This window comes from Zunongwangia mangrovi (genome assembly GCF_900112105.1).
GTDB lineage: Bacteria > Bacteroidota > Bacteroidia > Flavobacteriales > Flavobacteriaceae > Zunongwangia > Zunongwangia mangrovi.
This window is the reverse complement of record NZ_FOKV01000013.1, coordinates 1-45423: the sequence shown is the minus strand read 5'-3', so window position 1 is coordinate 45423 and position 45423 is coordinate 1. Positions and strand designations below refer to the sequence as shown.

The 45423-nt window shown below is 37.3% G+C and carries 42 protein-coding genes; 30 read left to right on the top strand and 12 right to left on the bottom strand.

Annotated features, from left to right (window positions below):
- Positions 1-168 precede the first annotated feature (168 nt).
- From BM201_RS17460 to BM201_RS17445, 4 genes are read left to right on the top strand one after another with little or no spacing between them, the layout of a single operon-like run.
- Positions 169-840 (top strand): bifunctional 4-hydroxy-2-oxoglutarate aldolase/2-dehydro-3-deoxy-phosphogluconate aldolase, encoded by a 672-nt coding sequence (locus BM201_RS17460; RefSeq protein ID WP_092545028.1) that lies wholly within the window; start codon positions 169-171, stop codon positions 838-840.
- Positions 837-1814, top strand: coding sequence for a TRAP transporter substrate-binding protein (locus tag BM201_RS17455; RefSeq protein WP_092545026.1), 978 nt, complete (start codon positions 837-839; stop codon positions 1812-1814). Before BM201_RS17460 ends, BM201_RS17455 begins: the two co-directional genes overlap by 4 nt.
- Complete coding sequence (locus BM201_RS17450; RefSeq protein ID WP_092545024.1) at positions 1811-2269, top strand: TRAP transporter small permease; 459 nt, start codon at positions 1811-1813, stop codon at positions 2267-2269. The genes BM201_RS17455 and BM201_RS17450 overlap by 4 nt, the downstream gene beginning before the upstream one ends.
- 2 nt (positions 2270-2271) lie before the next feature.
- Complete coding sequence (locus BM201_RS17445; protein ID WP_092545022.1) at positions 2272-3558, top strand: TRAP transporter large permease; 1287 nt, start codon at positions 2272-2274, stop codon at positions 3556-3558.
- A gap of 50 nt (positions 3559-3608) precedes the next feature.
- On the opposite strand, the gene BM201_RS17440 is transcribed toward BM201_RS17445, so the two are convergent.
- Complete coding sequence (locus tag BM201_RS17440; protein WP_092545020.1) at positions 3609-4646, bottom strand: LacI family DNA-binding transcriptional regulator; 1038 nt, start codon at positions 4644-4646, stop codon at positions 3609-3611.
- A gap of 307 nt (positions 4647-4953) precedes the next feature.
- Between BM201_RS17440 and BM201_RS17435 the strand changes: the two genes are divergently transcribed.
- The 19 genes from BM201_RS17435 (at position 4954) to BM201_RS17345 (ending at position 30855) form a co-directional block, all read left to right on the top strand.
- On the top strand, positions 4954-6066 hold the full coding sequence (locus tag BM201_RS17435) for a glycoside hydrolase family 43 protein (protein WP_092545018.1): 1113 nt from the start codon (positions 4954-4956) through the stop codon (positions 6064-6066).
- 3 nt (positions 6067-6069) lie between these two features.
- A complete protein-coding gene (locus tag BM201_RS17430; RefSeq protein WP_092545016.1) occupies positions 6070-7989 on the top strand; it encodes a sialate O-acetylesterase in 1920 nt (639 codons plus the stop codon).
- An 84-nt stretch (positions 7990-8073) separates the two neighbouring features.
- Complete coding sequence (locus BM201_RS17425; RefSeq protein WP_092545014.1) at positions 8074-9120, top strand: aldose epimerase family protein; 1047 nt, start codon at positions 8074-8076, stop codon at positions 9118-9120.
- Between the two features lie 28 nt (positions 9121-9148).
- Complete coding sequence (locus tag BM201_RS17420) at positions 9149-10399, top strand: SGNH/GDSL hydrolase family protein (protein WP_092545005.1); 1251 nt, start codon at positions 9149-9151, stop codon at positions 10397-10399.
- A gap of 53 nt (positions 10400-10452) precedes the next feature.
- Positions 10453-12177 carry a glycoside hydrolase family 43 protein gene (locus BM201_RS17415; RefSeq protein ID WP_092545003.1) on the top strand — a complete coding sequence of 575 codons (1725 nt, stop codon included), beginning with the start codon at positions 10453-10455 and terminating at the stop codon, positions 12175-12177.
- A gap of 175 nt (positions 12178-12352) precedes the next feature.
- The gene (locus BM201_RS17410) at positions 12353-13726 is read left to right on the top strand and encodes a glucuronyl esterase domain-containing protein (RefSeq protein ID WP_092545001.1); all 1374 of its coding nucleotides are present in this window, start codon (positions 12353-12355) and stop codon (positions 13724-13726) included.
- 125 nt (positions 13727-13851) lie between these two features.
- Complete coding sequence (gene xylE, locus BM201_RS17405; protein WP_092544999.1) at positions 13852-15468, top strand: D-xylose transporter XylE; 1617 nt, start codon at positions 13852-13854, stop codon at positions 15466-15468.
- A 172-nt stretch (positions 15469-15640) separates the two neighbouring features.
- Positions 15641-15982 (top strand): hypothetical protein, encoded by a 342-nt coding sequence (locus BM201_RS17400; RefSeq protein ID WP_092544997.1) that lies wholly within the window; start codon positions 15641-15643, stop codon positions 15980-15982.
- Positions 15983-16067: 85 nt separating this feature from the next.
- Positions 16068-18446, top strand: a complete 2379-nt coding sequence (locus BM201_RS17395) for a TonB-dependent receptor (protein WP_092544995.1) — start codon at positions 16068-16070, stop codon at positions 18444-18446.
- Complete coding sequence (locus BM201_RS17390; RefSeq protein ID WP_092544993.1) at positions 18443-18775, top strand: hypothetical protein; 333 nt, start codon at positions 18443-18445, stop codon at positions 18773-18775. Before BM201_RS17395 ends, BM201_RS17390 begins: the two co-directional genes overlap by 4 nt.
- 92 nt (positions 18776-18867) lie before the next feature.
- Positions 18868-20004, top strand: coding sequence for a DUF4625 domain-containing protein (locus BM201_RS17385; protein ID WP_092544991.1), 1137 nt, complete (start codon positions 18868-18870; stop codon positions 20002-20004).
- Between the two features lie 254 nt (positions 20005-20258).
- Complete coding sequence (locus BM201_RS17380) at positions 20259-21671, top strand: MBL fold metallo-hydrolase (RefSeq protein WP_092544989.1); 1413 nt, start codon at positions 20259-20261, stop codon at positions 21669-21671.
- A 169-nt stretch (positions 21672-21840) separates the two neighbouring features.
- Entirely contained in the window at positions 21841-22971 is a 1131-nt protein-coding gene (locus BM201_RS17375; protein WP_092544987.1) for a formylglycine-generating enzyme family protein, read from the top strand.
- Between the two features lie 357 nt (positions 22972-23328).
- Entirely contained in the window at positions 23329-24816 is a 1488-nt protein-coding gene (locus tag BM201_RS17370) for a xylulokinase (protein ID WP_092544985.1), read from the top strand.
- 4 nt (positions 24817-24820) lie between these two features.
- Positions 24821-26131, top strand: a complete 1311-nt coding sequence (gene xylA / locus BM201_RS17365) for a xylose isomerase (protein ID WP_092545032.1) — start codon at positions 24821-24823, stop codon at positions 26129-26131.
- 175 nt (positions 26132-26306) lie between these two features.
- On the top strand, positions 26307-26624 hold the full coding sequence (locus tag BM201_RS17360) for a hypothetical protein (RefSeq protein ID WP_092544983.1): 318 nt from the start codon (positions 26307-26309) through the stop codon (positions 26622-26624).
- Between the two features lie 178 nt (positions 26625-26802).
- Entirely contained in the window at positions 26803-27603 is an 801-nt protein-coding gene (locus BM201_RS17355) for a 2Fe-2S iron-sulfur cluster-binding protein (RefSeq protein WP_092544981.1), read from the top strand.
- Between the two features lie 69 nt (positions 27604-27672).
- Positions 27673-28659, top strand: a complete 987-nt coding sequence (locus tag BM201_RS17350; RefSeq protein WP_092544979.1) for an FAD binding domain-containing protein — start codon at positions 27673-27675, stop codon at positions 28657-28659.
- Between the two features lie 24 nt (positions 28660-28683).
- Positions 28684-30855: a xanthine dehydrogenase family protein molybdopterin-binding subunit gene (locus BM201_RS17345; protein WP_092544977.1), complete on the top strand. Its 2172-nt coding sequence runs from the start codon at positions 28684-28686 to the stop codon at positions 30853-30855.
- A gap of 119 nt (positions 30856-30974) precedes the next feature.
- Here BM201_RS17345 and BM201_RS17340 read toward each other — a convergent pair whose 3' ends face one another.
- The 11 genes from BM201_RS17340 to BM201_RS17290 all read right to left on the bottom strand — a co-directional run bounded on the left by BM201_RS17340 (position 30975) and on the right by BM201_RS17290 (position 39204).
- Positions 30975-32159: a molybdopterin molybdotransferase MoeA gene (locus BM201_RS17340; RefSeq protein WP_092544975.1), complete on the bottom strand. Its 1185-nt coding sequence runs from the start codon at positions 32157-32159 to the stop codon at positions 30975-30977.
- Positions 32160-32206: 47 nt separating this feature from the next.
- Entirely contained in the window at positions 32207-33082 is an 876-nt protein-coding gene (locus BM201_RS17335; protein WP_092544973.1) for an ABC transporter ATP-binding protein, read from the bottom strand.
- On the bottom strand, positions 33079-33750 hold the full coding sequence (gene modB / locus BM201_RS17330; protein ID WP_092544971.1) for a molybdate ABC transporter permease subunit: 672 nt from the start codon (positions 33748-33750) through the stop codon (positions 33079-33081). Before modB ends, BM201_RS17335 begins: the two co-directional genes overlap by 4 nt.
- Positions 33747-34148, bottom strand: coding sequence for a TOBE domain-containing protein (locus tag BM201_RS17325; protein WP_092544969.1), 402 nt, complete (start codon positions 34146-34148; stop codon positions 33747-33749). Before BM201_RS17325 ends, modB begins: the two co-directional genes overlap by 4 nt.
- 286 nt (positions 34149-34434) lie before the next feature.
- A complete protein-coding gene (modA, locus tag BM201_RS17320) occupies positions 34435-35205 on the bottom strand; it encodes a molybdate ABC transporter substrate-binding protein (RefSeq protein WP_092544967.1) in 771 nt (256 codons plus the stop codon).
- A 4-nt stretch (positions 35206-35209) separates the two neighbouring features.
- Positions 35210-36307 (bottom strand): HesA/MoeB/ThiF family protein, encoded by a 1098-nt coding sequence (gene moeB / locus BM201_RS17315; RefSeq protein ID WP_092544965.1) that lies wholly within the window; start codon positions 36305-36307, stop codon positions 35210-35212.
- Positions 36297-36893 carry a molybdenum cofactor guanylyltransferase gene (mobA, locus tag BM201_RS17310; protein ID WP_092544963.1) on the bottom strand — a complete coding sequence of 199 codons (597 nt, stop codon included), beginning with the start codon at positions 36891-36893 and terminating at the stop codon, positions 36297-36299. The genes moeB and mobA overlap by 11 nt, the downstream gene beginning before the upstream one ends.
- A gap of 138 nt (positions 36894-37031) precedes the next feature.
- Complete coding sequence (gene moaC, locus BM201_RS17305; RefSeq protein ID WP_092545030.1) at positions 37032-37505, bottom strand: cyclic pyranopterin monophosphate synthase MoaC; 474 nt, start codon at positions 37503-37505, stop codon at positions 37032-37034.
- Positions 37498-38484, bottom strand: a complete 987-nt coding sequence (moaA, locus tag BM201_RS17300) for a GTP 3',8-cyclase MoaA (protein WP_092544961.1) — start codon at positions 38482-38484, stop codon at positions 37498-37500. The genes moaC and moaA overlap by 8 nt, the downstream gene beginning before the upstream one ends.
- Before the next feature lie 32 nt (positions 38485-38516).
- Positions 38517-38936 carry a molybdenum cofactor biosynthesis protein MoaE gene (locus BM201_RS17295; protein ID WP_092544958.1) on the bottom strand — a complete coding sequence of 140 codons (420 nt, stop codon included), beginning with the start codon at positions 38934-38936 and terminating at the stop codon, positions 38517-38519.
- Between the two features lie 31 nt (positions 38937-38967).
- On the bottom strand, positions 38968-39204 hold the full coding sequence (locus BM201_RS17290; RefSeq protein WP_092544956.1) for a MoaD/ThiS family protein: 237 nt from the start codon (positions 39202-39204) through the stop codon (positions 38968-38970).
- A gap of 255 nt (positions 39205-39459) precedes the next feature.
- Between BM201_RS17290 and BM201_RS17285 the strand changes: the two genes are divergently transcribed.
- The 7 genes from BM201_RS17285 to BM201_RS17255 all read left to right on the top strand — a co-directional run.
- Positions 39460-40470: an XdhC family protein gene (locus BM201_RS17285; RefSeq protein WP_092544954.1), complete on the top strand. Its 1011-nt coding sequence runs from the start codon at positions 39460-39462 to the stop codon at positions 40468-40470.
- Between the two features lie 11 nt (positions 40471-40481).
- Complete coding sequence (locus BM201_RS17280) at positions 40482-41072, top strand: nucleotidyltransferase family protein (RefSeq protein ID WP_092544952.1); 591 nt, start codon at positions 40482-40484, stop codon at positions 41070-41072.
- A gap of 264 nt (positions 41073-41336) precedes the next feature.
- Positions 41337-42521, top strand: coding sequence for a mannonate dehydratase (gene uxuA / locus BM201_RS17275; protein WP_092544950.1), 1185 nt, complete (start codon positions 41337-41339; stop codon positions 42519-42521).
- 4 nt (positions 42522-42525) lie between these two features.
- Positions 42526-43332, top strand: coding sequence for an SDR family oxidoreductase (locus BM201_RS17270; RefSeq protein ID WP_092544948.1), 807 nt, complete (start codon positions 42526-42528; stop codon positions 43330-43332).
- A gap of 266 nt (positions 43333-43598) precedes the next feature.
- Entirely contained in the window at positions 43599-44432 is an 834-nt protein-coding gene (gene kduI / locus BM201_RS17265; RefSeq protein WP_092544946.1) for a 5-dehydro-4-deoxy-D-glucuronate isomerase, read from the top strand.
- Positions 44433-44440: 8 nt separating this feature from the next.
- Positions 44441-45202 (top strand): SDR family NAD(P)-dependent oxidoreductase, encoded by a 762-nt coding sequence (locus BM201_RS17260; protein WP_175487084.1) that lies wholly within the window; start codon positions 44441-44443, stop codon positions 45200-45202.
- Between the two features lie 24 nt (positions 45203-45226).
- Positions 45227-45423 (top strand): glucuronate isomerase (locus tag BM201_RS17255; protein ID WP_139219274.1); only part of this gene is annotated, 197 nt, incomplete at its 3' end.

The following is a 45423-nucleotide window of genomic DNA, read 5'->3' as shown; positions in this document are numbered from 1 at the left end:
TTTAGAATATTGATACTAGATTCTAGAAATGAGATCTCGATACAAATTTCAATTAACATTGAAATTCACTCGATCTGACAATAGATGGAAAGCTTTTTACAAAGTTTAGTAAATCCAGATTAAGGATTTTACGATTTAAAACAACATAACTTATAACCATTTATACAAATGGCACAATATTCAAGAATAGCGGTAGCAAAACAGATGAAGGAAACGGGAATTGTCCCTGTGTTTTATCATCAGGATGTGAACACCTGCAAAGAAATTTTAAAGGCCTGCTACGAAGGTGGTGCGAGGGTATTTGAATTTACCAACCGCGGAGACTTTGCTCACGAGGTTTTCGCGGAACTGGTGAAGTATGCCAGCAAGGAGCTTCCCGGGATGATGCTGGGCGTTGGCTCGGTGATCGATGCGGGAACCACTGCGCTTTACCTGCAATTAGGTGCTAATTTTATTGTTTCGCCACTGATAAATGCCGAGATGGCCAAGACCTGCAACCGTAGGAAAGTAGCCTGGATGCCGGGTTGTGGATCAGTGACAGAAATTAGTTATGCGGAAGAACTGGGCGCCGAAGTGGTGAAGATCTTTCCTGGGGCACAGGTTGGTGGTCCGTCGTTCGTAAAAGCGGTAAAAGGTCCATTACCCTGGTCGAGTATTATGCCAACGGGCGGTGTATCTCCAACTGCAGAAAACTTAAAAGAATGGATGACAGCCGGGGTGCATTGTGTTGGAATTGGCTCTAAACTTTTTATCAAAAATGAAGACGGTAGCTTCGACTATAAAAAAGTGCAGGAACAGGTGGCTTCAGCCATTCAAATCGTTAAAGAGCTAAGAGGATGATCAGGAAATTGCTTATTGTTTTTGGAGTGTTTTTTATGATGGGATGTACCGAAGATTCTTCAGTAAAAGAATTAAAACTGGCGCACAGCCTTAGTAATAGCCATCCAGTACATAAAGCAATGACTTATTTTGCAGAAAGAGTGGCTTTGCATTCCGAAGGAAAAATGGAAATAAGGATTTACCCTAGCAGTCAGTTAGGATCTGAGCGTGAATGTTTAGAATTACTTCAGCTAGGAAGCTTGGCGATGACAAAGGTTTCTTCTGCAGTGATGGAAAATTTTTCTCCAAAATTGAAGGTTTTCGGCTATCCTTATTTATTTGAATCGAAAGAGCAGCGTTATGCATTGTATGATAGTGATTTGGGGAAAGAACTTTTAGCAGATGGCGAGAAATACTGGCTGCATGGATTAACCTATTTTGATGCCGGAAGTCGAAGTTTTTACACTAAAAATACACCAATCACAAAACCTTCAGATCTAAAAGGTTTGAAAGTTCGAGTGATGCAAAGTCCCACGGCGATTAAACTGGTGAATGCAATGGGTGGCTCGCCTACACCAGTGTCCTGGGGAGAATTATATACTTCCTTGCAGCAGGGAGTTGTTGATGGCGCAGAAAATAATTTGCCTAGTTTCTACTCATCAAAGCATTACGAGATCTGCAAAAATTTATGTCTCGATAAACATAGCTCTTTGCCTGATATTTTGGTGATGAGCTCAATTATTTATGCAGATCTAAATGAGCAGGAAAAAAACATCTTGAAAATAAGTGCGCAGGAAGCCGCAATAGAGCAACGCCGATTATGGGAGAAAGCAGAAAAAGAATCTTTGGCCGAGATCAAAAAAGCCGGAGTAAAAGTAACTGAGCCTGATATCGAGGTATTTAAAAAAGAAAGTGAAGCGATAATCACCAATTTGAAATTTGAAAATCCTGAATTATATGAATTGATCCAGGAGATAAAATCTATTCAACCATGAAAAAACTAGATTTTTATTTGGGCTGGTTTATAGTTTTTTTACTAAGTGCTATGCTTTTTACTGTTTTATGGGGAGTGTGTGCAAGGTATATTATGGATAGCCCAAGTTCCTGGACAGAAGAGCTTGCTCGATTTTTTCTTATTTGGGTGAGTATGCTTGGAGCAGCTTATGTTTCAGGGAAAAGAGATCATATCACGATAGATCTATGGCCAGAAAAGCTGATCAAAAAATACGGTAAGATGATGGACGTAAGTGTTAGCTTAGTGATTATTCTATTTGTTTTTGCCGTTTTTATTGTTGGGGGAATACGGTATATCTATGTTTCATTTAAACTTTGGCAAACCTCAGCAGCATTAGAGATCCCCATGGGATATATCTATCTGATATTACCACTAACCGGTTTTTGTGTGCTTTTCTACCGAATAGGATTTCTCATTAAAGATTTAAAAAGATAGAGATGGAAATAATTATACTTGCTTTAAGTTTTGTGATATTGGTAGGAATACGAGTTCCTGTGGCATGGAGCATAGGTATTGCATCTTTAATAACCTTATTCTTTAGTATCGATTCTTTGCCGGCTGTGGCAACCATAGCGCAACGAATGGTAACAGGACTTGATAGTTTTTCGTTACTCGCTATTCCGTTTTTTATTTTGGCGGGACATTTAATGAATAGCGGTGGTATAGCAAAAAGACTTATAGCCTTTGCGAAAGCTCTAGTAGGAAGTTTACCGGGAGGGTTGGCTCATGTAAATATTGTGGCAGCGATGCTTTTTGGAGCAATAGCAGGTTCAGCAGGAGCAGCGGCAGCGGCAATTGGTAGTTTTATGAGTACTAAAATGGAAGAAGAAGGTTATACCAAAGAATATGGGGTGGCGGTAAATGTTACTTCTGCAACTACAGGATTGTTAATTCCGCCTAGTAATATTTTTATTATTTATTCTTTAGCAAGTGGAGGCGTAAGTATTGGCGCTTTATTTTTGGCAGGTTATATTCCTGGTATTTTAACGGGGTTGATTTTAATGATCATTGCTTTAATTTGGGCGAAACGAAAAGGTTTTCCTACTGCAAAACGATCTTCCATGAATCAGGTTTTAAAAAGCTTTTTGGATGCTTTACCTAGTTTAATGTTGCTTTTGGTGATTATCGGTGGAATTGTTGGTGGTATTTTTACAGCAACCGAAGCTTCATCTGTAGCTGTGGTGTATTGCTTAATTCTTGGTATGGTTTATAAAGAACTGAGTTTCGATAAATTGAAGGGAATTTTAATAAAATCGGCTGAAACTATTGCACTTGTAATGATCCTAATTGCGTTGAGTATCGCGATGTCCTGGGTGATGTCTTATGCAGATATTCCAGAGCAGGTAACTTCGGCCTTATTGGGTTATAGCGACAATCCGATCGTAGTGATGATCATGATCAATATTATTTTATTGGTGATTGGTATTTTTATGGATATGACGCCAGCAGTATTAATTTTTACTCCAATTTTTCTACCTGTAGTTACGGCCTTAGGCGTAGATCCTGTTCATTTTGGGGTGATAATGGTCTTAAATTTATGTATAGGTTTATGCACACCGCCGGTGGGATCGGTTTTATTTATAGGCGTAGGAGTAGCAAATACCAGTATTAGAAAAGTGATTAAACCTTTATTGCCATTGTTCGTAGGAATGATCGTTTCCCTGGCATTGGTGATTTTATTCCCTAAATTAAGTTTATGGCTGCCTGAATTATTTGGTCTTTAGATAGCGATCCAAATTGGATGCTTTCAGCAGCTATTTTCTAAAATCTAAATTTATTTTTTTCGTAAACTGGAGGCTCTTACTATAACTTCGGTGTCTAAAACAGTGATTTCTGAAACGCCTTGCTCGATCTTTTTATCGGCATGTTCCAGAATTCTTTTGGTAGAAAGCTCGCCCATTTTCATTGCGGGATGTGAGATCGAAGAAAGTGCTGGCTCTACGATCGAAGCTATAGGATCGTCATTAAAACCAATTACGGCAAGTTCTTCCGGAATTTTCACTCCCTGTTTTTTAGCCTGCATGATCGCACTCACGGCCGCGGTATCATTCGAAGAGAAGATCGCATCGGGAGGATTTTTCATATTTAGTAATTTTGAAGTTGCTTCCTGGCCTTCTTCAAAACTCATGGTATTCATATAAATCAGTAGCTCTTTATCTGGAGTTATACCATGTGCTTTTAACGCATCGATATAACCATTTTTCCGAAGTTTATAAATATTAAGATGTTGTGCTCCCGCAAAATGCGCTATTCGTGTACATCCTTGCTGAATTAAATGCTCGGTAGCCTTATAACCTGCTGAATAATTGTCGATGATCACTCGGTAACTATTAAGATCTGAAGGTACACGGTCTACAAAAACCACAGGAATATCCTGCTCTAAGAATTGCTTAAAATGATCGGCATTTTTAGTTTCCATACTTAGTGAAGCTACAATACCACAAACGCGACTATCGTAAAGTGCCTTTGCATTGGCAACTTCATTCTTGTAATTATCGTCAGATTGAGAAATAAGAACGTTGTATCCGGCAGCTCTGGCCGAATTTTCTACACCGCTAATAAGAGAAGAAATGAAAGGCCTGTTAATTCTGGCAATAAGAATTCCTATATTGTTACTTCTGTTATTTCTAAGACTAGCCGCTAGAGAATTTGGCCTGTATCCCAGTTTTTTCGCAGTTTCCTGGATTTGTTTTGTGGTATCCTTTCCAATACTCTTGTGATTTTTAAGTGCTCTGGAAATAGTGCTGGGAGAATAATTCAACTCATTGGCAATGTCGTAAATAGTAACAACCTTATTTTTCTTTTTGCTCATCCTTTTTTGGTTCTTTCAGCTTATCAATCAGAAAATATTCTGCGTCCTCATATATTTCTAATAGAAATCTTGTGAATTCGAGCAAAATACAAATTTTGCTTCAGTTAGGCTCAAACGGTTTAACAAATTTAACCTTTTCTATATTTTACGCAACCGATTGCCTTTATTTTTAGTTTATAGCTCACATTAAATAGTATAAAATATATTAAATAACTGATTAACAGTATAAAAAGTGTTTATAATTTTACGAATACGATTGAGTAATTTTTCCTATATTTATCCTCATAATATAAAACTTTAATCAAAAATGAATAAGCGCTCTTTGTGTTCTGTAATGCTAATAGGCTTGATCTTAATGTCTTGTAAAAACGAAGCCGAAAAAGATAAAACAGAAGAAAAGTCTGATGTTTCTGAAACCGCTCAAAACGATGTTAGAAAAGTAGAAACTGAGCCTTTAGTGACCAAAGATTTTACGGCAGATCCTTCAGCTCACGTATTTAATAACAAAATATACATTTATCCAAGTCATGATTTTGATTCTGGTGTTCCTGAAGATGATCTTGGGAATCACTTTAATATGAGGGATTATCACGTCTATTCTATGGATAGTGCAGGTGGAGAAGTTACAGATCATGGCGTTGTTTTAGATGTAGATGATGTAGAATGGGCGGCACGCCAAATGTGGGCGCCAGATGCTGCAGAGAAAGACGGTAAATATTACCTGTATTTTCCGGCAAAAGACGAAAACGATATTTTTAGAATTGGTGTGGCCGTTGCAGATACTCCAGAAGGGCCATTTACGCCAATGCCAGATTATATTGAAAATTCTTACAGTATAGATCCTGCGGTTTTCGAAGACACCGATGGTGAATATTATATGTATTTCGGCGGAATTTGGGGTGGACAGTTACAACGATGGGAAACCGGAAGTTTTGCAGATGAAGATGTATACCCGGCAGATAGTGTAAAAGCAATAGAGCCAAGAATTGCGAAATTGGATAAAAATATGGTCTCTTTTAGTGAAGAGCCTAGGAGAATTCAACTATTGGATAAAGAGGGGAATAACCTTCTTACCGGTGATAACGATCGTAGATTCTTTGAAGCTGCCTGGGTACATAAGATCGATGATACGTATTACCTGTCGTATTCAACAGGAGATACACATAAAATTGTTTACGCTACTTCAGATAATCCTTATGGACCTTTTACTTATCAGGGTGTGATCTTAGAACCGGTATTAGGTTGGACTAATCACCATTCTATTGTTCAGTTTAAAGGAAAATGGTACCTGTTTTTCCACGATAGTTCACTTTCAGAAGGAAAAACTTATTTAAGAAGTGTAAAAATGACCGAGCTTACTTTTAATGAAGATGGCTCGATACAAACCATAAATGCTGCTGTTCAGGATTCAATAAACTAAGCAATGCGTTTTTTTTATCTGTTACTTTTTTTATTTACTAATACGCTGTTAGCCCAGGTTCGTTTACCAAAATTGGTGAGTGACGGGATGGTTTTACAGCGTAATAGTAATGTACGTATTTGGGGATGGGCTTCAGAAGGAGAAGCGGTTGAAATAAAATTTCAGCAAAAAACCTACAAAACCAATGCGAAAGGTAGCAAATGGGAAATTTTTATTGAAGATCCTTCGGTTGGAGGTCCTTATCAAATGGAAATTTCAGGAGAAAATAATATCCAGTTGGATTCTCTTTATGTAGGTGATGTTTGGCTATGTTCTGGCCAGTCGAATATGGAACTTCCCATGTCTCGTGTAGCGCCGAAATATCCAGAAGAAATAAAGACAGCCAATAATCCTGAAATTCGATATTTTCAGGTGCCAAAAGAGTACAATATTTCTGAAAAGTTAGATGATCTTTCTCATGGAAAATGGGTTTCAGTTCATCCAAATACTATTGGTAATTTTGCAGCTGTACCGTATTTTTTTGCTAAAAATCTTTACGAAAACTATCAAATTCCAATAGGTTTGATCGATGCGAGTCTTGGAGGTTCTCCTGTTGAAGCCTGGATGAGTGAAAAAGCGCTTAAAAATTTTCCTGAAGCTATTGCTGAAGTAAAAAGACTAAAGCCTGAAGGCACGATCGATAGTTTAGAACAACTAGATCAAAACCGAATTAATCACTGGTACACCACAGTAAATGATGAAGATCTTGGTGTAAAAAATGTCTGGAAAACATCGAATATCGACGATAGCGATTGGAAAAGTATCGAAATGCCTGCATTGTTAAAGGAGCAGGTAAACGGAGTGATCTGGTTTAGAAAGAAATTTGAGGTTAAAAGTCAATTTTCGGGAAAATCGGCTTCACTTTTAATGGGTAGAATGGTCGATGCAGATTCGGTTTTTGTAAACGGAACTTTTGTAGGGAATACCACTTATCAATATCCGCCAAGAAGATATGTAATTCCGTCCAATCTTTTAAAAGCTGGAGAAAATACAATTGCCGTAAAACTTATTAGTGAAAGAGGTAGTGCGGGATTTGTAAAAGATAAAGATTACCAGATCATTTTTGAAAGTGATAGCATCGATCATCTTGCAGGAACCTGGAAATATAAAGTGGGTAAGGCAGCAAAGGCTTTGCAATCACAAACTTTTTACCGCTGGAAACCAACCGGACTTTATAACGCAATGATACATCCTTTGCTGGATTACAACATTAAAGGTGCTATTTGGTATCAGGGAGAATCGAATACAGGCGAGCCTAAAAAATACAACGAGTTATTTCCAACTATGATCGAGAGCTGGAGAGAAAACTGGCGTCAAGATTCGTCAGATTTTCCGTTTCTTTTTGTGCAGCTGGCTAATTTTATGGAAAGGCGGGAATATCCAACAGATTCTAATTGGGCTCGACTTAGAGAAGCGCAAAAAGATGCCTTAAAAATATCGAAAACCGGCATGGCAGTGATCATCGATGTAGGCGAGTGGAACGATATTCATCCTTTAGATAAAAAAACGGTGGGCGATCGCCTGGCAACTTCAGCAAAAAAAGTGGCTTATGGCGAAACTTCAGTAGTTGCTTCCGGGCCAATGTATACTTCTTCAGAAATTAAAGAAGATTCGATCATATTGAATTTTGATCATGTAGGCAGCGGTTTAAAAACTAAGAATGCTGAAGAATTAAAAGGTTTTGCAATTGCCGGGAGCGATAAAAAATTTGTTTGGGCAAAAGCTAAGATCGAAGGAGATAAAGTGATCGTCTATAGCCCAAAAGTAGAGTATCCCGTAGCAGTGCGCTACGCTTGGGCAGATAATCCCCAAAACGCGAATTTATATAACGAAGAAGATTTGCCGGCATCGCCCTTTAGAACTGATGACTGGAAACAAGAATAACTATGAATTTTGCGGTTGATTAATAAATCTCTGGTTGAGTTTAACCCTACACCCAGCCAGAGATGATCAATCAAAAACACAAAAATGAGTATTGAAACTGAACAAAAAATAGAAACCTATTTCCTTGAAAATTCGGGCGGATCTAAGCTGAGTCTTATTAATTATGGCGGCCGAATTACTAATCTTGAAGTTACGGATAGAAATGGCAAGTTTGGGAATGTGGTTCTAAACCTTAGTGAAGAAGATTACTTAAAGCCAAATCCATTTATCGGGGCTTTAATTGGAAGATACGCTAACCGAATTGCAAATGCCAGTTTTAGGTTGAATGGAGAGACTTTCGAGGTCAATAAAAATGAAGGTGAAAATTGCCTGCATGGCGGTATTGGAGGTTTTGATGCCGTTTTTTGGGAAGTAGAACATCTAAGCGAATCTAAAGTAGTTTTGAGTTATGATAGTCCGCATTTAGAAATGGGATTTCCGGGAAATCTAAAAGTGAAAGTTTATTACGAACTCACCGATGCCAATGAATTAAAGATTTCTTATCGTGCTATTTCTGATATGGAAACGATTATTAATCTTACGCAACATTCTTATTTTAATCTTAAGGCAGATTTTAATGAAAACATCGAGGATCACGAGGTTTTAATAAATGCCGACTCATTTTTACCAATATCAGGAACTATTCCAACCGGGGAATTTCGAGCTGTCGAAAATGATGTTTTTGATTTTATAAAGCCGAAAAAAATTGGAATTGAAATCAACCAAAATGACCAACAATTAGAAACTGCCGGTGGTTACGATCATTGTTTTATTCTGAATAAAGAAAATAATAAAGATTTAAGTTTTGCGGCAAGCGCTTACGATCCTGAAAGTGGTCGTCTTCTAGAAGTTTTTACCACAGAGCCAGGAATGCAATTCTATACCGGAAATTCTTTAGATGGAAGTCTTAAAATCCCGAATCAAACAGGAAATTACGAAAAGCGTTCTGGTTTTTGTTTTGAGACACAGCATTTCCCAGATTCCCCGAATCAACCCGATTTTCCTTCAGTGATTTTACAGGCCGGAGAGGAGTTTTGTTCAGAAACGATTTATAAATTTTCAGTAAAAACTGAAGAGAATAATAAGATATAACAATTTCAAATTGAAAAAGAGATTTAGAATGTTACGAACATTAAAATTTAGAACTGGAATCGGCTTGATCATAGCATCATTTTTAATATTGATGGCATCCTGCGGCTCTTCTAATTCTACTTTAAAAAATAACGAAAATCAACAAAAATGGGTGGGGAGTTGGAGTACAGCTCCGCAACTAGTTGAACCAAGAAATGTACCTCCATCACCGGGTTTAACAGGAAATACATTGCGGCAAATTATTAGTCCGTCTTTAGGAGGAAAAAGCATCCGACTAAAATTCTCTAACGAGTTTAGCGATCGCCCTGTAGAAATGAAAGCTGTAGAAATCGCAATAGTCACAGAGCAACCTTCGATTGATATTTCTACAAAGAAAACTTTGAAATTCGATGGAGAGGAAGGAGTTACCATGCCGGCAGGTGAAGCGGTGTTTTCAGACGCTTTAACTTTCGAATTTGATCCTAGGACAAAGTTGGCGATCACCATTAAATTTGGTGAAACAGCCGAAAAAATTACCGGGCACCCTGGTTCCAGAACCACTTCGTATTTAGTAGAAGGAAATCAGGAAATTGCAGAAGAAGATTTTACAAATGCTGTAACCACAGATCATTGGTATGCAATAAATACCCTTGAAGTAATGGCAGGCGAGAATGCTTCGGCAATTGCGATTCTTGGAAACTCTATCACAGATGGGCGTGGCTCTGGAACCAATAAGCAAAATCGCTGGCCAGATATTTTAGCCGAGAGTTTACTTCAGCATTCAGAAACAAAAAACGTGGGAGTGCTAAACATGGGAATCGGTGGAAATGCTGTGTTAAGAGGTGGTTTAGGACCAACAGGATTAAATCGTTTTGATCGTGATATTTTAAGCCAAAGTGGAGTAAAGTATCTAATTATTATGGAAGGCGTGAATGATCTTGGTGGGACGCCAGATAGCACAGCAGCATTTAATGTGGCTAATGGCTTGATCGAAGCCTATAAAACTATGATCGATAAAGCACACACTAAAGATATAAAGGTGTATGGAGGTACGATCACACCTATTGAAAAGTCATTTTATTATAAAGATTATAGAGAAGAAGCGCGCCAAAGGGTGAACGATTGGATAAGAAATAGTGGCGCATTCGATGCGGTGATCGACTTCTCGAAATTCCTTGAAAATCCTGATGAGCCAAATGTAATTCATCCAGACCTGCAATCTGGTGATTATTTACATCCTAACGAAAAAGGCTACAAAGTGATGGGCGAATCTATTGATCTTTCACTTTTCACGAAATAAAAATTAATTCGAAAACTAAACAAAATCAGATTATATAATTAATAAGCCTAACAATGAACAGAAAGATATTATTTATTCTGCCATTATTCCTTGCGTTATTTTCCTTTTTAGGAAAAAATAATGGTGAAAACGACGAAACTAAACCCAAAAAAAATGAGCCGGTATTCTCTAAAGTGGTTTATAAGGGTAATGACGATGTTTACAAAGAAAATCCTTTAAAAGAAGGAGAGTTTTACAATCCTATTTTACAGGGAACATACCCAGATCCTGCAATCACCAGAAAGGGAGATGATTATTATATGGTTTGCTCATCCTTTGCGATGTTTCCTGGGGTGCCTATTTTTCATTCAAAAGATTTAGTAAACTGGAAGCAAATTGGGCATGTGCTAGAAAGAACGTCTCAGTTAGACGTAACCAATGCCGGGATAAGTAGAGGTGTGTATGCGCCCGGAATAACCTATAACCCAAACAACGATACGTTTTACATGATCACAACGGCAATTACTGCCGGTATGGGGAATATCGTAGTGAAAACAAAAGATCCTATGAAGGGATGGAGCGATCCTATAAAATTAGATTTTGAAGGCATCGATCCTTCGATTTTTTTTGATGATGATGGATCGGCTTATGTGGTACATAACGATGCGCCAGAAGAAGCACTTTACCAGGGACATCGAGTAATTAAAGTTTGGGAATATGATACAGAGAAAGATCAGGTAATTCCTGGTACAGATAAAGTGATCGTAAACGGTGGTGTAGACCTGGCGAAACAACCTATTTGGATCGAGGCACCTCACATGTATAAAAAAGACGGAAGTTATTATCTAATGTGTGCTGAGGGTGGTACAGGTGGATGGCATAGTGAAGTAATCTTTAAAAGTGATTCGCCAAAAGGACCATTTATTCCTTCTGGAAATAACCCAATTTTATCACAACGTCATCTAAATACAAATCGCGAAAATAAAGTAGATTGGGCCGGGCATGCAGATTTGGTTAAAGGTCCAGATGATAAGTATTACGGAGTTTTTCTTGCGGTGAGACCCAATGAAGAAAATCGAGTGAATACAGGTAGAGAAACTTTTATTTTACCGGTAGACTGGTCTGGAGAATTTCCTGTTTTTGAAAACGGATTAGTACCTTTAGAACCAAAACTTAAAATGCCAGAAGGTGTAGAGAATAAAACCACTGAAGAAGGCTTTTTTCCTAACGGAAATTTCACTTACGAAGAAGATTTTACTGCAGATACTTTAGATTATCGTTGGATAAGCCTTAGAGCGCCTCGTGAGAATTTTATCGAAAAAGATAAAAACGGATTAAAACTTAATCCGCTTGAAACCAATATTAACGAACTGGCGCCAACTTCGACTTTGTTCTATCGCCAGCAGCATAATAATTTTTCTTTTTCAGCAGCGATGGACTATACCCCAAAATCTGAAAAAGATCTTGCCGGTATCGTTTGTTTACAGAATGAAAACTTCAATTATGTTTTTGGAGTAACCAAAAAAGATAAAGATTACTATTTATTGTTACAACGTACAGAGGATTCAAAAAAGACCATTGTGGCCAGTAAGAAAATAGATTACAAAGGTGATCTGCAATTAAAAGTAGAAGCAGATGGTGATCAATATAAATTCAGTTTTGCAAAAGAGGGAGAAGATTTTACCAATCTTGGCGGAACAGTTTCTGGCGATATTTTATCTACTGATGTTGCGGGAGGTTTTACCGGTAGCATGATAGGTTTATATGCTACTTCTGGAAATAATGCTGTGCCTAATTAGATATCAAAAATTAGTATTCGGTTTTAACACATGCCGAATTCTAATTTCAATTTAAGATTTACAAATTCCAATAAAATGAAAATACCTCGTGACAAGCCCCTGGTTTCGAGGTTTTTTTATTGGCACCGTCAATGAGTATAATATCCCGAGATATTTTACTCAGAATTTACAAATTATGAGAAACATAAGATCGATATTCGATGTTTTCGCGATTCTTTTTTTGCTGATAAGTTTTTCTGCGGAAGCACAAGATTACAAAGCCTATCAGGACAGTATCAATAAACTGAACTATCAAAACTTTGTGCAAATGAAAAAGCAGTTGGGAATTACTGCTGAAAACAGGCCGGGACCTTCTGGGAATCCAGCTTCAGAAAATTCGGCTAATTTCGACGAAAGTAAAGTGAAATCTTACGATCTCCCTGAAGTTTTGGTGAGTGATAAAGGAAAGAAGATCACTACTGCTGAAGAATGGTGGGAAATTCGCAGGCCAGAAATTGTCGAAGATTTTGAAAATTCAGTCTATGGTCGCCTACCAGAAAATATTCCCTCAGTAACATGGAATATTGTGTCAGAAAAAGATACCACGGTATATTCTTATCCTGTAACCGAAATTCTTTTAGAAGGTTTTGTGGATAATTCGGCTTATCCAGAGATCGAGGTCAAAATCGAACTTTTGGTAGGGATTCCTAAAAGAGCAAAAGAAGCCGTGCCTATGGTGATGGAATTTGGATTTATAAATTCACCCTTTGGAAGAAGTGCAAGCGAACCGGGAAGCTATTTTGCTTCAGCTTACGAGCCAAAATGGAAGCAGCAGGTATTATCACAAAATATAGGTTACGCGATTTTGGTACCTAATAGTATCCAGGCAGATAATGGTGCAGGACTAACTTCAGGAATTATAGGTTTGGTAAATAACGGGAAACCCAGAAAGCCCGAGCAATGGGGAGCATTAAGAGCCTGGGGCTGGGGAGCAAGTCGAGCAATGGATTATTTTGAAACCAATCCTAAGATCGATGAAAACCGAATTGCAGTAGAAGGCGTTTCAAGATACGGAAAAGCAGCCATCGTAAGTATGGCCTTTGATGAACGAATTTCTTTGGGATTTTTTGGCTCTGCTGGAGCAGGAGGAACTTCTTTACTACGAAGAAATTTTGGAGAACAGATAGAAAATTTAGCGAGTTCTGGTGAATATCACTGGTTCTGCGGAAATTTTATAAAATATGCTTCAGCATTAGAAACTGAAGATTTACCCGTAGATGCACATCAATTAGTTGCTTTATGCGCACCAAGACCAGTTTTTATAAGTTCTGGTTCGCATTTAGTTGAAGGGCAGTGGGTAGACGCCAAAGGAATGTTTTTAGCCGGAGTTCATGCAACACCGGTCTATGAACTTTTGGGTAGAACCGGATTAGAAACTTCAGAATTTCCAAAATTGGGAACCGCTTTGACCGATGGTGAAATCGCTTTTAGGCAGCATGCCGGTGGTCACAGCACAGGTCCAAACTGGAGTACATGGATTGCCTGGGCAAGCAGATATTGGAACTTTTGATGATTAATTTTAGAGCTATAAATAATTTTAAGCTTTAAAAATTATCAACTGATAAAAAAACGATCTATTTATTGAAAAATATATAAAATTAGATTATACTTGTAGTCTTAATAACTATTAGTGAAATGGAAAACAAAAACTCTTTCAACAATAAGCTTATCATCCTAATCACACTTGTAGCGAGCCTGGGAGGTTTGCTGTTTGGTTACGATACTGCTGTGATCTCTGGAGCAGTAGGAGCGATGAACTCTTTTTTTATAAATCCGCTCGATAACGATAACGTTTTAGCTTCTGGAGCTATTATAGAATTTAAAAGTATCATTAGCATCGTATCAATTGGCGTGCTGGTACTTTTTGGATATTTCTTATTCAAGTTTTTTAAGAAAATAACCTCGATAGCCATAATCATCATATTCCTTTTGATCGCTATCCCGTTATTCAAAATGTATTTCTTAGATCTTCCCGATGTTTTAACCGAGAATCTTCGAAATTCTATTTTAGGATTTATGACGAGTAGTGCTTTGGTTGGATGTATTTTAGGAGCATCTTTTGGAGATTTTATAGCAAACTCGGTTGGTCGTAGAAACGGATTAGTGATCGCTGCTGTTCTATTTTTAATCTCTGCTCTAGGATCTGGATACCCAGAGGCTTTCAATGTATTTGGTATTCAAACACTTTCTTCTTTTATCATTTATAGAATTATTGGAGGAATGGGCGTAGGGATCGCGAGTATGTTGGCACCACTTTATATTGCTGAAATGGCGCCGGCCAATATTCGTGGAAAAATGGTTTCCTGTAATCAGCTGGCTATTGTAACCGGTATGTTGGTGGTGTATTTTGTAAATTATTTTATCGTGCAGGGACAACCTGAAGCTTGGATTGCCGATACAGGATGGCGTTATATGTTTTTATCTGAAGTAATTCCTGCGTTCTTATTCTTTGTGCTGTTACTTTTTATGCCGAAGACTCCGCGTTTTGAGGTGATGAAAGGAAATGAAGAAAAAGCCAAAACGATATTGGATAAATTGAATGTAAAATCTTCTTCAGATAGAATTCTGTCTGAAATAAAGAACTCGTTCAAAACTAAGAAAGCGCATTGGTTATTTTATGGATGGCCGGTGATCATTGTAGGATTATTGCTTTCGGTTTTTCAGCAATTCGTAGGGATTAATGTGGTTTTATATTACGCTCCAGAAATTTTTAAAGGAATGGGCGTAGATACCAATGCTTCGATGTTGCAAACTATTATTGTCGGGGCTATAAATATGATCTTTACAGTAATTGCGATTATGACGGTAGATAATTTTGGTCGAAAAAAGCTTTTATTAATTGGTAGCGTAGTGATGGGAATTAGCATGATAGGTTTAGGATTCTCATTATTTTCTGGAGCAGTTGGATTTACCTCATTATTGTTGATGTTGGTTTATATTGCTGCTTTTGCAGTTTCCTGGGGACCGGTTACCTGGGTATTACTTTCAGAAATATTCCCGAATTCGATAAAAGGAGTAATGGCTGTTGCCGTTGCAGTGCAGTGGTTAGCCAATCTTGTAATTTCGTGGACCTTCCCAATTATGAATAACAATCCTTTCTTGGTCGAAAACTTTAATCACGGATTCTCTTACTGGGTTTATGGTGCTTTTGCAGTAATTTCAGCGATATTTGTATGGAAATTTGTACCAGAAACTAAAGGAAGATCTTTGGAAGATATGGAACAACTTTGGCTTAAAAAGGAACAGGAATAAAATTGATACTCTTCTAAAAAAAGAATCTAAAAATATACAATATTGATATTCAGGATAGTTTGGTTTTTAAAACTAAGCTATCCTGATTTTTTTTGTTCAAACTCAGTTAAACGATTTATTTTTCTGAAGAAATAGCTTGCAAGCGCATAAATAGTTGCTACATTTGCGTTCAATGAAAAAATTAACCGGATATACAGCTATTCTTACTGCGCTCTTAATTGCTTTTGCGCTGGTATATCCTTATGTTCATATTTTTGAACATGGTTTTTCTCAGGATTCAGTATCAAAAGACCATACGCACATCGTGCAAATGGATAAGAATATCGTAAAATCTGGTATGGATTGTAAGATTTGCGATTTCCATTTTTCTGGCTTTGATTCACCAGAATTCTTTACGTTCGATCTTTTTATCCCGAATAAAGAATCTGTTTATTCACTTTCACTTACACAAACTATCTGGGACTGCCCAGATCCTTATTTTTCTTTACGGGCTCCACCAGCCATCCGTGCTTAATTAGTGTTTTTTAACGCCTAAAAACCCATTATTGATCTTTGTCGGTTTTGGGTAATGTTACATTTTTTATTTACGGATTCGGTTTATGAAATTCTTTTGGATAGGTTTATGCTTATCCCTGTTAACCTTAAATTCTTTTGCTCAGGATTCTAATTTTGAGCTTTCAGGAACAGTTACTTCTCAAACAGGGGATGCCTTAGATGGTGCTTATATTAAAATTGGAGATCAATACTTTTGGACTTCAGAAGAAGGTTTTTATTCAGCAAAATTAGCTGAAGGAACCTACCAAATCGAAGTTTCTATCATTGGCTTTACGTCTTTAGATACGGTAATTCAGCTTCAGCAAGATAAAAGACTGGACTTTGTTTTAGTGCAGTCTGTAAATGGCTTGGATGAGGTGATGTTAGAAGGACATCAGCATAAAAAAACGAGTCAGCAGGTCTTATATGTCGATAATGAGTATTTACAGGATCAATTTTCGGGTTCTCTGGCATCGAGTCTTGAAAAATTACCTGGATTCAACGCAATGCAAATTGGCTCTGGAGCGTCTAAACCAATAATTCGGGGGCTTGGTCTTAATCGTGTTGCCGTTGCAGAAAACGGTGTAAAACAGGAAGGTCAGCAATGGGGCGCAGATCATGGCTTAGAGATCGATGCGCTTCAGGTTGAAGATCTGGAAATAATCAAAGGAGTAGGTTCAATCGCTTATGGTAGCGATGCGTTGGGAGGCGTGGTTCGGATTAAGAATAACAAAGTGCCTGAAGATGGTTTATCGGGTAGCGTTTATACTTTCGCTAAAAGTGTGAATAATAGCTTGGGAGGTTCGGCACAAATCGCTTATAAAAAGAATGATTGGTTTGTAAAAGGAAAATTAACCGGACTAACTTTTGGGGATTATAATTTACCCACAGACCAGATCTCGTATTTAAATTTTGATATTCCTATTTACGACGAGCAATTAAAGAATACGGCGGGTAAAGAGCTTGATTGGTACACCCAAATTGGCGTGGTTAAAGATCGATTTTCGTCTACCTTAAGTGTGAGTAATGTGTATCAAAAATCTGGATTTTTCCCTGGTTCACATGGGATTCCAGATGTTAGCCGAGTACAACCAGATGGTGATACCAGAAATATCGAAGAACCTTTTCAGCGTGCTACGCATTTTAAAGTAATTAGTAATTCGAACTTTGTTTTTGAAAATGGAGAATTAGATGTCGATCTTTCTTTCCAAAAAAATCATCGACAGGAATGGAGTTTGTTTCACACACATTACGCTGGGCAGCAGGCACCAGAAATCAATCCAAATTTAGAATTGGATTTTGATCTGGATACCTACGGCGCAAAAACCACTTATCACCACGATTTTGATAAAAGGAATGAGACTCAGATTGGGCTAGATGCACAATGGAAAAATAACGAAATACAGGGATTCAACTTTCTGTTACCAGAATATCACTCGGCTAATTATGCGATTTTCGCCATTCATGAGTTCGAAGCTTCTAAGCAGAATTTATGGACTTTAGGTCTTCGCTTCGATTATGGAAAGATCGATATGGAAGGTTATTACGATCCCAATTTGTATGAATTTTTAATCGGAAATAATCAATCTGAAGAAACAGCAACTGCTTACGCACAGCGAAGCCAGGATCTAAACCGTGATTTTACAAGTTTTAATGCACGTGTAGGTTGGGATCACCGGTTTAACGAGCAATTTAGCAGTAAAGTTAATTTAGGAACCGCTTTTCGTTTACCAACAGCGATAGAACTTGGTGCAAACGGAATTCATCATGGATCTTTCAGGCACGAGCAGGGCGATCCAAATCTCAATCCTGAGCAGGGTTTTATGGCCGATGTAAGTTTAAATTATGCTGAAAATTCATGGAATATCAACCTGAGTCCGTATGCTTATTTTTTCAGTAATTATATTTTTTTACGTCCCAGCGGAACTTTTTCGTTACTACCACATTCCGGGCAATTATATAGTTATACAGAATCTGAAGCTTTACTTACCGGTTTAGAACTTAAGATCGATAAAGAAATTGGTCGCTGGCATTTTGGTGTAGCCGGCGAATATTTATACAATCAGCAGTTAACTTCCAGCAGGTCGCGCAATTATCCGTTACCGTTTACGCCGGCAAATAATGTGTTTACTGAAGTTGGTTATCAGCTTTTTACAGATTCTAAAGTTTTGAAGGCTTCAGAAGTAAATATCAATAATAGATCTGTGATGAAGCAAGATCGAATTGCCCAGGGCGAAGATATTACGCCAGGCTATTCGCTTTGGGGAATGGGTTTTCAAACTAAGCTAAAATTCGATGATTTTAAGGCCAATATTAACTTCAGAATAGATAATCTTTTCAATACAAAGTATTTTAACCATACCAGTTTTTATCGCCGATTGCAAATTCCCGAGATGGGAAGAAATATTCAGCTGAGTATTAAAATTCCATTTGGACAGTCATGAAAAATTGGTGGTTAAAACATATTAGTCGGTTTTTACTGGTTTTACTACCGGTAGGCCCAATTTTATGGTCGGCGCATATAATCCTTAACGAGCATGCCAATTCTTTTGAGCAAAATGAGCTTAGTTTTCAGAAGATAGCATCACCACATACCTGTTCTCATTTTTTACATGGGGAATATCGCGGGATACTTCCGAAAGAAAATTATAAAGAAGAACTTCCATTAATAATCGTAGTTAAAAATGCCTTTTCTGAGGTTAGGATTAGCCAAAAAACTTTTCATCAGTTAAGGTTTTTCGTTAGGGGACCACCCATTTTAGATTTAGCTTAAGACAAATACTTTTTACAAAATTCAAAATAACATAGCCTTAAAGGTTTTCTCCTTTTTGGAGGATAAATAATATAAAAATCTCAAATTTTAAGATGAAAAATTTTTCAATAAAACTTATAGCACTTTTTACACTTACATTTTTTGCGGCCTGTAGCAGTGACGACGATGAAATCCTGGATAGTGAACGTCCAGAGATTACAGTAAACGATCCTGTAGAAGGAGAAGCTTTTGAAGTAGGTGGTGAGTTGCATTTTGATGTAAACTTTAGCGATAACGATGCGTTATCTTCTTACAGAGTTGATATTCATAATAATTTTGACGGGCATACACATTCTGGCGTTTTAAATAGTACTGTTTCTTTTGATCCTGTAATGCAGGCAACTTCAGTAAGTCCTTGGTCTTTTAATCAGACTTTTAATATTGAAGGAGCACCACAAACCTACCATGCCCACGAACATATCGAAATTCCAGACGATATTGCTGAAGGTCCTTATCATTTAGGAATTACGGTAATCGATGTTTCAGGAAACGAAAATCAGGTGTATGTAGAAGTGATCATTGGAGAAGATCACACCGGTGAAGAACACGGAATTAGCATTACAGATATTCATAGCGAAGATGCTACAAGAGGAGGTGAATTTCATGCAGAAGCACAAATAGCTGCAGATCACGAAATAGGTTCGGTTTCAGTAAGTATTCACGGTCACGATCTAGAGCCAGCTGAAGGGGAGATCGAATGGACTTTCGATGAAACTTATGATGATTATTCGGGAACTTCAGCTGAATTTCATGAGCATATCGACGTGCCTGCAAATGCCGCTTTAGGAGAATATCATATTACGATCACTGTTATTGATGCTGAAGGGAACTCACATTCTGAAGGTTCTCACTTTCATGTAACCGATGCAAATAACGATGCTGAAGCGATAACAATTTCAGAAATAACAGTAGACGAAAATGTAGCTGCAGGAGAAGAAATGCATGTAGATGCTGAAATCACAGGTAAACACGGAATCGAAAATGTAGAAATTCACATCCATTCTGAAGAAGGAGAAGGTTGGGAATTTGAGCAATCTTTTACTTACGAAGATGAAACGAATATCGATTTCCATGAGCATTTTGATGTGCCTGCAGATGCGGCACCAGGAGAATATCACTTGTCTCTAGAAGTAACAGATCACGATGGTAATGTTGCTAGTGCAGATGCACATTTTAATATTACCGACTAATTAGTTAAGCTAGGTTTTTAGTTAGTTTTTACGATCGATAAAGCAATAGTGCTTGGTTTTAAAAGCTTTATCGGTCTAATAAGGCTTAACTTAAGGAAGGAGATTCTACGGAGTCTCCTTTTCTATTTTATACAAATTACGACTGTTTTTTTTCAGCACCACAATTGTAACAAGAGTTACCGTCTAAAAATTATTGTTCTATTATTTTTACACTCAGAAACAAACAAAATCACTTCATATAAAATTCAGAAATTATGAAAGTAGAACAAATATATACCGGTTGTCTTGCCCATGCGGCTTATTATATCGAAAGTAAAGGTGAAGCAGCCATTTTTGATCCATTAAGAGAAGTTAATCCATATATCCAGAAAGCAGAAAATGATAATGCGAAAATTAAATACGTCTTTGAAACGCATTTTCATGCCGATTTTGTTAGCGGTCATTTAGATCTACAAAAAAAGACCGGCGCGCAAATCGTTTTTGGGCCAAATGCTAAACCAAATTACGAGACTATCATTGCTGAAGATGGTCAGATCTTCGAGATTGGTGATTATAAAGTAAAAGTCTTACATACTCCCGGGCATACAATGGAGAGTACTACTTATTTGCTAATCGATGATAAAGGGAAAGAGCATGGAATCATCACTGGTGATACTTTATTTATCGGCGATGTGGGAAGACCAGATCTAGCACAGCATGTAGTTTCAGATCTTACAGAAGAAAAACTTGCCGGGCATTTGTTTGAATCGCTTCGGAATAAAATTATGCCTTTAAGCGATGATTTAATTGTGTATCCTAATCATGGAGCAGGATCTGCCTGTGGTAAGAAAATGAGTAAAGAAACTACTGATACGCTGGGCAATCAGAAAAAGACAAACTATGCACTAAGAGCAGATATGACCAAAGAAGAGTTTGTAAAAGAACTTTTAACTGGTTTAACTGCACCACCAAAATACTTTCCGCAAAACGTATTATTGAATATTGGCGGATATAAAAGTTTTGATAAAGTGATGAAACAGGCGGCACGAGCTTTAAGTCCAGAAGAATTTGAAGTAGTAGCTAACGAAGAAGGAGCACTTGTTCTAGACACAAGAAGTGCAGATGAGTATGCAAAATCTCATATTCCAAATAGCATAAATATTGGGTTGCAGGGAAGTTTTGCGCCTTGGGTAGGAGAGATGATTCCAGATCTTGAAATGCCTATTTTACTGGTCACTGAAGAAGGAAAAGAAGAAGAAGCTATTACAAGATTGAGCCGTGTAGGTTACGATAATACTCAGGGCTATTTAGCAGATGCCATGAAAAGCTGGGAAGCGGCAGGCAAAGAGATTGATTCTGTAAATAGAATTACTGCGGAAGAGCTTCAGCAAAAAATGAAGGGCGATCTTGTGGTTATCGATGTGCGTAAGAAAAGTGAATTCGATTCAGAGCATGTTGAAGGTGCAGTAAATATTCCGCTAAATCAAATTAATCAGTATTTAGAAAAGTTTCCAAAGGAACAGGAATTTGTACTGCATTGTGCCGGTGGTTATCGAAGCATGATCGCTGCCTCGATTTTACAACAACGCGGTTGGTCACAACTAACAGATGTTATCGATGGTTTTAAAGCGATAAAGGAAACTAAAATTCCGGTTACAGCTTATGTCTGTCCTAGTACACTTTTATAAAAATTAAGATTGGAACTCTATTCATAGATAAGATTGAGTTTAGATGGTTTATGTGAATTTAAGGCCGACTTTTGATAGTCGGTCTTTTTTATTGTATTATTTAGGAATCAACATTTAGGTAGGTATGAATTCTTCGGAATACTAATTATATTTGATAAAAAATACATTAATGCTAAAATTATCGATATATCCGGTTCTTTTATTCAGTCTTTTATTTTTTTCCTGTAAGAATGAAGATGAAAAAAAAGAATCTCAAATTAACCAGAATCAGCAAACCCAAAAACAAACTTCTGCTGAAGTCAATAAAGTAAATTCTGAAGATCTTTTAAAACAACAACCAGAAGAAATTGAAGCTCCAGAGGGAATGGTTTGGGTGTCTGGTGTTAAGTTTACAATGGGCGCTACAGATGGCGATCCTTATGCATTACCAAGAGAGAAGCCGGCGCATCCGGTAGCGGTAGATGGATTTTTTATCGATCAAACCGAAGTAACCAATGCGCAGTTTAAAAAATTTGTTGAAGAAACGGGTTATCTAACCATTGCAGAGCGCCCTGTTGTTTGGGAAGAATTAAAAGAACAATTACCGCCGGGAACACCAAAACCAGCCGATAGCATTTTACAGCCAGGTTCTTTGATCTTTAGAAAAGACTTAGAAAATGTGGCTAATCTTAACGATTATGGCCAGTGGTGGGAATGGAAACGTGGTGCCAATTGGAAGCATCCGCAAGGCCCCAATAGTAGTATCGAAGGCAAAGATAATTTTCCGGTTGTGCATGTTGCTTACGAAGATGCTTTAGCTTACGCAAGCTGGGCGGGACGTGATCTACCAACAGAAGCCGAATGGGAAGCTGCAGCACACGGGCAACGTCATGGAGGTATTTACACCTGGGGCGATGACGAATCGAAATTGAATGATGAAGCCAATACCTGGCAGGGACAATTTCCGGTAAAAAATGTTTCAGAGGATGGTTATAAATATGCAGCTCCGGTGAAATCTTTTCCTCCAAACAGCCTTAAGTTATACGATATGGCAGGAAATGTTTGGGAGTTTACCAAAGATAATTTTAATACCAGATATTACCAGCAAGCCTTGCAACAGGGAGAATTATTAAATCCAAAAGGTTCTACTACCTATTTTAATGAAGATAATCCTTACCAAAAGGAAAAAGTGATAAAGGGCGGTTCGTTTTTATGTAATAAATCGTATTGTGCCAGTTACCGAATCTCGGCCAGGATGGGAACTTCGATGGATTCTGGGACAGACCATTTAGGATTTAGAACTGTTTACCGCGTAAAATAATTATTGCTGAAATTATATAAAATGAGCCCTGATTTTTCAGGGCTTTTTTTTGTGGTTGTTTCAGATTTATACTGAATTTATATATTTTTAAATTAATCTTCAGCTGAAATCGACAGTTTAGATCATCGATTTTAAAATAATCTTCAATTTCTGAATAAATTCATTCAAATTATTCAGAAATATTTATTCAAAATACCCTGAAAACAGATTATATCTTATTATTTCAAATTTAATTTTAGTATTAGTCATTTTTACCATATAATTTTTGATAATATTCAAAATTTAATTTATACTTGTAGTCAAATAAACTATTAGTCTTTTGAAAATTACTTCAGAAACTAATAAAATCGACTTAGAATGTATTTTTTAGGAATAGATCTGGGAAGTAGTTCGGTGAAATTATCGATTTTCGATGCTAATTCTCAACAAAGTATTGCTGCCGTGGGCGAGCCAAAATCTGAAATGGCAATGGAAGCTTTGCAGCCCGGTTGGGCAGAGCAGGATCCAAACCAATGGTGGAAAAATGTAAAAATTGCACTACAACGTTTACGATCTGAACACGAAATCGATTTAACCAAAATAAAAGCCATAGGTGTCGCTTACCAGATGCATGGTTTGGTGTTAACCGATAGGGATCTAAATCCTGTGCGTCCATCTATAATTTGGTGTGATAGCCGTGCAGCTGCAATTGGAGATAAAGCATTCGAAGAAATAGGCGAGGAGCAATGTCATGATATGATTTTGGGTAGCCCGGGAAATTTTACGGCTTCAAAATTAAAATGGGTAAAAGAAAATGAGCCTGAAATTTATCAAAAAGCGGCTTATATGATGTTGCCTGGCGATTATATCGCTGCCTGTTTTAGTGAAAAGCCGCAAATAAGTAAAGGTGGATTATCTGAAGGTATGCTTTGGCATTTTAAAGAACAGCGCTTGGCCACAGAAATTCTTGATCACTACGGAATTTCAGAAGATTTAATTCCTGAAGTGGTTTCTAATTTTGGAGATCAGGCCGTAATTTCTTCAACAGTTGCAAAAGAACTTGGTCTTTCAGAAGACGTTAAAATCACGTATCGAGCCGGTGATCAGCCCAATAATGCGATGTCACTGAATGTTCTGAGTCCGGGTGAAATTGCGACAACCGCAGGAACTTCCGCAGTAATATATTCGGTTAGTGAAAATCATTCTTTCGACAGGAAAAACAGGATCAATACCTTTTTACACGTAAATAACACAGTAGATGAAATTAGGAATGGTGTGATGGTTTGCATTAACGGTTCTGGGATTCTGTACCAGTGGCTGCGAAATATTTTGTCTTCAGGCCGAGAGAAAATTGTCGATTATGAGTATTTAAATGAGATGGCTTCAAAGTCGAAACCTGGAAGTGAAGGTTTACTTTTTCATCCTTTTGGAAATGGAGTGGAGCGAATATTTCAGAATAAAGAAGTTTCTTCTGGAATATCGAATCTTAACTTCAATATTCATAAAACACCACATTTAGTAAGAGCAGCCTGCGAGGGAATCGTGTTTGCGATGAATTACGGATTTGAAATTATGCAGGAAGTTGGCGCTTCAGGAAAAACAGTAAGAGCCGGGAAAGATAACTTGTTTTTGAGTCCGGTTTTTCAGGAAATTTTCGTGAATACTACCAATACTACACTTCAGCTTTATAAAACCAACGGAGCAGATGGTGCGGCCAGAGGAGCAGCCTATGGCTATGGACACTACGAAAGCCTTGAAGATGCCTTTGAAAGTCTGGAATGTCTTCAAACCATAAAACCGCAACCAGAACTGGTTGAAACCTATAAATCAATATATAATAACTGGAAAAAAGCCATTAAAAATTAATATTATGAGTAATTATTTTAAGAACATCGATACCATAAAATTTGAAGGTAAAGAGAGTGACAATCCTTTAGCTTTTAAATATTATGATGAAAATAAAGTCGTAGCCGGCAAAACTTTAAAAGAGCACTTGAGATTTGCGGTGGCGTACTGGCATACATTTAATAACAAAGGTGGAGATCCTTTTGGAGCAGATACCGAAGTTTTTGAGTGGGATAAAAAGGAAGATCCGGTAGCGCGTGCCAAAGATAAAATGGATGCTGCTTTCGAATTTATGACGAAGCTTGGTGTTCCTTATTATTGTTTTCATGATGTAGATCTTGTAGATGAAGCGCCAACTTTGGGAGAGTTTGAAAAAAGAATTCAGGCTGTTACAGAATATGCAAAGCAAAAGCAGGAAGAAAGTGGTTTAAAATTACTTTGGGGAACATCTAACTTGTTTACCAATCCAAGATATATGAATGGTGCGGCAACCAACCCTAATTTCGATGTTGTGGCTTATGCTGGAGCACAGGCAAAGATCGCTTTAGATGCTACTATGGCTTTAGGCGGCGAGAATTATGTATTCTGGGGTGGTCGTGAAGGTTATATGAGCTTGCTTAATACCGATATGAAAAGAGAGCAGGAGCACATGGCAATGTTCTTAGGAATGTGTAGAGATTATGCCAGAAAGCAAGGTTTTAAAGGGAACTTTTTCTTAGAGCCAAAACCAATGGAACCAACCAAACATCAATACGATTTTGATGCAGCTACTTGTTTAGGTTTTATCAATAAATACGGATTACAGGATGATTTTAAACTGAATATCGAGGTAAACCACGCTACACTTGCCGGTCACACATTTGAGCATGAATTGCAAACTGCTATCGATGCCGGAAAATTAGGAAGTATCGATGCAAACCGTGGAGATTATCAAAATGGATGGGATACCGATCAATTCCCAATCGATCTTTTTGAAGTTACCCAGGCAATGATGATTATCCTTAAAGGTGGTGGAATTCAGGGAGGTGGAATTAACTTCGATGCGAAAGTTAGAAGAAATTCTACAGATCTTGAAGATAAATTTATCGCCCATATCTCTGGAATGGATGTTTTTGCACGCGGATTAATTACTGCAGAGCATATTCTTAACAATACAAAATACAGTAGCCTTAAAAAAGATCGTTACGCTTCTTTTGATAGTGGTAGCGGTAAAGATTTTGAAACAGGAAAACTTACTTTAGAGCAATTAGGTGAGCTAGGAAAAGCAAATGGAGAGCCAACAAAAATGAGTGGTAAACAAGAGCTTTACGAGCAAATCATCGCTAATGCATACTAAGTTTTGAATTTTACATGAATAAGAAAGAGACCATTTTTATGGTCTCTTTTTTTATTTTATATTTCTTTTTGTTAAAGAAATTGTAAAATACCCTTTGTTGGGTATTGATGTAAGTACAAATGATTAATAATTTAGTAGTCGTTGCACTTTGCAAGATAACCTAACTAAGATTATTATGAATCATTTAATTTACAGACACTTTGATGTTATAGAGCAATTTATAAAAGATTTTAAAACTGCTGAAGGATTATATCAAATAGCAGATCGAAAAAGACGAAGAGACAGGGCAAACTACAAAATGGATCTCGTTATTTTCAATTTTGAAATATATACGTCAAAATATCCTGAGATCTATAATTTCTTTTTAGGTAAAATTGATGATGAATTTAAGAAAAGAGAAGAATGGGATCGTTTAAGATCGAGAGAAAATTTTGTAGGCTATTTAAAATCATTTTTAAAGTTTATATCTTCTGAAGCTGTATATATAAAGTAGACTTATATACTCCAAAATATAATCTTTAAATTTTAAGTTGAAAAGATCGCTTTGTTGATCTAAAATTCACTTTAGCATAAAAATAACATTCCTAAAACATTAGTTCCGTATTCATTTGTTTAAATTGAAGCATTGATTTTTAGACTTCAAATCTCAATTACCTTCAAAAAAATTACATATGGACGAAATGGAAAAATGGAAAAATGGTTCAGATACCGACCAACTTTCAAAAGATGAAGAAAAGATCTTTGATGAAATTGGTTTAAACGGAACTTCACGCAGGAAATTCCTGAAACAGATGTCTGCCGCGAGTTTAAGTATTTGGGCTTCATCTTATTTAACTTCAGATTTGTTGGCTAGTCCGGCGAGAACTTTACCCGATAACCCTGAAATACTTTTAAACGAAGTACGTGTAAATCTTAGGGTAAATGATATGGTAAAACAGCTAGCGCTAGATTCTAGGACTTCACTTTTAGATGCGCTTCGAGAACGCTTACAACTTACCGGAACTAAAAAAGGATGTGATCATGGCCAATGTGGTGCCTGTACCGTAATGGTCGATGGGAAACGTAAGCTTTCTTGTTTAACGCTTGCTGCAACCTGCGAAGACAAAAAGATCACTACCGTAGAAGGTTTAGCTGAAAACGGAAACCTTCACCCAATGCAGGAAGCTTTCTTAAAGCACGATGGCTTTCAGTGTGGATACTGTACTCCAGGACAAATCTGTTCTTCAGTAGCGCTATTGGAAGAAGCGAAAAATGGAGAGGCAAGTTATGTGACAGAAGATTTCAAAGACGTAAAAACCGACTTAAAACTTTCCGAAGAAGAAATTAGAGAACGGATGTCTGGTAATATTTGTCGCTGTGGAGCTTACAACAATATCGTTCAGGCCTTTAAAGAAGTACATTCTGGCGACGATGAGATGCCTACTTGGGAGTTCGCTACTGCCGAGCAAATGGAGAAAGCTAAAAATTCCTGATCTATTTATTAATTTTTAGAATCAGTAATCTTTTCTAATGCCTCGATCGAGGATAAACACAAACTAATTATGAGACCATTCTCTTATACGAATGCTAAAAATAAAGAACAGGCGCTTCAAAATTTCACCAAGACTTCCCATTATTTAGGAGGTGGTACCAATTTGGTCGATTTGATGAAAGAAGATGTAGAACGTCCCGATCAATTGATCGAAGTTGCCAGCCTAGATTATAAACAAATTTCTAAAAACAACGAAGGAGGATATACGCTGGGCGGAATGCTAAGCAATTCTGAAACTGCAAACCATCCTGATATTCGACAAAATTATCCATTATTATCAATGGCAATGCTTTCGGCTGCTACAGCGCAGATTAGAAATATGGCGACCAATGCAGGGAATCTTCTGCAACGCACAAGATGTCCTTATTTCTTTGAAACTTCAATGCCGTGTAACAAACGTGAACCGGGTTCAGGTTGTGGTGCTAAAGATGGAATGAATGCTTTACACGCTATTTTTGGATATAGTGAAAAATGCATCGCTACACATCCTTCGGACATGTGCGTGGCCTTGGCTGCGATGGATGCAAAAGTTGAGGTTCAAAAAACAGATGGTTCTTCAAGGACTATAGATTTTACTGACTTTCATCGATTACCGGGAAATCAGCCCGAAAAAGATAACACTTTAGAACCTGGTGAGTTGATCACTGCTATTCATTTAGATGAACCTAAATTTTCAGATCACTACTATTATTTAAAGATACGTGAGCGGTCTAGTTATGCTTTTGCATTAGTTTCTGTAGCTGCCGGTTTACAAATTAAAAGTGGTGTAATTACCAAAGCTGGCTTAGCAATGGGCGGCGTAGCACATAAACCCTGGAAGTTTACTGATGTTGAAAAATATCTAGAAGGAAAGAAACCAAATAAAGTAAACTTTAAGGCTGCAGCAGAAATGGCAATGCAAGACGCTAAACCTTTTGAAGGTAATAAATATAAAGTTGAAATGGCTAAAAAAGCGATCATCAGAGCGCTTACCCAGGCTTTTGAAAGAGAAGCATAAAATCCCTAATCTTAGCAATAAACTATGAAAACAATAAAAGCATCAGGAATAGGAAATCCTATAGATAGAATTGAAGGACACCTGAAGGTTACGGGAAAAGCAAAATATGCTTCAGAATTTCCTGTCGAAAATATGGTGTACGCGCAAGGCGTAAACAGCACGATAGCAAAAGGAAAAATTACTTCGATAGATACTTCAGAAGCAGAAAAGCTAGACGGAGTCTTAGCGGTGATCACTTATAAAAATGCTGAAAAGTTGAAAAACTATCCAAAAGATATGACTAACTTTTCACTAACTACGGTAGCTCCGGTTTTTCAGGATCGCCAGGTTCATTATTACGGGCAATATATTGCCTGCGTGATAGCAGAAACTTTTGAGCAGGCGCAATATGCATGTCGCTTAGTAAAAGTGACCTACGAAGAAGAATCACCAGATATACATTTAGATAAAAATAGAGGAAAAGCGTATAAACCTGGCGATAGCGCAGATTTTAGCCGCGGAGATATGGATGCAGGAATGCGTGAAGCCGATGTTACTCTAGAGCAAACATATACGACACCTATCGAGCATCAACAACCAATGGAGTTGCACGCAGCCATTGTAAATTGGAACGATGGAAAGGTGAAAATGTATGCTAATCAGCAAATATTAAACCAGGCTACAACTTCAATTTCAGAAACTTTTGGAATACCTAAAGAAGATGTTCAGATTATTACGCCTTATATTGGTGGTGGTTTTGGTTCAAAATTAAACGTATATAAGCACATCACAATGGCAACGATGGCTTCTAAGATGATTGGGAGACCAGTGCAAATTACAGTGACACGTCACCAAATGTTTACGAATACCGGGATGCGCCAGTTCGATGAGCAGGAAATGCGATTGGGAGCTATAAAAGATGGTTCTTTAACCGCTTTAGCGCATCATACAACTTCGCATACCGCTAAGAATCTTCAGTATTTCGAGGCTTGTGGGAATGTGTCTAAAATGTTGTATAAAACGCCGAATAATGCGGTGACGCATCGATTGATTCCGCTTAATATTCAATGTCCGAGTTCTATGCGTGCACCAGGAGAAGCTACCGGGAGTTTCGCTTTAGAGTCGGCAATAGACGAGCTGGCGTGGAAATTAAAAATGGATCCTATCGATTTCAGAATTAAAAATGATACGCAGGTCGATATGGGAGCCGATAAGCCATTCTCTTCTCGCTTGCTTGTAGAATGTTTACGTATTGGAGCCGATAAATTTGGTTGGGAAAATCGCAAAATGCAACCGGGAACCAATAAAAAAGGAAACTGGCTAATAGGTTATGGTGTAAGTGCAGCGTCACGTCGCGCGCCGTATATGAAAACATCCGCTAAAATAGTTCTAGAGCTTAATGAAGCTGCGTTAAATGCGAATATTAAGATGGATGCGACAGATATTGGTACAGGAACTTATACTATCGTGGCACAGACGGTCTCAGAATATTTAGGAATTCCGGTAGAAAATGTAAAAGTTGAAATTGGAGATTCTGAATTTCCGGTGACTCCGGGTTCAGGTGGTTCGTGGGGAGCCGCTTCGTATTGTAATGGAGCTAGAAAAGCTTGCGAAAATGCGATTGCTGAATTAAAAAAGAAGCAAAATATTACCGAATCTGAGGAGATTGAAGTTGCTGAATTATTGCAGCAAAATAACCTGACTACTTTTGAAGCTGAAGGAACAGCAGAACCTTCCGAAGAATACAAAAAACATTCGGTTTTCTCTTTTGGAGCGAATTTCACTGAAGTTTGGGTAGATAAAGATACCGGCATGTACCGCATAAAACGTATGGTAAATGTGGGTTCTGCCGGAAAGATCCTGAATCCAAAAACGGCCTACGGACAAATTATTGGCGGACTAACGATGGGTGCTGGAATGGTCATTGCCGAACGTACTCAGGTTGAACCAAATTATGGTAATTTTATCACTAGGACTTTAGCCGATTATCACGTGCCCGTGAATTTAGATCTGGCAAATATAGACGTGGTTTTCTTACCGGAAGAAGATAAGATTGCCAACGAAATGGGCGTTAAAGGAATTGGAGAATTAGGAATTACCAGCGTGGCGGCATCCATTGCCAATGCGATTTTTAATGCTACCGGGAAACGTATGAGAGATTTACCAATTACTCCGGAAAAATTAATCGAAGCAGGTTTAGAACCGGGAGTTGCTTAGTGGAAAGTAAATAGTACGCTTCACTGCTAGAATATAGAAATTAGATTAAAAACAGGGACTAAATTGAGAAATTTCAGTCCCTGGTTTTATTTTACTCACTACTCACTACTCACTACATTTCAAAATTCAACAAACTCAATTACATCGCCCTGCTTAAAATCTTTTTCTGGCGGAAGCACAATTACACCATCGGCATTTGCCAGACTAATTAAATCTCCAGAGCCATTTTCATTTAATAATTCAGCTTGAAATTGGCCATTTTCGAGTTTAGTTTTTACCAGCAAATATCTTGTGATCGTTGGATGGTTAGCGATATCTGTTTTTAAAATAACTTCTGAAGTTGAGGTTTCATTTCCCAGACAAGCTGCAAGCCATTTTTTAAAGTAAATATGAAAATTCACAAAAGTAGAATTCGGGTTGCCGGGAAAAGAAAAAACAGTAACATTTTTTTCGTGTTGTTTCCCAAACCATAGAGGCTTCCCGGGACGTTGCAAAACACGGTGAAAGAGCTTTTCCACCTTTAATTCTTCTAAGATTTCAGGTAAATAATCGAATTTTCCTTTAGAAACGCCACCACTCAGCAATAATACATCGTGGTTGTTCATAGCATTTTCTACCTGTTGTAACATTACCTCTTTTTCATCCCGAATATGCAGTAAAGTCGGTGTGATTTTCTCTTTTTCCAAAGCCGCAAATAAACTTAAGGTATTAGAAGTTCTAATTTGATGTGGAAGCGGAGTTTCAGCAACATCAACCAATTCATCTCCGGTAGAAATAATCGCGATTTTGGGTAATTTTTTAACCAAAACTTCTGCTTTTCCAACCGTAGCTAATACCCCAATTTCTTTAGCCGAAATTCGTTGATTTTTGGATAATATTTCTTCTCCGCTCTGGCGATCACTTCCCTGGCGATGGATATTTATCTTCGCATTTACTTCAGTTTGTAATCTCGCAATTCCGTCTTCAATTTCAACATCTTCGTACATAATAACCGAATCACAATTTTTGGGCAGCATCGCACCCGTCATAATCTCAACGCAATTTTTAGGATCATTTAAAATTCCCTGCGGACTGCCGGCTGCGTAAACTGCTTCAATTTTAAAAGAAGTTTTACCTTTTTCAAGCGCCTCTGAGTTTACCGCGATTCCATCTTTGGTTACGCGATCAAAGGGCGGGAAATCACGATCGGCAAAAATATCTTCAGCCAAGATTCTATTAACACTTTCTAATAGCGCAACTTTCTCTGTACCGAAATTAGTGATTGTGGCGAGTACTTTTTCTAAAGCTTCAGGGTGTGAGATCATAATTTTTTATTTAGGCTGAATCTAATCTTTTCAAATTATTTCAAATTTTATTCAATCTTGGTTACAATAGGGTTAAAAGCTTTTGAAGCAACAAGCACTTTATCGCCTTTTTGAATATGTGCAATTTCATCTTTTGCAGAAACCGATTTGATCACATTGTTACCAATCAAAATATGCAAGATCGAAATCACTTCTTCGTCGATCTTTGCTAAAACTTCTCCGGTAAACTGAAATTTCCCGCTCAGTTTATTTTCACTAAATATCGAAATTGGAGGTCCGGTTTTGGTAATTTTCCCATTTTCAAGAACCATAACTTTATCGGCCATTTTAATGATTTCTGCAGGATCGTGGCTTACTAGAATAGTGGTTAGATTGTAGGTTTTATGTAGCTTTAAAATATATTCCTGAAGCCTAGTTCTCATACCATGATCTAAGGCGCTCAAAGGTTCGTCCAACAACAAAAGTTTAGGCTTTCTAGCCAAAGCTCTGGCCAGTGCGACACGCTGTTGTTGCCCACCAGAGAGTTGCTGAATTTTTTGTTTCCGAAGATTTCCAAGCTCCATCAATTCGATTAATTCTTCAGCAGTTTTTTTATCTTTTTTCTGCGGAAGCGAGAAATAAATATTCTCTTCTATATTCATATTCGGAAACAACGCATAATTTTGAAAAACGAGTCCGATTTCCCGTTTTTGTATTGGTAGATCGATTTTTTTTTCAGCATTAAACCAAACATTAGAATCCTGATTTATATAGCCATCTTCCGGACTTAATAAACCCGATAGCATTCTTAAAATAGAAGTTTTTCCTGCACCAGAATTTCCATATAAGACAATAAAATCGCCTTCATTTAATCGAAAATCAACATTCAAAATCATTTTTCCTTCTGCGGCAGATAGCTCTTTTTTCAGTTTACATTCGATCATTTTACTATTCGGTTTAGGGATTTATTATTGATGAGGTAAACAGAAAGTAAAATAGCGAAACTCAGCACAAAAAGGATAAAAGAAAGCGTATTGGCGTTGCTGTAATTTAGCGCTTCAACTTCATCATAAATAGCGATCGATGCTACACGGGTTTCGCCGGGTAAATTCCCGCCGATCATTAAAACCACACCAAATTCGCCAATCGTATGCGCAAAAGAAAGAACAATTCCCGTTAACAACGCAGGCTTGATATTTGGGAGCATGATTTTAAAAAACGTAGTAGTTTTCGATTTCCCTAAAGAATATGCAGCTTCTTTTAAATGAATGGGCAGCGAACTAAATCCGCTTTGGATGGGATGCACCATAAATGGCAAGCTGTAAATGACCGATGCAAGTACGAGTCCGCTAAACGAAAATACCAATTGCAACCCGAAAAAATCATCTAAAAACTTACCTATGAAACTTGATTGTCCAAAGGCAATTAAAAGGTAAAAACCTAAAACCGTGGGTGGTAAAATAAGCGGCATACTTACCAAAGTTTCCCAAACGGGCTTGGATTTACTTTTGGTCGCCGAGAGCCAGTAGGCTAATGGCGTGCCGATCACAAAAAGCAAAAGCGTTGTGATTAGAGCCAGTTTTAAGGTAAGCCAAAGGGATTCCCAGATCATTCGGAAAGCATAATTTCGTTCGCTTTTACTAAAATAAGAACCTCCTGTGATTCGGAGAAATTCATTTGTTGCAAAACAGTAGAACTGAGTAAACTTTTAATTTTACCTACAGCTGATTTTAGCACAATTTCACTTAGAATTTTTCCCGGTTTAATTTCGATAATTTCAGCTTTTAATTGATTTCGAATTGAAATTTCTGGCATCAAATGCTTTGAAATAATAACCTCAGTTTCTTTAAAAAGGAGTTTGATTTTTTGACCCGGTTTTAAGTACGAAGCAGTTTGCGGAGTTTCCACTAGAAAAACATTGAAAATTGAATTATTTTCTAATTCGATAATGACTTCAGAAAGATATTCTGAATTTTTGATGTGTTTTATTTTTCCGGAGAGGTTATTCATTTTAGTTAGTTAACGGTTTATAGCTGAGTTCTCAGTTTCTAGCTGTCAGCTTTCAGCAATTACGAATCCTTAATATTTGACACCTGTCATTCTGAGCTTGACTCAGAATCTCATAAGAGCTTTTAAGACTATGAGACCCTGAAACAAGTCAGGGTGACGCTTCATTATTACTTCTGATAATAAATATGTTATAATCAACACATTTTCAATCAATCAGCTTTTGGTTATAACACTCAACATTCAGAATTCAACATTATAAAATCGCCCCATTTTCAAATCATAAAATTCAACTTCTATACCCATACTCCTCCAAAATCTTTTTCGCTTTTGCTGAAAACAGAAATTCGTAAAATTTACGAGCATTTTTTAAAGTTTTTGGCTGTTCAGATTTCAGTAATAAAGCTGCTTGTTGAATAGCAGAATACTGTGAAGGATCTATTTCGATCCAATTTCCTATATTTTTCATTTTTGGAGAGAGTACAACCGATTTGGCCGTAAATCCAATTTCTGCGGAACCGGAATGAATATAGCGATTCACCGCTGAAATACTTTCACCAAACACAAATTTTGACTCTAAATCGTCGAATTTCCCTGCTTTTTTTAGAAATTCTTCCGTAGCACGACCATACGGAGCGATTTTAGGATTCGCAACTGCGATATGTTTTATTTTTTCTTCAGAAAGAATGTCTAATGAAGGTTCTATCTTTTCTGAAGTCGTCCACAACACCAAAGTTCCGTTAGCATATACCTTTGGTTTTTCTTCACCAAAACCTTCTTTAAAAAGTGTATTCGGATATTTTAAATCTGCGGAAACAAAAACATCAAAAGGCGCTCCGGCTTTAATTTGTGCCGTTAATTTCCCAGAAGAAGTAACTACAGTCTCGCATTTTATACCGGTTTCATGCTGAAAGGTTTCAATTAAATCGTTCATCGCGAACTGCATATTTGCAGCCGTAGCAATTTTTATGGCATCTGATTCTTTTTCAGATTTACAAGCGAAAAAGAAGAGTGCAAAACAACATAAAAAAAACAGCTTGATTTTATCGAATTTCGGCATTAAGTTAAGAGTGTTTTGTAGTTGCTGTTAATTCCGAAATTGCGTTCATACCACCTTTTACGTCTACAAAATCTCCGTAGATTTTTAAACCTTCCAATAGATTAATCGCTTTTAAACTCCGCATACCCGATTGGCATAAAAAATATGTTGGTTTCTGCAGATCGATTTTCGATGATTTTTCCTGAAGCTCACTAAGCGGAATATTCTTCCAGTCTTTTCGCTGAATTTCAGGTAAGTTTTGTCGTTCTACTTCTTCTGGATTTCGTACATCGACAAGTTGAATATTTTCTGAATTCCATTTTTTGAGAAATGCTTCAGCTTCTATCGATTTTACTTCGGTAGCGCAACTAAATTCATAGGATTTTTGAAGTTCCTTAATCTCAAGATTCTTCGGATTTAAACCGAATTTTATTTTTTGCTGTGATTGATTTAAACCGTCAAGCAATAATAATTTTCCCGATAAAGTTTCGCCAATTCCGGTAATCACTTTTATAGCTTCCAGAGCCTGTAAACTTCCAATAATTCCGGGAATAATTCCTAAAACACCATTTTCATTACAATCTGGAATTTCTTCAGGATTTGGCATTTCAGGGAATAAACATCGATAAGTTGGGCCGCCTTTAAAATTAAAAACGCTTACCTGCCCTTCAAAAGCGTGCAAAGCACCATAAATCAAAGGTTTTTTCAGAATTACACAGGTGTCATTTACCAAATATCGTGTGGGGAAATTATCTGATGCATCAACGATCACATCAAAATTGGCTATAATTTCTAAAGCATTTTCCGTAGAAATAAAAGTCGGGAAAGTTATAATCTCAATTTCGCTGTTTAGTTCAGTTAATTTCTGCTTCGCAATTTCAACTTTGGATTGGCCAAGATCATTTTCAGAATATAAAATTTGACGCTGTAAATTGCTAATATCAACCACGTCGTTATCAACAATACCAATGGTTCCCACGCCCATTCCGCTTAAATATTGCAAAACGGGAACACCAAGACCACCCGCGCCGATCACCAAAACTTTAGCATCAGCCAATTTTTGTTGCCCGGCTTCGCCAAATCCCTGAAGCCGAGTTTGTCTTGTGTAGCGTTCAGGATTCAACTTGTTGTAATTTTTTTAGGGCTAGTTCGTATTCTTCTTTATTATTGGCGTTGATCAAAATATCATCGCTCGATGGAAAAATCAATTCGGTTTCTGAGTTGATCAAAAATTTACGCGGACAAGTATTCGTGCCACTTTCCAGATATTCTATGGCTTTTGGAAAAGAATTTGCTTCCCAAATCGCAAACATTGGTTCTGGTAACCTCGATTGATTCGTGGCGTAAGCTGTTGCTATTTTTTCAGGATTTCGCTGATCGATCAATTGCTGAATCGAATCTTTATCGATCAATGGTAAATCGGTTGCAACCACTAACCAGGAAACTTCAGGAAATTCCTGATGCGCACTGATCATTCCGTTTAGCGGACCTCGATATTGGTCTTTATCGGTGATCGTTTTTAAATTTTCAGGTAAATTTTGCTGTTGCTCACTTCGAATGCTCAGGTAAACATCGTCGAAAAATTCTTCCAAAAGTTCGTATAAATATTCACGATGCGGCTTGCCGTGATAAGCAAGTTCACCTTTATCGGTACCCATTCGGGTGCTTTTTCCACCTGCAAGTACGAGTCCGTTTAGTTTAGTTTTCATTGTTTTGTGTTAGCTTTTAGCTTTCAGCCGTTAGCTTATAGCATATTTAAAATTCCACATTAAAGGTTCAAAATTCAACATAATCGAAAATCTCATTATCAAATAAACACATCAGCAAATTAGCAAATCAACACATCATCAAGCTCCAAAATCGCTTTTTCCGCCGGTTTTCTTTTTCAGTTTTATTTCTGAAATTTCCAGATCGTGGCTTAAAGCTTTGGTCATATCATAAATGGTAAGCGCTGCGGTTGAGACTCCGGTTAAAGCTTCCATTTCTACGCCGGTACGCTCGTTACATTTTACCAAACATTCGATATCCAGTGAGTTTTCTCCAGGCTGAATGTCAATATTAATTTTCGACAAGCGAAGCGGATGACAAAGCGGAATTAGATCTGAAGTTTTCTTTACCGCCTGAATTCCGGCAATGATCGCTGTTTGCGTGATGCTTCCTTTTTTGCTTAGAAAATCATCTTTTTGCAGTTGCTTAAAAACTTCCGCAGGAAATACAATTCGGCCGCTTGCAATGGCAGTTCGGCTGGTGATCTCTTTTTCAGAAACGTCTACCATTTCAGCATTTCCTTGCTTGTTAATATGTGAGAGTTTTTTATCCACCAATACTTGTCATTGAATTTTCGTAATAATTTTTATTTCGAGCTTCAGCTTCAAAACCATCTTTTGCTCTACTGCCAACAGCTTTTAGAATCTCATTTTTGATATTTTCTTCGGAATCTTCAGCACGAAGAATATCGCGAATATTTCGATCGGCGCTGGCATAAAGGCAGGTAATAACATCGCCAGTTGCGGTAATCCTTAAGCGGTTACAGCTTCCGCAGAAATTACGGGTAAAACTAGGGATGATTCCAAAAGTACCTTCAAAACCTGCAATCTTATAATTTACTGAGGTTGAAGTTTTTTCAGAAGAAAGCTTTTCGATATTTGGGTAATGAGATGCGATATAATTGTAGATCGCTTTATGATTCCATTTTATGGTTTGGAAGTTTTTGCTTCCGCCATTAAAAGGCATTTCTTCTAAAAAACGAACCGAAACCGGATAATGTCGCGTTAGATCTTCCAAAATCGGAATCATATCTTTAGTATTCTGCCCATCTAACGCGATAAAATTTACCTTTACATTAAAATTTTCCTGAATCAACTTGATCAAATTGCCATAAACTGTTTCAAACTGGTCACGCCGAGTTACCTTTTTAAAAGTTTCAGGAGTGATAGAATCCAGGCTTAAATTGATGTTTTTTACGCCTAATTCTTTTAACTCAGGAATATGCTGTCCAATTAAAGTTGCGTTTGTGGTAATGCTAATATCTTCGAGTTTTGGCAGCGCAGAAAGTTTACGAAGCAATACCATTAAATCTTTACGAACAAAAGGCTCACCGCCGGTAATCCTGATCTTTGTGATGCCCTGTTCTACCAAAGTTTTGCTTAAGCGATATAACTCATCGATCGATAGTAGTTTATCTTTTTTTGCAAAATTAATTCCGCTTTCTGGCATGCAATAATTGCATCGCAAGTTACAACGGTCGGTCACCGCGAGTCGCAGGTAATTAATTTTTCTTTGGTGATTATCTATAAGCATTAACGTCTTCTTTTGGGGATTTAAATTTGCGATTATGGATGTGGTGTCACCCAAACTTCGTCATTACCGTCGAAAAATTCTTTTTTCCAGATGGGAACTTTTTCCTTTAGCGTATCGATTAAAAATCTACAGGCTTCAAAGCAATCATCGCGATGTGCAGATGAAGCGCCCACAAGAACAACAGGTTCTTCAACTTTCTTATCGCCAACCGCGTGCTGCATAATAAGTCGGTTTAAATTCCATTGCTTACTTGCGGCAGCTGCGATCTTTTCCATTTCTTTAATGGCCATCGCTTCGTAGGCTTCAAAAAAAAGGGAGTTTACTTTTTGATTTTGGGTAGTATCACGAACAGCACCTATAAAAACACAAATTCCACCGCTTGCAGGGTGGGAAAGATCTTTATAGATCACAGACGGATCGATATTTTCTATAATTTCAATTTTCTTTTCCATATATCCCTAGTTAAGGATCCTTCAAACTTCATTAACCTCCGCTAACCGGTGGAATAATTGCGATCTCATTTTCTGCGGAAATCGATCTGTCATCACAGGCATATTTTTCGTCTACAGCTACGGCCAGAGAAGAAAGCTTTGCAAATTCAGGATATTTTGTGATGAGCTCCTGCTTTAATTCAGCTACGTTTTTAGCTTTAAAAGAAGGCTCTTCCAGCACCTGATTTCCTACAATATCTTTCGCAACTCCGAAAAGTAAGATTTTCATTTTTTAAGGTAAATATAAAAGCTGAATTGCACAATCACTTATGAAATTCAAACTTTCCTTTAGGAAGTTTCTAAAATTAAGAAAGATTTAAGAGCTATTGCTCAAATTGAAGCTATTCTATTGATTAATTTCAAAATTGATTTAAAAATGAGCAGTTTTACAAGTGAATTTTAAAGTATGAAAAACAATCTATTTAGAACTCGAAATTGTAGGTTTAAACGGAGAAAATTCAGATTGTAGGAGAAATAAATAAAAATGACACACGAATTTAAAGAAATAATAAGTCAGGTTTTACAAAATCAGCAACAGGGAAAACGAAGTGTTTTGGCAAGTGTGGTTGCATTAGATGGTTCGTCTTACCGAAAACCGGGCGTTAGAATGTTGATCATTGAAGACGGAGGAATGACCGGAGCTGTGAGTGGTGGGTGTGTAGAAAAAGATGTGTTGTTTGAAGCACAAACCGTATTAAAAACCGGAGTCGCAAAAATGATGACTTACGATGGCCGTTATCGTCTAGGATGCGAGGGCATTTTATATATTTTACTGGAACCTGTGGCGATTTCTTCGGAATTTGAGCAGTTATTTTTTCAGCAAATTGAGAATAGAAAATCATTTAAAATTGATTCGTTTTTTAGAAAGGAAGTCGGTGAATTTGAAGCTTTGGAGTCTGTAATAGATTTTGGAGAAAGGCAATTTTCGATGACTTCAAGAGGATTAGCAGATCATTCTGGTTTACAAAAATTTAGTCAGCAACTACCGGCGATTTCAAAATTAATTTTGATTGGTGCTGAACATGATGCTGTAAAGTTAGGGCTTTCGGCGTCACAATTAGGTTGGGAGGTAAGTATTATTTCTTCACCCAGAGATCCTAAAACCACAGAAAATTTCTCTGGAAGTAAAGAAGTTTTAACGATCGATCCAGAGCAGGCGAAAGATTTGCAGATCGATAGCCAAACCGCGGTTGTTTTAATGACGCATAATTATGCACGTGATCTTCACTTTTTGCTATCGATAAAAGATAAGAATCCGTTTTATATTGGCATTTTGGGTTCCACTAAGCGTCGTGAAAAAATGTATAATGAATTGATCGAAATGCAAATTGATGTCGAGTTTGATTTTTTCGATAAGCTTTATGGCCCGGCCGGAATTGATATTGGGGCGATAACTCCTGAAGAAATTGCGGTTTCGATCTTGGCAGAAATTTTGGCCGTAAAACGTGGAAAATCGATTCCGTCTTTACGAGAAAAAATGGGCGCTATTCACTAAGATTTGATAATATGGATACAGATTTTAAAATTGCAGTTTTAGTGCTTGCCGCCGGTGCTTCCCGAAGAATGAATGATATAAAGCAAATTTTAGCTTTTAAGGATTCTACGCTTTTAGAAAATGCTTTGAAAACCGCCAAAATGAGCAAGAACGATCAGGTTTTTTGTGTTTTAGGAGCAAATAAGGAAGAGATTCAGCAAAAAGTAGATTTTCAAAGTATAGAAATTATCCAAAATAACGATTGGAATGAGGGTTTAGGAAAATCTATTGCAGTTGGAGTAGAAGCTATTCAGAATTATAAAGCTTATGATGGAATTTTAGTGATGTTGGGCGATCAGCCGTTTATTTCTTCAGAATATTTGAATAAAATGATCAAGAAATTTATCGAAAATCAATCTGAGATCGTCGCCACGAGTTATTCAGGGAAGCCAGGTGTTCCTGCACTATTTCCGCAGAAAATCTTTTCAGAATTAACAAAACTCAAGGGTGACAGTGGTGCAAAAGAGTTATTACGAAGTGAGAAAAATATCATAAAACTCGAAGCTGAAAACACATTTGATGTCGATAGCCCCGAGGATTATAAAAAAGTTTTGAGGGTTTAGCAATCGGCGGTTATAACCAATTTGATATTATAATTTTATCATTATTGAATTATTACATTTTCAGTTCTTTATTCCAATTTAATTTAGAAAGTGAATCTATAATGTGAATTATTAGGTATTTAAGCTGATGTTTGTTTTAATAAAATTTAATGTTTTCAGGAGGCAGCAGGATGGAGAGCTCTGTTTAATTTTTGAAATTGAAAATTATTACTTCCTTACATTTTAAAGGATTTTAGTACTTTGTAATTCTAATTTTAACGGTATATGATTTTCGAACAAAGCTGGCGCTGGTATGGGCCTAATGATCCTGTAAATCTAGTTACAATAAAACAAGCAGGCGCGCATGGTGTGGTAACTGCTTTACATCAAATTCCTGTTGGTGACATCTGGACCAAGGACGCCATACAAGACCGCATTTCTCAGCTCGATGAAAGCAATCGATTACATCCTTTTAAATTGCATTGGAATGTAGTGGAAAGTCTGCCTGTTCACGAATTTATCAAACAAGGAAGACCTGAAAGAGACCAGTTGATCGAGAATTATAAAGTGAGTCTCAAAAATTTAGCAGCTTGTGGTGTAAAAACCATTTGCTACAATTTTATGCCGATTCTCGATTGGTTAAGAACCAATGTTCGTTACGAGCTTGAAGATGGAAGTACGGCTTTACTGCACGAAATGGTAGATGTGGTGATTTTTGATATCTATATGTTGCAACGTGAAGGAGCTAAAAAATCATATTCAGATGATATTTTAGAAGAAGCGAAAGCGAAATATGAAAGTCTGAGTGACGAAGAAATTGCGGTTTTAAAGCAGAGTTTATTAATGGCATTGCCAGGTGATAAAGATGGTTTTACTATTGAAAAACTGAAAAAAGGTTTACAACAATACGATGGAATTTCACGGGAGCAATTACAGGAGAATTTAATTTACTTTCTGAAAGAAGTAATTCCGGTTGCCGAAGAATTAGGCGTTGTGTTGGCCATTCATCCAGACGATCCGCCATGGCCGGTTTTTGGTTTACCAAGAATTGTGAGCACAGCTGAAGATTTCAAATTTATTTTTGAAGCGGTTCCTTCAAACCATAACGGACTCACATTTTGTAGTGGAAGTTTAGGCGCTTCAGAAGAAAATAATCTCCCCGACATTATCAAAACGTATTACGATCGAATTCACTTTGTGCATTTGCGTTCGGTAAATAGGGTAGCGCCTTATCATTTTTATGAAGCCAATCATTTAGAAGGAAGAGCTCAAATGTTTGAATTGATAAAAACTTTTTATGATTGTCATCAAACAGATCAAAGAATATTACCAATGCGACCAGATCACGGTCATGAAATGATGGACGATCAGGGAAAACCATATTATCCGGGGTATTCAGCTATTGGTCGTTTACGTGGTTTAGCAGAATTACGAGGTTTAGAATTCGGAATTATAAATTCATTGAAATAAAAATATGTTTGAATTAAATGGAAAAGTAGCAATTGTAACCGGTGGGAACGGTGTTTTAGGCGGAGCGATTGCACACGGACTATCAAAAAATGGTGCTAAAGTGGCTGTTTTAGGTAGAACTGAAGAGACAGTTAATACTAGAGTAAAAGAGATACAAGACGCTGGTGGTGAAGCTTTAGCTTTAGTTGCTGACGTGTTAGATAAAGAAAGTTTGATCCAAGCTAAAGACAAGATTCTTACCGAATGGGGAAGCATCGATATTTTAGTGAATGGAGCTGGCGGAAATAAAAAAGGTGCGGTAATCACACCAGATCAGGAATTTTTTGATCTTTCTATAGAAGCTCTAGATAGTGTTACTCAGCTGAATTTTAACGGTACAATTCTTCCAACCTTGATCTTTTCAAAAGAAATGGTGAAGCAAAAGAAAGGAAGTATTATCAATATTTCTTCGATGGCGGCGCAAAAATCGATTACCAGAGTAATGGGATATTCTGCCTCTAAAGCAGCGATTGATAATTTTACAAAATGGCTTTCTGTAGAATTAAATCATAAATACGGTGAAGGCGTTCGCGTGAATGCAATTGCACCTGGATTTTTTGTTGGAGAACAAAATCGTGATCTTCTTTTAAATCAGGATGGTTCCTTAACAGCCCGTGGGCAAAAGATTGTAGATAACACACCAATGGCCAGATTTGGAGAACCCGAAGAATTACAAGGTGCTGCAATCTGGTTAGCAAGCGACGCCTCAGCTTTTGTTACGGGTATTGTTGTACCTGTAGATGGTGGTTTTAGCGCTTTTGGAGGAATATAATAAAAACAGAAATTATCAGTGTACTAAATAATTAGTGGTTTGATTTAAAATCTCTTTGAAATTCGTTTGTACTATTAATATGATTTTTATTTTATAATTTATTAAATTAAATTATAAAATAATAGATTAAAATTTGTGTAATCGATTGCATAATTATAAATTAGCTAAAAGTAGTTCAGGTCAGTGCAGGATGCAAAGCTTCAATTTTACTCTGAAATTGCTTATATTCCATACATTGAAATAAAGAAATTAAATATACCATAACCATGACAAAATCAGAATTTAGATATGCGCATCATCCCGAAGATGTGAAAAAATATACTACAGAAGAACTTCGAGAGCATTTCCTAATTCCGGAGGTGTTTGTAAAAGATCAAATTAGTTTAACCTACACCATGTACGACCGCTATATTGCTGGAGGTGCATTTCCGGTAGATAAAGCTTTAAAACTAGAAGCTATTGATGAACTGAAGGCTGAAAACTTTTTAGATCGCCGTGAATTAGGTGTGATCAATGTAGGGGGCAAAGGTAAAGTAACGGTTGATGGTGAAGTTTATGAAATTGGTCATCGTGAAGCACTTTACGTAGGTCGCGGAACTAAAGAAGTTATTTTTGAGGCTACAGAAGAACAGCCTTATTTTTACATTAATTCGGCTCCTGCACATAAGTCTTACCCGACTAAAAAGGTGACAAAGGCTGAAGCAGAGATTGTTGAGTTAGGAGATACAAAAACGTCTAATAAACGTGTGATCAATAAATTATTGGTGAATAGCGTGATTGAAACTTGTCAGTTACAAATGGGAATGACCGAGCTTCAGGAAGGTTGCGTTTGGAATACCATGCCGCCACATACGCACGAGCGTAGAATGGAAGTTTACTTTTACTTCGATTTAGATGAAGGCCAGTCTATAAGTCATTTTATGGGACAACCACAGGAAACACGTCATATTTTTATGAAAAACCATCAGGCGGTAATTTCACCGGAATGGTCTATACATGCAGGAGCAGGTACTTCAAATTATACTTTTATTTGGGGTATGGCCGGTGAAAATTTAGATTATGGTGATATGGATGGTGTAACTCCAGACGAATTAAAATAATATCTAATATGAGTTTATTTAGTTTAGAAGGAAAAACAGCATTAGTAACCGGTTGTAAACGCGGAATTGGTTTTGCAATGGCTGAAGCTTTAGCAGAAGCAGGAGCTAATATTTTAGGCGTTTCAGCTTCATTAGAAGTTGAAGGTTCTAAAATTGAAAAAAGAATTAAAGAAATTGGAAAAAGTTTTAAAAGATATCAGTGCGACTTTTCAGACCGTAAATCCTTGTATATATTTATTGAAAAAGTAAAAGCTGAAAATTCACAAATCGATATTCTAGTAAATAACGCCGGGACTATTTTAAGAGCTCCGGCAGCAGAACATTCTGATGAGTATTGGGATAAGGTTATTGAAGTGAACCAAAACGCACAATTTATTCTTACTCGAGAAATCGGTAAAGAAATGTTGAAACGTGGTCACGGGAAAGTCATTTTTACCGCTTCGTTATTAACATTTCAGGGAGGTATTACAGTGCCTGGCTATGCGGCTTCAAAAGGAGCTATTGGTCAGTTAACCATGGCATTTTCTAATGAATGGGCAGGAAAAGGAGTTCAGGTGAATTCTATTGCGCCAGGTTATATTGCAACAGATAATACACAAGCATTACGTGATAACGAAGAACGTAGTGAAGCTATTTTATCCCGAATTCCGGCAGGACGTTGGGGAGAACCTGAAGATTTTAAAGGACCAATTATATTCTTAGCTTCTAAAGCTAGTGATTATATGAGCGGAAGCATTCTCACCGTAGATGGTGGTTGGATGGGCCGATAATTTCTGAAAATTGAAACAAACCAAATGAGTAATAAACCTTTTATCACGGATAATTTTTTGTTGGAGAATACGTATGCTGAGGAGTTGTATCACCAGTATGCAAAGGACCAACCGATCATCGATTACCATAATCATTTGCCACCGGCACAGATCGCTGCCGATATGCAGTTCGATACCATCAGCCAGGTGTGGCTAAGCGGCGACCATTATAAATGGCGTGC

Coding starts and splice junctions, on each gene's coding strand:
- BM201_RS17460 (WP_092545028.1), top strand. CDS start 169: ATGGCACAATATTCAAGAATAGCGGTAGCAAAACAGATGAAGGAAACG.
- BM201_RS17455 (WP_092545026.1), top strand. CDS start 837: ATGATCAGGAAATTGCTTATTGTTTTTGGAGTGTTTTTTATGATGGGA.
- BM201_RS17450 (WP_092545024.1), top strand. CDS start 1,811: ATGAAAAAACTAGATTTTTATTTGGGCTGGTTTATAGTTTTTTTACTA.
- BM201_RS17445 (WP_092545022.1), top strand. CDS start 2,272: ATGGAAATAATTATACTTGCTTTAAGTTTTGTGATATTGGTAGGAATA.
- BM201_RS17440 (WP_092545020.1), bottom strand. CDS start 4,646: ATGAGCAAAAAGAAAAATAAGGTTGTTACTATTTACGACATTGCCAAT.
- BM201_RS17435 (WP_092545018.1), top strand. CDS start 4,954: ATGAATAAGCGCTCTTTGTGTTCTGTAATGCTAATAGGCTTGATCTTA.
- BM201_RS17430 (WP_092545016.1), top strand. CDS start 6,070: ATGCGTTTTTTTTATCTGTTACTTTTTTTATTTACTAATACGCTGTTA.
- BM201_RS17425 (WP_092545014.1), top strand. CDS start 8,074: ATGAGTATTGAAACTGAACAAAAAATAGAAACCTATTTCCTTGAAAAT.
- BM201_RS17420 (WP_092545005.1), top strand. CDS start 9,149: ATGTTACGAACATTAAAATTTAGAACTGGAATCGGCTTGATCATAGCA.
- BM201_RS17415 (WP_092545003.1), top strand. CDS start 10,453: ATGAACAGAAAGATATTATTTATTCTGCCATTATTCCTTGCGTTATTT.
- BM201_RS17410 (WP_092545001.1), top strand. CDS start 12,353: ATGAGAAACATAAGATCGATATTCGATGTTTTCGCGATTCTTTTTTTG.
- xylE (WP_092544999.1), top strand. CDS start 13,852: ATGGAAAACAAAAACTCTTTCAACAATAAGCTTATCATCCTAATCACA.
- BM201_RS17400 (WP_092544997.1), top strand. CDS start 15,641: ATGAAAAAATTAACCGGATATACAGCTATTCTTACTGCGCTCTTAATT.
- BM201_RS17395 (WP_092544995.1), top strand. CDS start 16,068: ATGAAATTCTTTTGGATAGGTTTATGCTTATCCCTGTTAACCTTAAAT.
- BM201_RS17390 (WP_092544993.1), top strand. CDS start 18,443: ATGAAAAATTGGTGGTTAAAACATATTAGTCGGTTTTTACTGGTTTTA.
- BM201_RS17385 (WP_092544991.1), top strand. CDS start 18,868: ATGAAAAATTTTTCAATAAAACTTATAGCACTTTTTACACTTACATTT.
- BM201_RS17380 (WP_092544989.1), top strand. CDS start 20,259: ATGAAAGTAGAACAAATATATACCGGTTGTCTTGCCCATGCGGCTTAT.
- BM201_RS17375 (WP_092544987.1), top strand. CDS start 21,841: ATGCTAAAATTATCGATATATCCGGTTCTTTTATTCAGTCTTTTATTT.
- BM201_RS17370 (WP_092544985.1), top strand. CDS start 23,329: ATGTATTTTTTAGGAATAGATCTGGGAAGTAGTTCGGTGAAATTATCG.
- xylA (WP_092545032.1), top strand. CDS start 24,821: ATGAGTAATTATTTTAAGAACATCGATACCATAAAATTTGAAGGTAAA.
- BM201_RS17360 (WP_092544983.1), top strand. CDS start 26,307: ATGAATCATTTAATTTACAGACACTTTGATGTTATAGAGCAATTTATA.
- BM201_RS17355 (WP_092544981.1), top strand. CDS start 26,803: ATGGACGAAATGGAAAAATGGAAAAATGGTTCAGATACCGACCAACTT.
- BM201_RS17350 (WP_092544979.1), top strand. CDS start 27,673: ATGAGACCATTCTCTTATACGAATGCTAAAAATAAAGAACAGGCGCTT.
- BM201_RS17345 (WP_092544977.1), top strand. CDS start 28,684: ATGAAAACAATAAAAGCATCAGGAATAGGAAATCCTATAGATAGAATT.
- BM201_RS17340 (WP_092544975.1), bottom strand. CDS start 32,159: ATGATCTCACACCCTGAAGCTTTAGAAAAAGTACTCGCCACAATCACT.
- BM201_RS17335 (WP_092544973.1), bottom strand. CDS start 33,082: ATGATCGAATGTAAACTGAAAAAAGAGCTATCTGCCGCAGAAGGAAAA.
- modB (WP_092544971.1), bottom strand. CDS start 33,750: ATGATCTGGGAATCCCTTTGGCTTACCTTAAAACTGGCTCTAATCACA.
- BM201_RS17325 (WP_092544969.1), bottom strand. CDS start 34,148: ATGAATAACCTCTCCGGAAAAATAAAACACATCAAAAATTCAGAATAT.
- modA (WP_092544967.1), bottom strand. CDS start 35,205: ATGCCGAAATTCGATAAAATCAAGCTGTTTTTTTTATGTTGTTTTGCA.
- mobA (WP_092544963.1), bottom strand. CDS start 36,893: ATGAAAACTAAACTAAACGGACTCGTACTTGCAGGTGGAAAAAGCACC.
- moaA (WP_092544961.1), bottom strand. CDS start 38,484: ATGCTTATAGATAATCACCAAAGAAAAATTAATTACCTGCGACTCGCG.
- BM201_RS17295 (WP_092544958.1), bottom strand. CDS start 38,936: ATGGAAAAGAAAATTGAAATTATAGAAAATATCGATCCGTCTGTGATC.
- BM201_RS17290 (WP_092544956.1), bottom strand. CDS start 39,204: ATGAAAATCTTACTTTTCGGAGTTGCGAAAGATATTGTAGGAAATCAG.
- BM201_RS17285 (WP_092544954.1), top strand. CDS start 39,460: ATGACACACGAATTTAAAGAAATAATAAGTCAGGTTTTACAAAATCAG.
- BM201_RS17280 (WP_092544952.1), top strand. CDS start 40,482: ATGGATACAGATTTTAAAATTGCAGTTTTAGTGCTTGCCGCCGGTGCT.
- uxuA (WP_092544950.1), top strand. CDS start 41,337: ATGATTTTCGAACAAAGCTGGCGCTGGTATGGGCCTAATGATCCTGTA.
- BM201_RS17270 (WP_092544948.1), top strand. CDS start 42,526: ATGTTTGAATTAAATGGAAAAGTAGCAATTGTAACCGGTGGGAACGGT.
- kduI (WP_092544946.1), top strand. CDS start 43,599: ATGACAAAATCAGAATTTAGATATGCGCATCATCCCGAAGATGTGAAA.
- BM201_RS17260 (WP_175487084.1), top strand. CDS start 44,441: ATGAGTTTATTTAGTTTAGAAGGAAAAACAGCATTAGTAACCGGTTGT.